This window comes from Paenibacillus sp. (assembly GCF_035645235.1).
Classification (GTDB): Bacteria; Bacillota; Bacilli; order Paenibacillales; family YIM-B00363; genus Paenibacillus_AE.
Genome location: NZ_DASQMZ010000070.1, coordinates 1 through 42,708, shown reverse-complemented (window position 1 = coordinate 42,708; position 42,708 = coordinate 1). Strand labels below are relative to the sequence as shown.

General features: G+C 58.1%; 30 protein-coding genes and 2 pseudogenes. 22 read left to right on the top strand and 10 right to left on the bottom strand.

Annotated elements, in window-relative coordinates:
- Window positions 1-579: pseudogene (locus VEZ38_RS06590) on the top strand (PKD domain-containing protein); the annotation flags it as partial.
- A 222-nt stretch (window positions 580-801) separates the two neighbouring features.
- Here the strand turns inward: VEZ38_RS06590 and VEZ38_RS06585 are convergent.
- The 3 genes from VEZ38_RS06585 to VEZ38_RS06575 form a co-directional block, all read right to left on the bottom strand.
- Window positions 802-2,703, bottom strand: coding sequence for a stalk domain-containing protein (locus VEZ38_RS06585; protein WP_324892548.1), 1,902 nt, complete (start codon window positions 2,701-2,703; stop codon window positions 802-804).
- Window positions 2,704-2,744: 41 nt separating this feature from the next.
- The gene (locus VEZ38_RS06580) at window positions 2,745-3,869 is read right to left on the bottom strand and encodes a S1C family serine protease (RefSeq protein WP_324892547.1); all 1,125 of its coding nucleotides are present in this window, start codon (window positions 3,867-3,869) and stop codon (window positions 2,745-2,747) included.
- A 122-nt stretch (window positions 3,870-3,991) separates the two neighbouring features.
- Entirely contained in the window at window positions 3,992-5,158 is a 1,167-nt protein-coding gene (locus VEZ38_RS06575; RefSeq protein WP_324892546.1) for a glycosyltransferase family 4 protein, read from the bottom strand.
- 88 nt (window positions 5,159-5,246) lie between these two features.
- Here VEZ38_RS06575 and uvrB point away from each other — a divergent pair, with 88 nt between their 5' ends.
- From uvrB to VEZ38_RS06555, 4 genes are all read left to right on the top strand, one after another.
- On the top strand, window positions 5,247-7,235 hold the full coding sequence (gene uvrB / locus VEZ38_RS06570; RefSeq protein WP_324892545.1) for an excinuclease ABC subunit UvrB: 1,989 nt from the start codon (window positions 5,247-5,249) through the stop codon (window positions 7,233-7,235).
- Window positions 7,236-7,272: 37 nt separating this feature from the next.
- The gene (gene uvrA / locus VEZ38_RS06565) at window positions 7,273-10,179 is read left to right on the top strand and encodes an excinuclease ABC subunit UvrA (RefSeq protein ID WP_324892544.1); all 2,907 of its coding nucleotides are present in this window, start codon (window positions 7,273-7,275) and stop codon (window positions 10,177-10,179) included.
- Between the two features lie 131 nt (window positions 10,180-10,310).
- Window positions 10,311-10,649: a hypothetical protein gene (locus tag VEZ38_RS06560; protein WP_324892543.1), complete on the top strand. Its 339-nt coding sequence runs from the start codon at window positions 10,311-10,313 to the stop codon at window positions 10,647-10,649.
- Between the two features lie 383 nt (window positions 10,650-11,032).
- Window positions 11,033-11,278, top strand: a complete 246-nt coding sequence (locus VEZ38_RS06555; RefSeq protein WP_324892542.1) for a DUF2759 family protein — start codon at window positions 11,033-11,035, stop codon at window positions 11,276-11,278.
- Window positions 11,279-11,461: 183 nt separating this feature from the next.
- Here VEZ38_RS06555 and VEZ38_RS06550 read toward each other — a convergent pair whose 3' ends face one another.
- A complete protein-coding gene (locus tag VEZ38_RS06550) occupies window positions 11,462-12,430 on the bottom strand; it encodes a sugar phosphate isomerase/epimerase (RefSeq protein ID WP_324892541.1) in 969 nt (322 codons plus the stop codon).
- A gap of 176 nt (window positions 12,431-12,606) precedes the next feature.
- Between VEZ38_RS06550 and VEZ38_RS06545 the strand changes: the two genes are divergently transcribed.
- The 9 genes from VEZ38_RS06545 (at window position 12,607) to ligA (ending at window position 27,241) form a co-directional block, all read left to right on the top strand.
- Window positions 12,607-15,114, top strand: a complete 2,508-nt coding sequence (locus VEZ38_RS06545; RefSeq protein WP_324892540.1) for a U32 family peptidase — start codon at window positions 12,607-12,609, stop codon at window positions 15,112-15,114.
- 60 nt (window positions 15,115-15,174) lie between these two features.
- Window positions 15,175-15,741: a Uma2 family endonuclease gene (locus VEZ38_RS06540; protein ID WP_324892539.1), complete on the top strand. Its 567-nt coding sequence runs from the start codon at window positions 15,175-15,177 to the stop codon at window positions 15,739-15,741.
- 169 nt (window positions 15,742-15,910) lie between these two features.
- Window positions 15,911-20,362: a S8 family serine peptidase gene (locus VEZ38_RS06535; RefSeq protein ID WP_324892538.1), complete on the top strand. Its 4,452-nt coding sequence runs from the start codon at window positions 15,911-15,913 to the stop codon at window positions 20,360-20,362.
- 150 nt (window positions 20,363-20,512) lie between these two features.
- Complete coding sequence (locus VEZ38_RS06530) at window positions 20,513-20,815, top strand: hypothetical protein (protein ID WP_324892537.1); 303 nt, start codon at window positions 20,513-20,515, stop codon at window positions 20,813-20,815.
- Window positions 20,815-21,729, top strand: a complete 915-nt coding sequence (locus tag VEZ38_RS06525; RefSeq protein ID WP_324892536.1) for a spore coat protein — start codon at window positions 20,815-20,817, stop codon at window positions 21,727-21,729. The genes VEZ38_RS06530 and VEZ38_RS06525 overlap by 1 nt, the downstream gene beginning before the upstream one ends.
- A gap of 84 nt (window positions 21,730-21,813) precedes the next feature.
- Window positions 21,814-22,044: a hypothetical protein gene (locus tag VEZ38_RS06520; RefSeq protein ID WP_324892535.1), complete on the top strand. Its 231-nt coding sequence runs from the start codon at window positions 21,814-21,816 to the stop codon at window positions 22,042-22,044.
- A gap of 91 nt (window positions 22,045-22,135) precedes the next feature.
- Window positions 22,136-22,834, top strand: a complete 699-nt coding sequence (locus tag VEZ38_RS06515) for a heptaprenylglyceryl phosphate synthase (RefSeq protein WP_324892551.1) — start codon at window positions 22,136-22,138, stop codon at window positions 22,832-22,834.
- 47 nt (window positions 22,835-22,881) lie between these two features.
- On the top strand, window positions 22,882-25,170 hold the full coding sequence (pcrA, locus tag VEZ38_RS06510; RefSeq protein WP_324892534.1) for a DNA helicase PcrA: 2,289 nt from the start codon (window positions 22,882-22,884) through the stop codon (window positions 25,168-25,170).
- Between the two features lie 40 nt (window positions 25,171-25,210).
- Window positions 25,211-27,241 (top strand): NAD-dependent DNA ligase LigA, encoded by a 2,031-nt coding sequence (gene ligA / locus VEZ38_RS06505; RefSeq protein WP_324892533.1) that lies wholly within the window; start codon window positions 25,211-25,213, stop codon window positions 27,239-27,241.
- Window positions 27,242-27,306: 65 nt separating this feature from the next.
- Here the strand turns inward: ligA and VEZ38_RS06500 are convergent, their stop codons facing one another.
- Both VEZ38_RS06500 and wrbA read right to left on the bottom strand, forming a co-directional pair.
- Window positions 27,307-27,990, bottom strand: a complete 684-nt coding sequence (locus VEZ38_RS06500) for a hemerythrin domain-containing protein (RefSeq protein WP_324892532.1) — start codon at window positions 27,988-27,990, stop codon at window positions 27,307-27,309.
- 26 nt (window positions 27,991-28,016) lie between these two features.
- Window positions 28,017-28,634, bottom strand: coding sequence for an NAD(P)H:quinone oxidoreductase (wrbA, locus tag VEZ38_RS06495; RefSeq protein WP_324892531.1), 618 nt, complete (start codon window positions 28,632-28,634; stop codon window positions 28,017-28,019).
- Window positions 28,635-28,798: 164 nt separating this feature from the next.
- Between wrbA and VEZ38_RS06490 the strand changes: the two genes are divergently transcribed.
- On the top strand, window positions 28,799-30,805 hold the full coding sequence (locus VEZ38_RS06490) for a LuxR family transcriptional regulator (RefSeq protein WP_324892530.1): 2,007 nt from the start codon (window positions 28,799-28,801) through the stop codon (window positions 30,803-30,805).
- A gap of 74 nt (window positions 30,806-30,879) precedes the next feature.
- Here the strand turns inward: VEZ38_RS06490 and VEZ38_RS06485 are convergent, their stop codons facing one another.
- On the bottom strand, window positions 30,880-31,341 hold the full coding sequence (locus tag VEZ38_RS06485) for a DinB family protein (RefSeq protein WP_324892529.1): 462 nt from the start codon (window positions 31,339-31,341) through the stop codon (window positions 30,880-30,882).
- A 386-nt stretch (window positions 31,342-31,727) separates the two neighbouring features.
- On the opposite strand from VEZ38_RS06485, the gene VEZ38_RS06480 reads away from it, so the two are divergent.
- Together VEZ38_RS06480 and VEZ38_RS06475 are read left to right on the top strand one after the other, a co-directional pair.
- Window positions 31,728-34,436, top strand: coding sequence for a M4 family metallopeptidase (locus VEZ38_RS06480; protein ID WP_324892550.1), 2,709 nt, complete (start codon window positions 31,728-31,730; stop codon window positions 34,434-34,436).
- Between the two features lie 146 nt (window positions 34,437-34,582).
- On the top strand, window positions 34,583-35,071 hold the full coding sequence (locus tag VEZ38_RS06475) for a hypothetical protein (protein WP_324892528.1): 489 nt from the start codon (window positions 34,583-34,585) through the stop codon (window positions 35,069-35,071).
- Between the two features lie 285 nt (window positions 35,072-35,356).
- Here the strand turns inward: VEZ38_RS06475 and VEZ38_RS06470 are convergent, their stop codons facing one another.
- The 3 genes from VEZ38_RS06470 to VEZ38_RS06460 all read right to left on the bottom strand — a co-directional run bounded on the left by VEZ38_RS06470 (window position 35,357) and on the right by VEZ38_RS06460 (window position 37,465).
- Window positions 35,357-36,601 carry an NAD(P)/FAD-dependent oxidoreductase gene (locus tag VEZ38_RS06470; RefSeq protein WP_324892527.1) on the bottom strand — a complete coding sequence of 415 codons (1,245 nt, stop codon included), beginning with the start codon at window positions 36,599-36,601 and terminating at the stop codon, window positions 35,357-35,359.
- Between the two features lie 77 nt (window positions 36,602-36,678).
- On the bottom strand, window positions 36,679-37,182 hold the full coding sequence (locus tag VEZ38_RS06465; protein ID WP_324892526.1) for an Rrf2 family transcriptional regulator: 504 nt from the start codon (window positions 37,180-37,182) through the stop codon (window positions 36,679-36,681).
- Between the two features lie 121 nt (window positions 37,183-37,303).
- Complete coding sequence (locus VEZ38_RS06460; RefSeq protein ID WP_324892525.1) at window positions 37,304-37,465, bottom strand: hypothetical protein; 162 nt, start codon at window positions 37,463-37,465, stop codon at window positions 37,304-37,306.
- Between the two features lie 145 nt (window positions 37,466-37,610).
- On the opposite strand from VEZ38_RS06460, the gene VEZ38_RS06455 reads away from it, so the two are divergent.
- The 5 genes and pseudogenes from VEZ38_RS06455 to clpC form a co-directional block, all read left to right on the top strand.
- A complete protein-coding gene (locus tag VEZ38_RS06455; RefSeq protein ID WP_324892524.1) occupies window positions 37,611-38,621 on the top strand; it encodes a DUF3231 family protein in 1,011 nt (336 codons plus the stop codon).
- Between the two features lie 697 nt (window positions 38,622-39,318).
- The gene (locus VEZ38_RS06450) at window positions 39,319-39,780 is read left to right on the top strand and encodes a CtsR family transcriptional regulator (protein WP_324892523.1); all 462 of its coding nucleotides are present in this window, start codon (window positions 39,319-39,321) and stop codon (window positions 39,778-39,780) included.
- Window positions 39,781-39,811: 31 nt separating this feature from the next.
- Entirely contained in the window at window positions 39,812-40,327 is a 516-nt protein-coding gene (locus tag VEZ38_RS06445; protein WP_324892522.1) for a UvrB/UvrC motif-containing protein, read from the top strand.
- A gap of 19 nt (window positions 40,328-40,346) precedes the next feature.
- Window positions 40,347-41,408 (top strand): protein arginine kinase, encoded by a 1,062-nt coding sequence (locus tag VEZ38_RS06440; protein ID WP_324892521.1) that lies wholly within the window; start codon window positions 40,347-40,349, stop codon window positions 41,406-41,408.
- Between the two features lie 40 nt (window positions 41,409-41,448).
- A pseudogene (gene clpC / locus VEZ38_RS06435) lies at window positions 41,449-42,708 on the top strand (ATP-dependent protease ATP-binding subunit ClpC); the annotation flags it as partial.

Genomic DNA, 42,708 nt, shown 5'->3' with positions numbered 1-42,708 from the left:
GATGCGCTGACGTATGTATGGACGATTACGCGTCCCGACGGGTCGACGCTCGTCCGAACGACGACGAATGTCGCGCTGACGGACGTGCAGCAAGGCGTATATGACGTGCGCTTGCGGGCGACGGATCCGAGCGGCGCTTCTCACGAGCGGTCGAGGACGTTCTTCGTCGGCGACCTTAGAATCGTCGGAGAGGTGCATCACACGCCGGAGTGGGAGCAATACCGCCAAAGCTGGAACGCGCGCTTCCCGTTGAAGCAGCGGGCTGCGGACACGTTCTGGGCCGGGGAGGCGCTTCTGCTCCGCGCGACGGTAACGGATACGGGGGCGAGCGCGACGAAGCCGACCGACGTGACGGCGACGCTGCTCGAGACGGGAACCGCCGCGACGCTGTCGGGGGATGACTTGATCCGGTACGACGGCGAGATGGCGAATGCGGACTTCGCGACGACGCTCGCCGACGGCATGTATACGATGCGTTTTCGAGTGACGTATACGAACGGCCGCGTTGAGACGTACGACGTTCCGTTTCGCATCGCCGGCAGCCTGTACGACGTAATCGTACAGCAGCAAAGGCTGTAGCGCGGAACGCGCGGAGGACACGCAGCCTCCATGCGGTTTGTTCGCGCTTCATGCGACCATCTCCTTTGTTCCGATACGGAACAGAGAGGTTGTCTTGTTTCGGCGCTATGGGGCTTTCGGACGGTTTGACGCGGGGAGCAAACCCCGACCCGATAGAAGATAAAAGCCTGTAGACTCTGTTCCTAACGGAACTTTGTCTACAGGCTGTATCGCGATCGGACGCTACTCGACGGTCAGCGATGCGAGGGCATCGGCAATGCGTTTCATATTGCCGTCGGTCATATTGCTTTCGTAAATGGTATAGCTGAATAGGAACACATCGTCGCCCATTTGGAAATGGGTGCTTACATAGTGCATCGTCCCGATCTCGTCCTTAACGGTGAATTCGACTTCGTGCGCCGGCTGGCCGTTAAAGGTCGTCGCCGCGTTCTTCAGGATCGTCATCGTCGCGTCTTTCTTCTTCAAATCTTCCATGTAATAATCCATGAACTGCTTGTATTCGGCGCTCGTCGTATTTTCCAACACGTCCGCTTGGATGCTGGCGCCTCTAAATTCGAAGTGCATCGTCTCCGCGGTATGGTCTTCGCCTTCGTACCAATATTCCGGCACGGTCATCGTGAAGCCATATTCGCGGTTCCGATACGTCTCCGTCTCCTCGAGGTCCGCGCTAAACGCATCGTCTAAGTATCCGAACTCGGCGGATGCGACCTTCTCGTCGATCCGAATCGAATCGACGATGCGGCGAATGACGGCGGCCGCGGCGTCGCGTTTCTTACTGTCGTATACTACCGTGAAGTTGTACTTGTATTCGCCTTTGATCACGAACACATCGTACAAGTCTTCCGCGTACGTGCCGAAGCTGCGCGACCATAATCGAACGGCGGCGTCCGCGCCGGCGACCTTGCGATCCGGCTTCTGGAACACTTCGAGATACTCGCTCTTAAATTCCTGGCGCAAACGGTCTTCGTTGCGTTGAACCCATTTCTCCAGCGTATCGCCTTCGTCGAGCGAAGACAGCCCGAATGCCAACATGTAGGTGCTGTCGTAAGAATAAAACATTAACCCGTTGCTCTCGGCTTGCATCGTCCAATCGTCCGGCAGCTGGAGCGAGATGCCGTACGTCTCGTCCTCGTAATGGACCGATCCGTTTTTTACGGTCGCAATATCTTTGACGGCGGCGTCCTTGCCGTCGAACGTCAATTCGAAGCTGTCGATCAAGGCGTTATAGACCGCGGATTTGCTCGGATTTTTATAATTTTCCGCGCTCAAGATTTCCAAGGTGACGAAATAGGCGACGCCGTTCTTCATGTACAATCTTTCATCCGTGTACGTTCCCTTCGACGTCTTCGAAACGATCTTTGCGTATAGTTGACCGTGCTCGCGAATGAGCCGCTTGTCCAACGTCGTGCCGCCGTAAGAATACTCGGCCAGCTTATTAACGAGAGAGCTTTCCTTCACGTCGCCGAGTTCCGAATTTACGACGACTTCCAAGACGTATTCGCCGTTGACGTCATCGTAAATGACGCGGTCGCCGTTGAAGCTCTGGTAATCCTGAACGAGCCCCGTCGGATAATCCATCGTCCAACCCCAGTGGCTGTCGCCGAATTTCGTTTTGCCGGCATCCTCGGAAAGACCGTTCGGTCCTGCGTCTGCGGCGGCGGCCGCGCCTTTGATTTCGATCGCTTGCGTCACAGGATCGTACTGCACGTCCGCGCCGAACGTCTCGGAAATAAAGCGAACGGGCACCATCGTCAAGCCGTCGATCAGCTTCGGCGCGCCGGGGATCGTTCTCGCCTCGCCGTTCACGGTGGACGCGAGGCTGTCGATGTTCATCTCGACGACCTTATCGCCGTACGTTAATACGATGCCTTGGGTCTCGGCGAGCCACATTAACTCGGCGTCGAAAGCGCTCGTGATGACGCGCAGCGGCACAAGCGTCGTACCGTTCAAGCTGACCGGCGGCTTCACCTCGAGTCGCTCGCCGTTCACGATCACCGCCGGGCTGCCGACCCTCATGCTGACCTGAACCGATGCGCCGTCGCCCTCCGCGGCCGACGCAGTGCCCGCGGCAGCGGACCATGCGATGGCGGAAGCCATCAATAATGCGGAAAATTGTTTCTTCATCTCATTAATCCTCCGACGCCTGGATCGTCGTTACGGGTGCGCTACGGGTGTGCTTGCAGCGTCAGCGTGCGCTGAACGATGTCGCCGTTGGACAACATCGTGACCGTGACCTTTTCGCCTGGCAAATAATGTTTTAATTCTTCGTTCAGATCCACTTTCGTCGAAAGCTTCTTCTGGTTTAAGGAATATAGCGAGTCGCCCTTCTTCACGCCCAGCTTCGCGGCCGAGGATGCCGGGTCGACCCAAAGCACGGTCATCGGCTTGTTCGTCGCCAATCCGACGACCGCCTCCCAGCTTTCCTCCAGCTCGAATCCGAGATAGGCCCGCTTGACCTGGCCGTACGTTCTTAGATGCTCGGCGATGTATTGAACCGTGTTCGCCGGGATGGAGAAGCCGGTGTTATCGACCGAAACGTCGACGAACTTTAACGTATTGATCCCGACGACTTCCCCCTTCGTATTAATGAGCGGTCCGCCGCTGTTGCCGGGATTGATGGCGGCATCCGTCTGCAACAGGCGGTAGCTTCCGTTCACCGACCGGTTCACGCCGCTGACGACGCCGACCGTCGCCGAATTGCGGAGGGAGAACGAAACCGGCGTGCCGATCGCGATGACGGTTTCCCCCGGGCGAATGTCGTCGCTGTCCGCGAACTTGGCGGCTTGGAGGCCGGTCGCCGTAATTTTCAGCAGCGCCAAGTCGCTGGCCGGATCCCGAAGCACCTTCGTCGGCTTGTATTGTTTCTCGTCCTGCGTAAGCACGATGATTTCCTTCATGCTTTCGATGACGTGCGCGTTCGTCACGATCCATCCGTCCGATGAAACGATGACGCCGGAGCCGTGCGCGAGCTCGAATCGATCGCTGGCGCGGGCAGGACTCCCTTGCGGCTTGCCGATCACGGCGACGACCGAATCGCCGACCTGCTCGATGACGTCGGGCACGACGTCTCCAGGCACATATCGGTACGTGTTCGTCGAGGGGTCGAACGAACCTTTCCCGCCGAGCGCCGCGACCAAGCTGCTCGCTTTGACGTAGACTTCCCCTTCGATTTTCCTCGCCTCCAGCGCGATCGCATCGCCGGAGGTCCCCGAGGCGAACGCCTGAGCCGCGTACAACGCGAAAAATGCGCCGCAGCCGATGGCGCCCCAATGCAGCCATGTTCTCTTCAACCTATCCCGCCTTTTATGTATGAGACATAGACTAAAAGTACCATGATTGCTAGTTTCCTACAACTAGAAACGGATAATGATCGAGCGAGTGGCGGCGGCGAGGTCCAAGCTAGGAATAACCCTTATCGAAAAGGACCCCGCCTCGGCGTCGCCGAGGCATGCGCGAACGCGGCCGGCGCCCGCAGCTCGCCGTTGCCGGCATATCGCCGCGCCGGCGCGGCGGACGCGGGTGGCGCGAGCGGCGGCTCCCGGAGGAACGCCTCGAACGCCGCGGCCATCCGCTCCGCCGTCCACGACGCCGTTCGCCGGCGCGCCGCCGCGAAGGCGCGGCGCACGTCGGCCGCGTCGTCGCGCCGGAAGGCGGCGATGCAGCCGGCGATCGATTCGACCCGCGTCGGATCGAAGACGTACGGGTACGACGAGCCGACGATTTCGACGAGCCCGCCTTGCCGCCCGACGAGCGGCGGCACCCCCGCGCGAAGCGCCTCGAGCGCGACGTAGCCGAACGGCTCCCAGCGGGACGGCGCGACGAGGGCGTCGAGCGAGCGGAGGAACGACAGCTTGTCCGCTTCGCCGACGCGCCCGACCCATTCGATGCGGCCTTCGAGGCCGAGCCGGGCGATATCGTCCCGGACGGCGGCGGCGTAGTCCGGGTCCTCGTCGCCGCAGGCGATGCGCAGCCGCGCGCCGGGCGCGTCGGCGAAAGCGCGGACGAGCTCGCGGATGCCCTTGCGCTCGTCGGCCCGGCCGAGGAATCCGAAGACGCTTCGCTCCGGGCGGAGCGCGAGCGGCATCGCTTCGAGGGCGGAGAAGCCGGCGGGGAGGAGGAACGTTTTCGAATGGAGGTCGGGGTAGAGCGTCAGCAGCTTGCCGCGTTCGGCGCGCGAGAGGCAGACGATGCGGCTCGCGGCGTCGAGCAGCCGTTCGAAGGCGCGGGCGACGTCGTCGTGTCCGCCGTACGGATCCAGAAGGCTCCAGGGCTCCGTGGTCGGGACGGAATGAACGACGTACACGAGCGGGCGCCCGCGAAGGAACGAGTCGTCGACTAAGTAGGCGAGGCCGTAGTGGTGAAACACCGCGGCGTCGAAGTCGAGGCGGTTCAGCACGTCCATGTCGTAGTAGCCGGCTTGGACGACGTTCGGCATCGGCGGATCGTCGTCGCGCTCTCCGAGGAGGACGAAGCCGACGCCCGGCCCCGACGCGCGGCGCAGCTCGTTCAGGCACGTGCCGACGCCGCCGACGGTTCGCCGCCCCAGCTCGGTCGTGAAATGGAGTATTGTACCACGCAAATCCGTTTGCACCCCCAAGACGACGATGGTATAATGGCAAAAATGGGAACAAATATTCTCTTACTGGTCTGGTGATCGAATGAACGGATTGCATCCAATAGATAGGAAGTTCGAGCTCGTTTCGGAATTTTCGCCGCAGGGCGATCAGCCGAAGGCGATCGAGCGGTTGGTCGAAGGCGTGCGCAGCGGCAAAAAGTACCAGACGCTCCTCGGCGCCACCGGCACCGGGAAGACGTTCACGATCGCGCATACGATCGCGCAGCTGAACCGGCCGACGCTCGTGATGGCTCATAACAAGACGCTGGCCGCGCAGCTGTGCAGCGAGTTCAAGGAGTTTTTCCCGAACAACGCGGTGGAATACTTCGTCAGTTATTACGATTATTATCAACCGGAAGCGTACGTACCCGCAACCGATTTATTCATCGAGAAGGACGCCAGCACGAACGAAGAGATCGACAAGCTGCGTCACTCGGCTACAAGCGCCCTGTTCGAACGCCGCGACGTCATTATCGTTGCGAGCGTTTCTTGCATTTACGGCCTCGGTTCCCCGAACGAATACGGCGATCTCGTGCTCAGTTTGCGCGTCGGGACGGAGCGGCCGCGCAACGAAATTTTGCATAAGCTCGTCGATATTCAGTATCAGCGGAACGACTTTAATTTCGCGCGCGGCACGTTCCGGGTGCGGGGCGACGTCGTGGAAATTTTCCCGGCGTCGACGCACGAGAAGGCGATCCGCGTCGAGCTGTTCGGCGACGAGATCGAGCGCATTACGGAGATCGACGTGCTGACGGGCGAAATTATCGGCGAGCGCGAGCATGTCGCCATCTTCCCGGCGTCTCACTTCGTCACGCACGAGGAGTCCATGAAGCGAGCGCTGGTGAACATCGAGCGGGAGCTCGAGGAACGGCTCGAAGAGCTTCGCGGGCAAGGGAAGCTGCTGGAAGCGCAGCGGCTCGAGCAGCGGACGCGTTACGATCTCGAGATGATGCGCGAGGTCGGCTTCTGCTCCGGCATCGAAAACTACTCGGGACCGATGACGTTCCGCCCGCGCGGCGCGACGCCGTATACGCTGTTCGATTATTTCCCGGACGACATGCTGATCGTGATGGACGAGTCGCACGTCTCGCTGCCGCAGGTGCGCAGCATGTACAACGGCGACCGCGCGCGGAAAGAGATTCTCGTGGACCACGGCTTCCGTCTGCCTTCGGCGCTCGACAATCGGCCGCTGAAGTTCGAGGAATTCGAGGAGAAGATCAAACAAATCATCTTCGTCTCCGCGACGCCGGGGCCTTACGAGCTCGAGCACTGCTCGGAAGTCGTCGAACAGATCATTCGGCCGACCGGACTCCTCGATCCGATTATCGAGGTGCGTCCGACGAAAGGGCAAATCGACGACTTGATCGGAGAAATTCGGGATCGGATCGCGAAGGACGAGCGCGTGCTCGTGACGACGCTGACGAAGAAGATGTCCGAGGATTTAACGGACTATATGAAAGAGATCGGCATTAAAGTCCGTTACTTGCATTCGGATATTAAGACGCTCGAACGGATGCAAATTTTGCGGGATTTGCGGCTCGGCGTGTTCCATGTGCTGATCGGCATCAACCTGCTGCGGGAAGGCTTGGATTTGCCCGAAGTGTCGCTCGTCGCCATCCTCGACGCGGACAAGGAAGGCTTCCTGCGCGCGGAACGGTCGCTCATCCAGACGATCGGCCGAGCGGCGCGAAACTCGGACGGCCGCGTCATCATGTACGGCGACAAAATTACCGACTCTATGGCGAAGGCGATCCAGGAGACGGAGCGCCGCCGCGCGATTCAGATCGCCCATAACGAAGCGCACGGGATTACGCCGCAGACGATCCGCAAGAAGGTGCGCGACGTCATCGAAGCGACGAAGGCCGCGGAGGCGAAGGCGAACTACCTCGAGGGCGTCGCGGGCGAGAAGATGTCGAAGAAGGACCGCGTCGCGTTGATCGAGCGGCTGGAGCAGGAGATGAAGCAGGCGGCGAAGGATTTGCAGTTCGAACGGGCGGCGGAGCTGCGCGACGCGCTGCTGGAGTTGAAGGCGCAAGGGTGAAGACCGCGCGGGATCCGAGGAGGAGAGAAGCAAACCGATGGCTCAAGACAATATCGTGATTAAGGGCGCGAGAGCGCACAATTTGAAAAATATCGACGTGACGATCCCGCGGGACAAGTTCGTCGTTCTTACGGGCCTGAGCGGATCGGGCAAGTCGTCGCTGGCGTTCGATACGATTTACGCCGAAGGCCAGCGGAGGTACGTCGAGTCGCTGTCCGCCTACGCGCGTCAGTTCCTCGGCAACATGGACAAGCCGGACGTCGATTCGATCGAAGGGCTGTCCCCGGCGATCTCCATCGACCAGAAGACGACGAGCCGGAACCCGCGCTCGACCGTCGGCACAGTGACGGAAATTTACGACTACCTGCGTCTGTTGTTCGCCCGGATCGGGCGGCCGCATTGCCCGACGCACGGCATCGAAATTTCGTCGCAGACGATCGAGCAGATGGTCGATCGGATTATGGAGTACCCGGAGCGGACGAAGCTGCAAATTTTGGCGCCGATGATCAGCGGCAAGAAGGGCGAGCACGTCAAGGTGTTCGAGGACATCCGCAAGCAAGGCTTCGTTCGCGTGCGCGTGAACGGCGAGATGCGCGAGGTCACGGAAGAGATTACGCTCGAGAAGACGAAGAAGCACACGATCGAGGTCGTCGTCGATCGGATCGTCGTCAAGGACGACGTCCAATCGCGTCTGGCGGACTCGCTCGAGACGGCGCTGAAGCTGTCCGAGGGGAAGGTGCTGGTCGACGTGCTCGACACGAAGGAGGAGCTGCTCTTCTCCTCGAACCTCGCTTGTCCGGAATGCGGCTTCAGCATGGACGAATTGGCGCCGCGCATGTTTTCGTTCAACAGCCCGTACGGCGCTTGCCCGGAATGCGACGGCCTCGGCGCGAAGATGATCGTCGATCCGGACTTGCTTTGTCCGGACACGACGAAGACGATCGCCGACGGCGCCTTCGAGGCGTGGGCGGGCAGCACGTCGAACTATTATCCGCAGTTCCTGGCGGCGGTGTGCGAGCACTACAAGATCCCTGCGGACAAGCCGGTATGCGAGCTGAGCAAGGAAGAGATGAAAGTGTTGTTGTACGGCACCGGCGGCGAGCGGGTACGCTTCCGGTACGAGAACGACTTCGGCGTCACGCGCGAAGCGTACGTGCCGTTCGAGGGCATCGTCCCGAACCTGGAGCGCCGTTACCGCGAAACCGCGTCGGACGGCATTCGCGAATATATCGAGCAGTACATGAGCGCCAAGCCTTGCGGCACGTGCCATGGGCAGCGGCTGAAGCCGGAGGTGCTCGCGGTGACGGTCGGCGGCCGTAACATCGCGCATGTGACGAGTCTGTCGATCAACGAAGCGATGGCGTACGTCGACGGGCTGAACCTGAGCGAGAAGGAGCGCACGATCGCCCAGCTCGTGCTCAAGGAAATTCGTTCGCGGTTAGGCTTCTTGAACAATGTCGGCCTCGACTATTTGACGTTGAGCCGTTCGGCCGGCACGTTGTCCGGCGGAGAGGCGCAGCGGATTCGGCTGGCGACGCAGATCGGCTCGAGTCTCATGGGCGTCTTGTATATCCTCGACGAGCCGAGCATCGGGCTTCATCAGCGCGATAACGACCGCTTGATCCGGACGCTCGAGCATATGCGGGATCTCGGAAACACGCTCATCGTCGTCGAACACGACGAGGACACGATGCTCGCGGCCGACTATATTATCGATATCGGGCCGGGTGCCGGCATCCACGGCGGCCGCGTCGTGGCGGAAGGCACGCCGAAGCAAATTATGCAGGACGCGAATTCGCTTACGGGCCAATACTTGAGCGGGGCGAAGTTCATTCCGGTGCCGTCGAAACGCCGCGAGCCGAACGGCAAATGGCTGGAAATTCGCGGCGCCAAGGAAAACAACCTGAAGAACGTCAACGTGAAAATTCCGCTCGGCGTGTTTACGGCGGTGACCGGGGTGTCCGGAAGCGGCAAGAGTACGCTCGTGAACGAAATTTTGTACAAGACGCTCGCGCGCGACTTGAACGGAGCGCGCACGCGTCCGGGCGCGCATAAGGAGTTTAAGGGGCTCGAGCACGTCGATAAGGTGGTCGACATCGATCAATCGCCGATCGGCCGGACGCCGCGCTCGAATCCGGCGACGTACACCGGCGTCTTCGACGATATCCGCGACGTATTCGCCGTCACCAACGAAGCGAAAATTCGCGGCTACAAGAAGGGCCGCTTCAGCTTCAACATCAAGGGCGGAAGGTGCGAGGCGTGCAAGGGCGATGGTATCATCAAGATCGAGATGCACTTCCTCCCGGACGTGTACGTGCCTTGCGAAATTTGCAAAGGGCAGCGCTACAACCGCGAGACGCTCGAGATTAAGTGGAAGGGCAAGTCGATTTCGGACATTCTCGATATGACAATCGAGGACGGGTGCGAATTTTTCGCCAACGTGCCGAAGATTCAGCGCAAGCTGCAGACGATGCTCGACGTCGGCCTCGGGTACATGAAGCTCGGTCAGCCGGCGACGACGCTGTCCGGCGGGGAAGCGCAGCGCGTCAAGCTTGCATCCGAGCTGCACCGTCGCAGCACGGGGCGAACGATCTACATCCTCGACGAGCCGACGACGGGCCTTCACATTCACGATATCGCGCGGCTGCTCGAGGTGCTGCACCGCCTCGTCGATTCCGGCGAAACGGTGCTCGTCATCGAGCATAACCTTGACGTCATTAAGACGGCGGATTGGCTCATCGACCTCGGGCCCGAGGGCGGCAGCGGCGGCGGCACGATCGTCGGCACGGGCACGCCGGAGGCGCTTTGCGAGGTCCAAGGCTCTTACACGGGGAAATACTTGAAGCCGGTATTGGAGCGGGATCGCGCCCGAACCGAAGCGGCGGCGGACCAAGCGGAGGGCGCCGGCAAGAAGAAGCGCAAACCGGCGAACGCGGCGGTGTAAACGAGCAATCGACTTCTTGACGAACGACTCCCGACCGAACGGCTTGCGCCGTCGGTTGGGAGTTTTTGCTTTGTACGGAAATTCCGCTGCCGGGAAAACTAGGCGTAACCATCTTACCTGGAGGTCCGCCCATGGAGAAACGGAAATATTATGTGTCGGTACAGTCGAGAACGGTGATGGAGCACCAAGGCGACGGAGCGTACGAGCTCGAGATCGAAGCGACGCCGGACGAAGTGCACCAACTGCAGGAGCTGTTCGAATCGACGAGCGAAACCGACTTTAATAACTACTTGCGTATACATGATCCGGAAATCTTGGAGGAGGAACTCGTTTCGAACGCGTTCGTCGACCGATATTTGACGCAAATTTATAGACTCTTATATCGTTACGGCACGCCGGAGACGAAAGCGCATATCCAATCGATGAACGTTCTGCAGGGGCTGCAGAACGGGTATCGCGACGATTTCTAGGCGGTAGGTGTTCGGAAAACGCAAAGAAGGCTGCCTCGCGGCAGCCTTCTTTGCGTTTCGTTTGGCGGCTTCCCGCCTGCCGCGCCGCGCGGACCGCCGCGTCCGCCGCTTTGCCTTACGATAGGGAGACTGACAAACCGAGACCGACTTGAACGTTGCCTGAAGGTTCGCTGAACGTTTTCCGGATGGAGATTTTCTGCACTTGCGGGAGCTTCGGGATGTCAATCGTGACAAATTGGTTACAGACGGGCCCGGCGGCTTGCGTTCCGGGGCGCAGCCGAGTAACATAGGGATGATACGTGCGTTTGTGGGCGACAATGAGAACATACATATCCGTCCGGCGACATCTCGACCGAACGGCTTACTTAGAAGGAGGGTCCAGCATGCTCTTGGCAGCAGCTGCCGAAGCGGCACATTCCAGCTCGAATTTCGATCCGTTCGATATTTTCATGATTTTGTTTACGATTCTCTCGGTGTTTGCGCTCATTCGCGCCGTGCAGCATAAGAATAAGTTCGCAGCCGGCTTCAGCGGTCTCGTCTTGGCGGTGTTTTTGATCATCGACCTTATTATGGTCCTCAATTGGATGAACTTGCTCGACAACCTCTTAACGGCTGTCGGCTTGGCGTAAACCTCACGTAACTGCATAGGATGTCGGGGGACGGCCGAAAGGTCGTTCTTTTATTTTTGCTAAGTCGGCGGGAAAACGGGGTGCTGCAATGGAGGCGCTCGCATCGCGCGCGGCGACGCCGCCGAAAACGAAAGAAAGGGCGCTCCCGAGTACGCACCCGGAACGCCCTTCTTCTTTACGGCCTTATACCCACCACATCTCGCCGAGCGGCTCGCGGATGAGAATCGACTGCAGGTTGCCGACGGCCTTCGTGAAGCCCTCCTCGACCGACATGAGCCCGTCCTCGTGCTCGATGGAGACGACGTAGTCGTAGCCGACGAGGCGCAGCGCGGAGATGATATCCGCCCACTCCTTCATGCTGTGGCCGTAGCCGACCGTCCGGAACTGCCATGCGCGGTCGAACATTTGCGTGTACGACTGCATATCCGTAACGCCGTACTTGTTGACGTTGCTCTGCTCCAGCGACGTGTCTTTCGCGTGGAAGTGATGAATCGCGCCCGCTTGGCCGAGGTAACGGATCGCCGCGACCGGGTCGATCCCCTGCCACCACAGGTGCGACGGGTCGAGGTTCGCGCCGATCGCTTCGCTCGTCGCCTCGCGCAGCTTCATCATCGTCGCCGGCGTATGGACGGAGAAACCGCCGTGAAGCTCGAGGCCGATCTTCACGCCGCGCGCGGCCGCGAAGTCGCCGGTTTCCTTCCAATACGGAATGAGCTTCTCTTCCCATTGCCATTTCAAAATATCTTGATAGTCGTTCGGCCAAGGCGCGACCGGCCAGTTCGGATACTTCGCGTCTTCGTGATCCCCCGGGCAGCCGGAGAACGTATTGACGACGGGCACCTCGAGGCGCTGCGCCAGCTCGATCGTCTTGATGAGATCGTCGTGGAATTCCTTGGCGATCGCTTTCTGCGGGTGCAGCGGATTGCCGTGAACGCTTAACGCGCTAATGATGAGGCCGCGGGACTCGACCGCTTGTTTAAACGCTTTCAGTTTACCCTCGTCCGCAAGCAGCTCGTCCGGATTCGCATGCGCCTTGCCCGGGTAGCCGCCCGTGCCGATCTCGACCGCGCCGAGCCCGCTCGCCGCGATATAATCGAGCGCTTCCTCGAACTTCTTCTGTGCGAACAATACGGTAAATACGCCTAATTTCAAGTGAGTGCACCTCCGACAAATAATGGTTCGTACGACATCACAAATTATACCACTAAAGGAACGGCGGAGAAACCAGTACAATGACGTCAGGCCCCGAACATTGTATCCGGTGGACTCGATTGTTAATATAGGGAGAAAGACGCCGCTGCACAGCGGCCGGGAGGACCCGAATCCAGATGAATCGCGAGTTGCGAAGAGAAGATATCGAATTGCTGGCCCCTGCGGGCCATTGGGACGCGATGCGCGCGGCGGTCGCGAACGGAGCGAACGCCGTATTTTTCGGCGTCGAGAAGTTCAACGCCCGCGCGCGCGCGGCGAATTTCCATACGGACGAGCTGCCCGACATCATGTCGTTCCTGCATGCCTATGGCGTGAAGGGGTTTCTGACGTTTAACATCCTTGTTTTTGAAAACGAAATGGAAGACGCGAAGAAGCTGATCGAAGCGTGCATCGACGCAGGGGTCGACGCCGTCATCGTGCAAGACCTGGGACTTGTGAAAATGATCCGCGAACTCTCCCCCGACTTCCCGATCCACGGCTCCACGCAGATGACGATTACGTCGCCGGAGGCGGTCGAGTTCACGAAGCCGTACGGGCTCGAGCGCGTCGTGCTCGGCCGGGAAAACAACCTGAAGCAAATCAAGCAGATCGGCGAGCAAGCGCGCCTGCCGATGGAAGTATTCGTGCACGGCGCGCTGTGCGTCTCCTACAGCGGTCAATGCCTCACGTCCGAGATGTGGGGCGGCCGCTCCGCGAATCGCGGCGAGTGCGCGCAGGCGTGCCGCCTGCCGTACGACATGATGGTAAACGGCGAGCATCGCCCGATGGGCGACGTGACCTATTTGCTGTCGCCGAAAGATCTCGCCGCCGTCGAGCTCGTTCCGGAGCTGATCGAGGCGGGGGTGACGTCGTTCAAGATCGAGGGGCGGCTGAAGTCGCCGGAGTACGTCGCGAACGTAGTCTCCAAATACAGAGCGGCAATCGATAAATATTTCGACGGCGTCGACGCGAGGCCGTCGAAGGAGGAGATGCTCGAGCTGCAGCAGAGCTTCTCGCGCGGCTTCACGCACGGCTTCTTGAACGGCACGAACAACAAGCAGCTCGTCGAAGGCACGTTCCCGAAGAGCCGCGGCGTGTTCCTCGGAAGAGTCAAGGAGGTTACCCGGGAAGGCGTGCTCGTCGAGCTCGAAGCGCCGCTCAAGCGCGGCGACGGCATCGTGTTCGACGCGGGCGATCCGACGAAGAAGGAAGAGGGCGGCCGGGTCTACGACTTGAAGCAGCGCGGCGCCAAGGTCGAGCGCGAAGTTCCCGGCGGACTTGCCGAGATCGTCATGGGGCGCAACGACGTGGATCTCAAGCGCGTTCGCGTCGGCGACCGCGTCTGGCGGACGAGCGACCCGGCGCTGGATAAGCGGCTCCGCGCGACGTACGAGACGGACAAGCCGTATCGGACGTTCCCGGTGAGCGTGACCGTCTACGGGGAGGCCGGGCAGCCGCTCGTCTCGCTCTGGACGGACGAATCGACGGGCTTCACGGCGACGGTCGCCTCCGAGCTGCCGCTCGCGGTGGCGGAGAAGCGCCCGATCGACGAGACGCTGCTGCGCGACCAGCTCGGCCGCCTCGGCGGGACGCTGTTCGAGCTCTCGAGCGTCGACGCGCAGCTGTCCGGGCCGGTCATCGTCCCGATGAGCGAGCTGAATCGGATGCGCCGCAAAGCCGTCGAACTGCTCGAGGCGGAGCGCCGCCGGCCGCCGGCGTATATCAAGCGCCCGGCGAGCGCCGACAGCGACGCGGTCACGCCCGCGCCGCGCCCGGCGAACCCGCGGCTGACGGCGCTGTGCCGCAGTCTCGAGCAGGTGCAGGCCGCGGCGGCGCGCACGGACGTCGAATTCATCTACGCGGACTTCGAATTTATTAAGCAGTTCCCGGCGGCGGTCGAGGCCGTGCGCGCGGCGGGCAAAAAAATCGCGCTCGCGACGCCCCGCATTCATATGCCGGGGGAGACGGGATATTTTCAAAATATCTTGAGGCTGAAGCCGGATGCGGTGCTCGTGCGCAACACGGGGGCGGTGTATTGGTTCGCGCGGCACTACACGATGAACCCGTCGGCGGATCACCCGGAGCTGATCGGCGACTTCTCGCTGAACATCGCCAACCATAAGACGGCGAACCTGTTCCTGAACGACGCCGGCCTGTCCCGCGTAACGCCGTCGTACGACTTGAACATTCAGCAGATGATCGATTTGCTGCGCAAATCGCCGACCGACCGGCTCGAAATCGTGCTGCATCAGCATCTGCCGATGTTCCATACCGAGCATTGCGTATACTGCACGTTCCTCTCCGAGGGGACGGACTACACGAACTGCGGCCGCCCGTGCGAGGAGCAGCGCGTCAGCCTTCGGGACCGGATCGGCATGTCGCACCCGGTGCGCGTGGACGAAGGCTGCCGCAACACGGTGTATAACGCGATCGAGCAGTCGGGGGCGGAGTACCTCGACGAGTTCTTGAATCTCGGCGTCCCGTCGTACCGGATCGAGTTTCTCGAGGAGACGCCCGATCAGGTCGTCGAAGTGCTGAACCTGTACGGCAAAGCGCTGCGCGGCGAGGTGAGCGGCACGCACGTGTGGCGCTCGCTGAAGGCGACGAACCAGCTCGGCGTGACGCGGGGACAGCTCGTGAAGTAGCGTCCGGCGGGACATTTTCATGGTATAATATGGGAAAATGTCCTCCGGAGGTGGTTCGCCATGCAACGAGGGAAATCGGACAAGCCGGCGACGGTCGTGAAAGAGCGGCAAGGGCATTACGACTACGAACGGTATGAAATTATCGGCGGCGTGCGATACGACTATCTCGTGTCGCCGAAGTACGTGCATCAGAAGATTTTGCAAAATTTCTATCTCGCCTTCCATGGCGCGTGCGCGCGCGATGGCGAGGTGATGCTTGCGCCCCTCGACGTGCATTTCGACGAGGAGAACATCCTGCAGCCGGATGTCATCTACATTCGGAACGACCGGCTGTCGATCATCCGCGACGGGTGGATTTTCGGCGTGCCGGACCTCGTCGTCGAGGTGCTGTCGAGCAGCACGGGACGCCGCGACAAGACGATCAAGAAAGCGACGTACGAACGGTTCGGCGTGAAGGAATATTGGATGGCCGATCCGATCTATCGGTTGGTGGAGCAGTACGTGCTCGAGGACGGCAAATACGCGCTCGCCGCGACGCTGACGGAGGACGACGTACTGCGATCGCCGACGGTGCCGTGCGTCGATATCGACCTGAAGACCATCTTCCCCCCGGAAAAGGATACCTAACCCGCCGCCCGCGCGGCTTCCGCAAGACGTCTTTCGCCTGATGGCGAGGGCGTCTTTTTTTTCTTCGCATGATTAATAAAAAGATTGTCGTGCAAATCATTTCCATTTATACTATTTGCATGTGTCATAGGAAGGATTTCATAGATTTATAGGACGAGAGGAGCTATTTATGAGAAGCCGTAACCGCAACATTCGGACCAAGGCATCATGGCTGCTGACCGCGGCGCTGCTCGCGCAGACGCTTGTATACGCGGGAGGGGCCGGGGCGGCGGAGCAGCCCGCGGAGGAGGCGTTCGCGGAGGAGGCGTTCGCGCCGAAGCTATCGGCGTTGGAAGCGCATGCGAAGAAGCCGTACGTGGAAGGGGAGGTGTTGGTCACCTACAAGCCTTCTGTGAAAACGGCCGACAAATCGCGGCTGCGCCAATCGTTCGCGCTATCGCCGAAGCAGCGCATCGCGTCGATGGACGCCGAGCTGCTGAAGCTGCCCGAGGGCGCCGACGTCGAGGAGACGGTCGCGAAGTTGAAATCCAGCGGTCTTGTCGAGCACGCGCAGCCGAACTATCGGTATTATCCGTCGGAAATCGTGCCTCCTGTCGTGAGCGACCATGTGTTGAATTGGGGATTGCAAAACGAAGGGCAACTGATCCCCAACGACCCCGGGTACGGAATTACTGGCACCTATGGAATCGATATCGGATCGGTTCGTGCTTTGAATTCATTAAACAAGAATGAACTAAAAACCGTAATTGTCGCCGTTATCGACACCGGCGTCGACACTTCGCACCCTGAGTTGCAAGGGAAGATCTGGACGAATCCCGGCGAAATTGCGGAGAATCTAATCGACGACGATGGGAACGGATACGTGGACGACGTACACGGTTGGGATTTTGCAAACGGCAATAAAACCATATTCGACAATGCTGTCGAAGATTTGCACGGCACGCACGTTGCGGCGACGATCGCGGGAGCGCAAGGGAACGGAGGGGCTTCCGGTGTCGCGCCGAACGTCCAAATCATGCCGTTGAAGTTTATCGGAGAGAACGGCTCAGGTACGACGGCGGAAGTCGTTGAAGCTATCGCATACGCGGCTTCCATGGGCGCAAAAATCTCCAATAATAGCTGGAACGGATTTAGTACCGCTCAGAGGGATGCGCTTCTCCTGGAGGCGATCGAAGCGGCGGACATGCTGTTCGTCGGTTCCGCCGGCAACGGGGATCGCTACGGGGAAGGGGTCGATACGGATATCGTACCTGTTTCGCCGAACAATCTCCGGAGCAGCAAACAGTTAACGGTCGCCGCGGTGGATCCGTCCGGCAACTTGGCCAAGTTCTCCAACTATGGCGACGAAACCGTTCACATCGGGGCGCCAGGTGTGGCGATTTACAACGCAGTACCAGGTGGGGAATACGATTTCTTAGATGGCACTTCGATGGCGGCGCCTCATGTCGCGGGCGTGGCCGCGGTCTTGATGGGACAGAAAAATTTGACTCCGTTAGAGACAAAGCAATTAATTTTGGATTCGGCGCGCGCGCTGCCGGATTTAGCCGGAAAGACGGTCAGCGGTAAGTTAGTAAATCTGTTGTATCCGATCGGCACAACGGCAACGAATGTGCAGGTATCGCTGGAGAAACCTTTGGAGTTTCAGAGCGGAGCCGTGGAACTATCCTTCCGTACAAGCAAGTACGGCGGCATGCAAGCCGGAAGAGATAGCGTTAGCATTATGTGGTCGGGTTTTGTAAGTCCCCCGGGCGCAATCACCTACGAGAACATTTCCGTTAACGGCGTTCCGATCGGCGAGGCGGATTTGATTTCGGACGGAATTCCGCTACGAATACGGATGCCGGTCTCCGTGGGACATCAGGAAGTCGTTGTGGTTCGATTCGAATCAGGATTAAACAACGCGGTGGCGGGCTCGTATTTCGCGCAAGTCACGACAAGCGTCGATACCGGATATGCAAGCGGAACGTATGTGATTGAAGAGGATACCGAAGCGAAAGTCGTACGCCTCGATCGGAGCGGAATGCCTTCGACCATGCCGGCGGATCGAAGCGTAGAAGGTGTCATTCGGGCGGAGATCGCGAACGACAAGTTTACAGGAGTTGTCGGAGAATCCTTTGAGGATAAATTATTAGTGAATTTCCTGCCCGACGGTGTGAACGTTGCGGCGGTGAAAGAAAGCGACACCAGCGTTACTATCTCCGTGTACGGCGTCAGCGAGACAAGCAATCCCGCGGAATATATGGTGTTGTCGTTCCAGAATGCCGCATTCGAAAGCGGGAATGCTTCGAACGTAAAGAACTCGAGCTCGCATTTCTTCTTTTGGTTCTATAGTTCTGCAGCAACGACGAGTCCGCAATTGACCTTCAAGAATCAAAAATTCATCGAGAGTGACGCGAACGACGGTTCGATTCAAACGACGGCGACAGCGATATTGACCGGAGGCAGTTTCGCCGGGTCGGTAGGCTCGCTATTGACCGATGAACAGGTGCAATTCGAAGGTGTTCCGGAAGGGCTCACAGCCTCGGCGCGTATCGTTCATTACGCCGCCGTCCAAATTGAGCTGTCCGGGGAAGCGGATGCCCATGCGATCACCGATTCGGGAGAAGGCATGAGCGTAACGTTCCTAGATGCAGCGTTCGTAAACCCGGCTGCGGCTACGGTGCTGCCGTCGAATACCTTCGAATTCCTATTCAAGGACGCGCCGGGGACGCCGGGCAACGTCCAAGCGCAGCAGGACGGCGCTTTCGTCGATATTTCCTGGAGCGAAGCCGCGGATGCAGAGTACTACGCAATCATGGCGGCTGAGGAGGACGAACGGTTTTTCCAATTCGATGCGACGACCGAGACGTCCTACACCGATATATTGTTCGGAGTCGTACCCGCTGAGTACCAATATCGGATCGATGCGTATAAGGGCAAAGTCGCAACGAAATCCGATGCGGTGACCGTTGCATTAAGCGCGGATTACACTTATTACGAAGGGACGGTCGGCTTGAACGGAAGACAGGCCGATCAAACGAAACTGACGATTCGTAATCCGAACGGAACGATTCGACATGCCGCGACCTTCGACGCAGCGAACCCGAATGCTGCGCTCTTCAGCGATTACGGCATCGGGCGGGTTGTGGACGAGGACGGAAATATCGTCGAAAACACTTTGTTCGTTTACTTCTATGCACCTAACGGAACGTACCAGGTTCAAGTAGAAAATGGTACTTGGACGGCGCAGAGCTCCGTCTCTACGGGAGCTGACTGGATGCTCGGCGAACAGATTTCCGATTTCGAATTGGCATTATATCACGTTGGACTCATTGGCACCTTAACGCTCGCGGCCCCGAGCGGGAATAATAACGGCGGCGGAGGCTTCATCCCGCCGCCGCCGCCGGAGAAGCCGATTCAGCAGAACCCAGACGGCGACTATGTGTATAAGCCTAGCGCAACGAAGGAAACGAGAGAAGGAGCGGAGGTAGCGGTCGCGAAGCTGACCGCGGACGATTTGGCGAAGGCGCTTGAAGCGGACGCGGACGCGACGGGCAAGCTCGTCATCGAGCTGGAGACCGAAGGGGCCGCCGAGGTCAGTTTGCCGGTCGGCGCGCTGGCTGCGGCGGAAGGGTTCCCTGTCGTCGAGGTGAAGACAAGCACCGCATCGTATCGGGTGCCGAAGGCGTTGCTCGATCCCGCGGCGCTGGCCGCGAAGTTCGGCGTCGCAGCCGGAGCGGAGTGGACTGCGGTCGTACAGATGTCGCCGGTGACGGGCGCGAGCGCGGCCGCAATCGGCTCGTCGGCGGCGTCGCTCGGGGCAAACGTGGTCGGGACGCCGATCCATTATTCGATGAGCGTGCAAGCGAACGGGCAGACGTTCGAGTACGACAGCTTCGGAAATACGTATGTGGAACGAACGGCCGCGTTGGATCGGAGCGTGAATGCCCGGAACGCGACGGCGGCGCTGTACGACCCGGCGACGGGCGCGCTGACGTTCGTGCCGGCGACGTTCGAGACGCGAGGCGGGAAGACGACCGCTACGATGAAGCGCAATGGAAATAGCGTATACGTGGTGCTGGAGTCGCAACGCAGCTTCGCCGACTTGGCCAGCCATTGGGCGAAGAGCGATATCGAGCTGCTGGCCGGCAAGCTGGTGCTGAACGGCACGGGGGCGGATACGTTCTCGCCGAACGCGCCGGTCACCCGCGCCGAGTTCGCGGCGATGCTAACGCGGGCGCTCGGTCTGACAGGCGACGCGGAAGCTGCGACGTTCACGGACGTAATCGAGCGTTCCTGGTACGAAGGGGCGGTCGGAGCCGCTGCGGCGGCCGGGCTCGTTACAGGATACGAGGACGGCACGTTCCGTCCGAACGAACGCGTGACGCGCGAGCAGATGGCCGTTATGTTCGAGCGGGCGATGCGGTTCGCGGGCGGCGAGCTGCCGACGAGCGGCGGCGCGTCGTTCGCCGACCAAACGTCGATCAGCCCGTGGGCGGCTAAAGCGGTCGCGACGGTCAGCGCCGCAGGCATCGTCGGCGGCAACCCGGACGGCACGTTCGCCCCGGCGGCCGAGGCGAACCGCGCCGAGGCGGCGGTCATGCTGAAGCGGTTGCTGCAGCGTCTGGCGTTCTTGAATTAAATCGGAAGGGCCCCTTCTCCCGGCGTTAGCGCGCCGATGGAGAGGGGGCCCTTCTCTGGTTGTGCGGGCATTTTCCAAAAATATGTATAAAACTGCGCCGAGAGTCGCACCCTACAAGGGATGGGTATTTTCCGGAAGGGGGCTTCATTCATGACATCGATCGGGGCGGAGCGGACGCTGACGGCGCAGGAGCTTGTGCAGGTGGCGAACGCGGTCAGGACGGAGGAGCGGCTGACGTGGCTGCTCGGGCAAGGGGCCGCCGCATGCGAGCAGCCCCAGCTTCGCAGCTTCTTCAAGCATTTGGCGGGGCGGAGCGGGGAACGGTTGGAGCCGCTGGCGGGCTTGCTGCAAAGCTATGCCGCCGGACCGAAAGGGCCGACGGACGCGAGCGTTCGGGGAGGCCCTGACATGGGGTTCGGTTCGGGTCGACCGGGCGCAGGGGGGACGTTATAATGGCATTCGAACCGATGAACGCCGTAGGACATGCTCCCCACCGCGGGGAGGCTTCGGACCGGCTCTGGACGGGCGTCTTGTTGGATGAGCTGCGCCAAACGGCGATCCGCTATACGGAGGCGGCGCTGGAGGCGTCGTCGCCCGACGTGCGCCGCGTATTCGAACAGCTCGCCTACGATACCGTGCGGCGGCATGAGCAGCTGACGGGCATCGCGCAGCAAAATCGGCTGCTCGACCCGGCGTTCGCCGCGCCGGTCCATGAGGTGGGCCGCGTCGCGGCGCGAGCCGCCGAGGCGCAGCGGGCGGTCGCTCAGATGACGGCAGGCTTCGGGCGTCCGTCGCCCGAGACGGGCGCCGCTCCGACGAGCCCGACAAGCCCGAAAAGCCCGGCATATGCGGCGCCGCCGCAGCCGTCGGCGCCGCGCTGGCCGAGCTACAGCACGTATTTGAATATGCAGCAAGCGCGTCCCCCGGAGTTCGCGCTGCCGCATCAGCTGCCGTTCGGGGGGGCTCCTGCGGGACATTATACGCCGCCGCAGCCGCAGCCGCGTCCGGCACCGGCTTTCGCGGAATCGTCCCGTCGAGCGTCGTCGTCGGAGCTTTCGTATCCGGCGCCGACGAATGCGCAGCCGGCTGCTCCGGCGCTTGCGTCGTCGGCCGCGGACGAGGAACGCGCATTCCCGGAAGCTCTGCCGCCGATGCGCGACCCGGAGCCGGCACGGTCGTCCGCGGTGCGCGAGGAGGCGTCCGTCGAGGCGCGGGAGGCCGGGACCGCCGGGCAGCCGGAGCCCTCGGCGCAGGACGCGCCTTCCGCGCCGCAGCCGACCGCGACGAAGCGCAGCCGCCGTGCGAAGGCGAGCGCGGCGGAGGCGGCGGCCGCAGCCGACGCGACCGAGGAGCGGCCCTCCTTGTAATGAGCGCCTCCGCATGCAGCGGGGGCGTTGTTTTTCGTTACGGTCGCGAAGCAAGGAATAGGGGAAGGAGGTGGGCAGGCAGGGATGGACACGAAAAAACAGCACGAGCTGGAGCGAGTGCTCGAGGAGACGCTGCACGACGGCGTGCAGCACGCGAAGGGGCCGGACGCGCAGGAGGAAGCGCGCGAGCGCATTACCGCGCCGTATCATTATCGGGTGAAGGCGGAGCGGGATCCGATCGCGGAGGAGACGGCCATCATCCGGCGCATGGCGAAGGAACCGGACGGAAAATACGACGAATACGCCGAATCCTGAGGTTTGACATGCATTTGCGCCTCGTTTAGACTGGGAAAAGAGGAACAAATGTTTCGGGTCAAATCCGCGGGGGGCGTCGAACGTCGAGCGAATCGTCGAGCAATGGAAGCATGTATTTAAGCTGGATCCGGAGAAGGCGTTGGACGACGCTTCGCTAGAGGCGCTGTGTCTCTCCGGCACGGATGCGATACTGGTCGGGGGGTCGAGCGGGGTCACGTACGACGACACCGTCGACCTCTTGGCGCGCTTGCGCCGTTATGAGACGCCGTGCGCCCTCGAGATCACGACGCTGGAGGCGATCGTGCCGGGCTTCGACGCATACCTTGTGCCGATCGCGCTAAATGCGGGCGACCCGGCGTATCTCGTCGGCCAGCACGTCGAGGCGCTGAAGCGCTACGGCCATCTGCTGCCGAAGGACGGGCTCGTCGCGGCGGAGGGCTACATTATCGCCAATCCGGATTGCACCGCGGCTCGCGTCGCCGGAGTGAAACCGGTGGACGAGGCCGATATCGTCGCCTATGCGCGCTTCGCCGACCGACTGCTTCGTTTGCCCATCGTCTATCTCGAATATTCGGGGACGTTCGGCGATCTCGGGGCGGCGGCGAAGGCGAAGGCGGCGCTCGGGAACGCCAAGCTGTTTTACGGCGGGGGCATCGACGGCGGCGAGAAGGCGGCCGCGGCCGCGCGCGTCGCGGACACGATCGTCGTGGGCAACGTGATTTACCGCTCTCTGGCCGATGCGCTGGATACGGTGAAGGCCGCGAAGGCTGCGAAGGCGGAGACGGCGTAGGCGGCTGGGGGACATTTTCCGAATTCGGATGAAAGGTTTGTGCACTTATGATAGATATTCAAGACGCGGTGAAGAGACTGAACCCGAGGCAGCGCGAGGCGGTGGAGGCGACCGACGGGCCGCTGCTCATTCTCGCGGGCGCCGGCTCGGGCAAGACGCGGGTGCTGACCCATCGCATCGCGTATTTAATCGGCATGAAGCGGGTGGCGCCGTGGAGCATTCTCGCGATCACGTTCACGAACAAGGCGGCGCGGGAGATGCAGGAGCGGGTCGCGAAGCTCGTGGGCCCGCAAGGGCAGGACATCTGGGTGTCGACGTTCCACTCGATGTGCGTGCGAATGCTGCGGCGCGACATCGGGCGGATCGGCTATTCGCAGAGCTTCTCGATTCTCGATTCCGGCGATCAGCTGTCGGTCGTTCGCAATTGCATGAAGGACCTGAACATCGATTCGAAAAAGTTCGAGCCACGCGCGGTGCAAGCGGCGATCAGCAACGCGAAGAACGAACTGATCGATCCGGCCGGGTTCGAGCAAAAAATCGGCGACTACTTCGACGGCATCGTGGCGAAGGTTTACAAGAAGTATCAAGAGCGACTGAAGGCGAACAACTCGCTCGACTTCGACGATCTCATCATGACGACGATTCGCTTGTTCAAGGAAGAGCCGCAGGTGCTAGAGTTCTACCAGAACAAGTTTCAATATATTCATGTCGACGAGTACCAGGATACAAACCGCGCGCAATATATGCTTTGCCGCATGCTGGCGGACAAGCATCACCGCATCTGCGTCGTCGGCGATTCCGATCAGTCGATCTACAAGTGGCGTGGCGCGGATATCGCGAACATCTTAAATTTCGAAAAGGATTACCCCGAAGCGAAGTCGATCCTGCTCGAGCAAAACTATCGTTCGACCTCCAACATCCTGAACGCGGCCAACGAAGTCATTAAAAACAATGCCGGCCGCAAGGCGAAGAACCTGTGGACGGACGCGGGCGAGGGCGAGAAGATTCGGTTGTACCTGGCCGACTCGGAGCACGAGGAAGGCTATTTCATCGCGGGCACGATCAAGCGAAATCGGGACGCCGGCAAGCGGTACGCGGATCATGCGATCCTGTACCGGACGAACGCGCAGTCCCGGGTGATCGAGGAAGTGCTGATCAAGTCGGAAATCCCGTACCAGATTGTCGGCGGCGTGCGATTCTACGATCGGAAAGAAATTAAGGACCTGCTCGCGTATTTACGGCTCATCTCGAACCCGGACGACGATATTTCGTTCGCGCGCGTCGTGAATGTGCCCAAGCGCGGCATCGGCGATACGACGATCGACAAGCTCGGCGCGGCCGCGGCGGCGCGGGGCGTATCGATGTACGCGATGATCGACGGCATCTCGCAGGTGGACGTGACGGGGCGTGCGGCGACGGCGCTGCGGGAATTTAAAGAAATCATCGATAATTTATCCCGCATGGTCGAATACTTGTCCGTCACGGAACTTACCGAGAAGACGCTGGAGCTGACGCAGTACCGGATGGAGCTGCAGCGGGAGAACACGCTGGAGTCCAAGGCGCGCCTCGAGAACATCGACGAGTTTCTGTCCGTGACGATGGATTTCGAGAAACGCAACGAAGATAAGTCGTTGGTTTCGTTCCTGACCGATCTCGCCTTGATCGCGGACATCGATTCGATGAACAACGATCCGGAGGAAGGGAACGACGCGGTGGTGCTCATGACGATGCACAGCGCGAAAGGGCTGGAATTTCCGATCGTCTTTATCGCGGGCATGGAGGAGAACGTATTCCCGCACAGCCGCTCCGCGAACGATCCGGAGGAGCTCGAGGAGGAGCGGCGGCTCGCGTACGTCGGCATTACGCGCGCGGAGCGGGAGCTGTTCCTGACCTGCGCCCGGATGCGGACGCTGTTCGGGCGAGCGGCGGCGAACGCGCCGTCGCGGTTTTTGCAAGAAATCCCGGATCGATACAAGGAGACGGTATCGCCGGGCCGGCCGACGTTCGGCGCGCGTCCTTCCGGCTTCGGCAGCGGCGGCGGCTCGTTCGGCGGTTCGTCGTCCTTCGGCGGCGGCTCGTCGTTCGGCGGAGCGGCGAAGAGCGCGTTCGCCGCAGGGGCCCCGCGCGTCATCAAGACGCAGCCGACATTCGCCGGCGGGGGCGCCGCGGATGCCGATTTCGCCGCGGGCGATAAGGTGTCCCACGGCAAGTGGGGCGTCGGCACGGTCGTCACCGTGCGCGGGTCGGGCGATGACCGCGAGCTGACGATCGCCTTCCCGGCGCCGGTCGGGGTAAAGAAGCTGCTTGCCCGGTTTGCGCCGATTACGAAGGTCTAAGGCATCGGGTTATATTTTACGTGTGGAGGTCGGGGCCCATATGGCGGCGACGGCGAAAGAGGAAATGCGGCGGCTCGTCGACGAGCTGAATCACCACAATTACTTGTACTACACGCTCGATCGGCCGGGGCTGGCCGACGCGGACTACGACAAGCTGTACGATCGGCTCGTCGCGCTCGAGCGCGAGACGGGGGAGACGCTGCCGGATTCGCCGACGCGGCGGGTCGGAGGCGAGACGCTGAAGGGCTTCGAGCCGCACAAGCATCTGTCCCGGCTCTGGAGCCTCGACAAAGCGCAGACGAAGGAAGATCTGCTCGCATGGCACGCGCGCGTCCAGAAGCTCGTCGGCGAATATAACGCGAATCATCCGGATACGCCGCTGCCGGCGCCGTCGTTCGTGCTCGAGCTGAAGTTCGACGGGCTGACGCTGAACTTGACGTACGAGAACGGCATGCTCGTACAGGCGGCGACGCGCGGCAACGGGACGGTAGGCGAGGGCATCTTGGCGCAAGTGCGGACGATCCGATCCGTACCGGCTTCGATCCCGTACAAGAACGGCGTCATGGAAATTCAGGGCGAAGGCTTTATGTATTTGTCCGTGCTGCAGCGATATAACGAGACGGCGGCCGAGCCGCTGAAGAACGCGCGGAACGCGGCGGCGGGCGCGCTGCGCAACCAAAATCCGGCCGTCACGGCGGAGCGGAAGCTCGACGCGTTCTTCTACAACGTCGGCTATGCGTCGGAGCCGCGTCCGTTCGAGACGCATATGGAGATGCTCGCGTTCCTGCGCGAGAACCGGTTCAAGGTGAACCCGTACGCGAAGCATCTGGAGTCGATCGAGGACGTATACGAGGAGCTCATGCGACTCGGCGAGACGCGCCGGGAGCTCGACTTCCTCATCGACGGCGCGGTCGTAAAGCTGAACGATCTGCGGACCCGCGAAGTGCTCGGATACACGGACAAGTTCCCGCGGTGGGCGGTCGCGTTCAAGTTCGAGGCGGAGGAGACGACGACGACGCTGAACGACGTCGTCTGGAATTTGGGCCGCACCGGCAAGCTGACGCCGCTCGCGATCGTCGAGCCGGTCGATATCGGCGGCGTGACCGTGTCCAACTGCACGCTCAATAACATGGATGACATTGAGCGCAAGGGCTTAAAATTCGGCATCGGCACGCAGATTTTTATCCGCCGGGCGAACGACGTCATCCCGGAAATTCTCGGGAAGGCGGAGGAGGGGGAGACGGGGCGCGAGATCGTCGCGCCGACCGCGTGCCCGGCGTGTGGCCATCCCGTGGAGCAGCGCGGCGCGCATCTGTTCTGCCCGAACAAGCTCGGCTGCAAGCCGCAGATCGTGGCGCGGGTGTCGCATTTCGCGACGCGGGACGCGATGGATATCGAGACGTTCAGCGAGAAGACGGCGGAGCAGCTGCTCGAGGAACGCGACGTCCGCGATCCGGCAGACCTCTACTACCTGACGAAGGAAGACTTGATCGGGTTGGAGCGGTTCGGCGAGCGGAAAGCGCAGAAGCTGGTCGAAGCGATCGACAAGAGCAAGACGCGCGACCTCGCTTCATTCTTGTACGCCCTTGGCATTCCGAATACGGGCAAGACGACGACAAAGATGCTCGCGGACCACTACCGATCGCTGGAAGCGGTCATGGCGGCGACGCCCGAGGAGCTCGTCGCGCTGCCGGACGTCGGCGGCATCGTGGCGGACAGTATCCATACGTTCTTCTCTGACCCGCTTATCCGGGAGTCCGTCGCGCGCATGCTGGCGGCCGGCGTGAAGCCGCACGTCGAGGAGGCGCCGCCGGTCGACGCGGCCGCGCTCGCCGACTCGCCGTTCTTCGGCAAGACCGTCGTGCTGACCGGGACGCTGCAGACGATGACGCGCGACGAAGCGGCGAAGAGGCTCGAGGCGCTTGGCGCGAAGGTATCCGGCAGCGTCTCGAAGAAGACGGATTACGTCATCGCGGGCGAAAGCGCCGGCAGTAAGCTGACGAAGGCGCAGGAGCTCGGCGTCGCGATTATCGACGACGAGGCGGAGCTCGCGCGGATGCTGGGGTTGTAGATGGGAATAGGTTGAGGATACATGATAACGGCGGTTCCGGATGTTCGGAACCGCCGTTATTTTTTCTAGCTTACTTTAGACATGGATTCGAGCTTCGCGTTCAGCGCTTCCCAGTCGCCTGGGGCGAGTCTCGACTGCGCCAACGCACGGACCGCTTGATAGGCTTCCGGAGGAGCGAATTGTCTCATGTCGTTCAAGATGCCGAACCGTTCCTCGAAATTCAAGGCAGGCATCATGTAATGCAGAAAAATCATCATGGTACTCGGAGGGATGGAGGAACGAATCTTTACGGATACTTCCTTGAGCTGGTCGTCGGTAAGGTGATTCCACAACGCCTCGGCTCCTTCGTTCTCCTCCCGTTGTAAGTGCTGGAAATAGTCCGCGGTAAATTGGGTCAATTTCCGGTTCACTTCGTACCAAATTTCCTTGCGTTGTTCGGCGGGCGACGCTTGTCGGACCGTCTCAATTCGTTGCTGAAGCCGGTGAATGGTCTCGTCCAGAACGGTATGCTCTTGCTCCAGCTTTGCCGCCGTTTCCGGGGCGAACTGCTCGTATAAGTGGTGCATATGAGCGTCTTCGTCATGCGAGTGGGATTCTAAAATCGTCACGATCCTCCCAAACTCGTCCGCGAAGGATTGAACCTCGTTCTCGTCGCTAACGTCCATCGAGCCTGCGCGGAAGCATAAGCCGCTTAGCGCATGCCTTAGACCTTTGTGAACCGGCATGAGTACATCGAAACGGTGATGCATCGATTATTCCTCCTCGATTCTATAAATTAATGTTGCAACCGTCCTTGCTTCAACCAAGTCGCAACCTCTACCACGCGCTTCGTTTGATGGGCGACGGCGTCGCGCACATTTTCTTTCATACTCTTTGTTTGCGCGTCTACGGTTACACTCGTGCCGTACGGGTTTCCGCCTGCCGCGAATATCGACGCGTCCGTGTACCCCGGCGTAACGACGATCGCGCCCCAATGGTACATCATCGTGTACAGCGACAGAATGGTGGCCTCCTGACCGCCGTGCGGATTTTCGGCGGAGCTCATTGCGCTCACGACCTTGTTGGCCGTCTTCCCTTCGAAGAAAATGCCGCCTGTCGTATCCAGGAATTGTTTTAATTGCGACGCCATGACTCCGAAACGGGTGGGCGTGCTGAAAATAATCGCATCGGCCCACACGATATCGTCGGTCGTAACGACGGGGATATGCTCCGTGGCTTCGGCATGGGCTTTCCACAACGGCATGCGATCGATGACCGATTGCGGGGCGAGTTCGGCCGCCCGAAGCAGCTTTACCTCGGCGCCTGCCTCCTTCCCTGCCTCGGCGGCCCATTCGGCCAACTGATGATTTACTCCGGTAGAACTGTAATATACAACGGCTAATTTAATAGACATGCTTTGACAACTCCCGCCCTTCGGAATGCTTCGGACTACCCGGCTAGCTAGCTTGGGTGCGCTTCTCTAAAATAACACCCTACTGAGGGCGGGAAAATTATCTTATAATATATCTATACCTATACGACAGTATAAAAAGATGGCCGGGAAAAGGCGGGATGCAGATGGCAACGACGGACATCTTAAACGGCGTCGTGATCCAAAGCTTTGAGCGGAAGTTTCTGGTAGGCAGACTGCGGGAAATACGCTTGTTTCAGCGCTTGCTCGATGGCAAATCGGGCGATAAAAGAGTCGTCAATTTGTACGGGATCGGCGGCATGGGCAAAAGCTTCTTGCTCGACGAGTACCGCCGTATTGCGGAGGAGAAGGGGGTCCGCTTCCTGTCGATCGACAGTCGAGACTTCGAACATTCCCCCCGGTACCTCTGCGACAGGGTCAACCATTTGTTGGACGGGTTTTGCCCGAATGATGCGCTCGTGCGGCAGCCGCTCCCGATCGCGGAAGCGATTCGTAAAATTAACGAATTCGCGTCGATCCAACGACTGTGCATCGCTTTCGACTCCTACGAAGACATGGCCGAGTTGGACCCGTGGATTCGCGAGCAATTCATTCCTCAGCTTCACCCCAATACCGTATTCGCCTTCGGCGGGCGTTATCCGCTCCAAGGCGCTTGGAGACAGTCGCCGGCTTGGCGGGCGATGATCGCTTGGGTTCCTTTAACGGAATTGACGTATCCGGAGGTTCAAGAGTATATAAGGCGGCACGGGATTTGCGACGAGGATCGGGTTCGGCATATCTGGAATCAAACGATGGGACACCCGCTGTCGCTTTCGCTGGCTGTGTACGCAGCAACGGCGGGCGATGCGGCGGATGCGGACGCCGAAGCGATTCCGCTCGGCCCTTGCGAATGGTTGCGGGAAGCCGATCCTGACATTCGGCCGCTGGTAGAAGCGGCATCGGTCCTGCGCCATTTCCACCAAGAGATGCTTGCCTATGTAACGGAACAGTCGGTGAGCGACGACGAGTTTCAAACGCTGACGCGGCTATCGTTCGTCCGGAAGACGGAGCGGGGCTGGGTACTTCACGATCTCGTTCGCGCGGCGATCGCGGAGGATATGCGAACGCGTATGCCCGAACGGTATACGAGCTTGTGGAACCGGGGCGCGTCGTATTATTACAACCGATTGTCGGGTCAAGCCATTCAGCAGCAGGCGGCCGCCCGAGAAGCGAGCGAGGCGTTTTATTACTTGGGCGATTCCTTCATCCGGGAGATGTTTTACCGGACGACATCCCCGAACGATTGGGAGGTCGTGAACGAAACGAATGCGGAGGAAGCGGAACGGTATTTGGAGCGTCGCAGACGGAATCCGAAGGGGGCTAGGATTCCGTACCCGCGTACGGGAACGATCCCGACCGACGACTTCGTCATCACGCCGGAGCAAAGCCTGCTTGCGATCGAACATCTCCAAGCTACGGAAATTCGAACGTTGAAAGAAGCGCAAATTCGTTTGCTTCGAAGGGCTTCCGGCGAAACGGCCGGCTTGTCCGTCGTCATTCCGATCGGGGCGAGCACGCTGGACTTCTTATTGCGCCACCCGCTGTCGTCGGCTTATTTCCAGAGCCTTACCGAACAACAGCTTATCGGCATTCGCGCCACTACTGAACAGCTCCATGGCGTGTATATTTTCGGCCTCGACGTGGAGGATTTTGAGGAAGGGGCGTTGCGGGCCGACGCAGGCGAACACCTGATCGAATGGGTACTCGGGGCCGGGGTTGTCGTATATTCGCCGCCGCCGATCCCGTTCTTCGAAGAGGCGCTTCGGCGGCTGGGCTTCGAATCGTCGGGCGTAGAACATTACGGATACGGAAAAGATACCCCGGCGTCAACGTATGTCTTGGACATAAGAGGGCGCCGGTTCCAACGGTATTTACGGAAGGTCGCGCAGCATATCGATCTCGAGGACCTGCAGGATCGCAAAGGCGTTGCAGAGGATTTGGCGGACCTAACGGATCGAGAACGGGAAATCGTGAAATGGATCGGACAAGGGCTGACGAACGTAGAAGTAGCGAAGCGGCTGTTCGTCAGCGAAATTACGGTGAAGAAGCATCTTACCGCGATTTTCCAGAAACTTGGCATTAAAAATCGAACGCAACTTGTGCGGCGGCTGTAATCCCGCCGTCAACGGGAAAAGAGCAAGTGCCTTCGGCACCTGCTCTTTTCAATCGGCGTTGCGCCGGGGTTGTTTTATTTTCCACGGAATGCCGCTTTGATCCTCTCGATTTGCCCCACATGCTTCTCGATGTGCTCCGTGTATCGCAATACGAGAGCCCGCAGCGTCATCTCCCCTAATTCATCATGGATGCCGACTCGGTCGAACGCCTCATCATCAAGTCTGCGTAACACTTCGGACATCGTTGCCCGCAACAGTTTAAATAGCAGCAAGTAAGTCTCGTGGGTTAATTCCGTATAAAACAACCGCTGCGTCCATAGATCCTGGAACATCGTACGCATCGGCGGCGTGTCTTCCGCGATCACCCGTTTCATACGGTCGACAACCACGAGCTCCGAATCGGCTAGATGAATAATAATTTCTTTAATGCACCAGGAATCAGGCGAAGGCTTATACATGAGCTCCTCAAACGTCACTCCGCGAACTGCCTCTTCGACAAGTCGATATCCTTCTGCATACTTCTCTATAATTTCCATGATTCGCATCTCCAATCGTTAATTGGTCTACATGCCGTTGGCTTTCGTTTCGTTGAACATCCGTATTCCGGCGTGCCGCTCTTGGAATGCTTCTGTATAACCGCTAGTTAGCGTAGGTGCTCCTTACTAAAATAACACCACACTGGGGGTGGGGGAATTATCTTAAAATATAACTATACCTATACGAAAGTATATCTGTCGATCTTAACATTTCTTCAACTAGGAGTTAATTAATAAAAAGGCAAATAAACCCAGTATGCATACATATATAATTCCTTGGACCTATAAAAACAACTGTAAAGATTTCCCGAATATAAATGACAGGTATCGACATTGGCCAATTGTCAATTTCCTAACATTATGGGACAGGAGCATTGATTTTGAAAATGAAACTTAGAAAAAGCTTAACGGTTTTGTCCGCACTATCTGTTTTACTGACAAGCAGCATCACCTATGGAAGTTCGGGAGAGGCCAAGAATAGCAAAGAGGAGCAACTAGCTGCCATTGCCAAGATTACGGCTAATTCCCTAGGTAAAGAACGGATCAACTGGAACAAAGATAAAGGAATTCCTAGCTTTGTAGTCGGAAAGCTCTCCAACAAAAAAGTATATGATACCCGAGGAGCGCTCGCGGCATTGGAGGACAATAAACATTTGTTTCATCTCCTATCCGCAAACGATGAGCTTGCCCTGCTCACGGAATCGAAAGACGACTTAAATATAAGCATGTTTAAGTTTCAACAAGTGTATAAAGGGGTTCCCGTATTCGGCCAGCAACTGATTGTCCATGCCGATGCCAAAGGAGAAGTAACATCCATTAATGGATATTTCGATCCGCAGGTCCGCGGGAAGGGTATAGATATCCATGCAAAGCTTTCTGCTTCTGAGGCCATCCAAGCGGCTAAAAACGATACTGGTTTAAGCGATGTTAAGCATTTCGACAAAGAGGAAGCGCAGCTGTATCTCTATGAGGCACCAGACAAAAATCACTACTTGGTTTACCAGGTGGAGCTTTCCACGCTGGACAACTTCGGTGAGCCTGCCTACTGGGAAGTATTCGTTGATGCTCACGACGGAGCCGTTGTGGATAAAATCGACAACTTGAAGCATTCCTCCGCAGTCGGTACAGGAACTGGAGTGTTGGGGGATACGAGGACACTGCATACTTTTTATAATGAGCAAGAGTATTATTTACGAGATACTACTAAGCCGATGACCGCAAAAGGGGGGCACATAGAGACATACACAGCTGCCGGCAGTACCGATATGTTGCCGGGGTTTAAGCTGTGGGATGAGGATAATGTATGGACAAATCCGGCAGCAGTCGATGCTCACTATCATACTGGTCTCGCCTATGATTATTTTTATACCAAATTTAACCGCGATTCCTATGACGGGAACGGGCATAACATTATATCGACTGTTAACTACGGCTATCAATATAACAATGCTTTCTGGAATGGAAGTTATCTTGTCTATGGGGATGGCGACGGCAGCAAATATCTTGCATTTTCCGGAGCGCTGGACGTTGTCGGACACGAGTTCACCCATGCGGTTGCGGATCATTCCGCTAATTTTATTTACCGCCAGCAATCGGGGGCGCTTGAGGAATCCTTCGCGGATGTATTCGGCGAACTGATTCAAAATAAGCCGGATAACCATTGGCTTCATGCGGAAGACATTTATACCCCGGGTATTGCAGGGGATGCTGCCCGTTCCTTGGCCAATCCAAGAAAATACGGCCAACCTGAACATATGCGCGATTACATCTACATGTATGGCGATAATGGCGGAGTGCATTACAATTCCGGAATTCCAAACAAAGCGTTTTATAATTTCGTGACCTCACCGGAAATCACTCGCGACATTGCCGCTCAAGTGTGGTATCGTGCTCTGACGCAATATCTGACTACGTATTCCGAATTTGCCGATGCCCGCGAGGCAACGATACAATCCGCAATCGATCTGTACGGTGCTGAGTCGAACGTTGTAACAGCAGTTACAAATGCATGGGACCAAGTAGGTGTTTACACAGTGCCGCCAATCGAACCGGACGTCTATGAACCGAACGAATCTCAAGCTGCCGCTTTCGGGCCAATTAGCTCGGATATCCAATATACAGGTAATCTTTACGATGCGGCGGACTCAGATTGGTTTACATTTTCAACCACTAGTGGCGGAGAAATCTCCCTGACGTTCCCGCAAAATACTTACGATTATTACTTTGAATTAAAAGATGAAAATGGTACCACATTAGTTCATAACTTTGGCGAATTGCGTTACAAAAACACGATTGAATACTTAGCTCCGGCTCCTGGAACCTTTTATATTCAAGTAAGTGACTACAACAGCAGTAAGCCTTTCCCGTATGTTTATTCGTTCATCGCCAAATTTCCCGATACAACGAATACAGATATCTATGAGCCAAACAATTCCTTCCAAGCCGCTTATGGACCTATACAGTCTGGGGTAGAGTATCAAGGGAAAATCAGCAAGGAAACGGATGAAGATTATTTCAAATTCACTACTGCGGAATCCGGCAATATTATGATTACCTTAACCGACTTGCCCGAGGAATACGATCTACAGCTTTACGATATGAACCATCGCATCATTGGAGCTGGTTATGCATCAGGGACTTATCCGGAAACCGTTACTGTAGGCACCTATAGCCCTGGCACTTATTATGTCCGTGTTTTTCCTAGAGAAGGATACGATGGTATAAATCCATACACTCTGAGAGTAACTTACCCGGACACGATCACCGAAGGCCAATGGTTTGAAAGGACAGTTACTTCCGAAACGGTACATCCATTTACCCAGCATTACTACAAGACGTTCACAGTACCAAATGCGAAAAAGATAGCCGTTCACTTCAAACGCTTTGAGCTAACCAACTACGAAACCGTCTATATCTATGATAAAGTCTATACTCAACTAGGATTCCATTATGGGCCCAAAAGTGAATTTTGGGCCGCCGTAGACGGTGATACCATCACAGTTCAAGGCAATATCTCGCCATGGGGCGACCCTCCGGGATGGGGATTCATGATCGATAAAATTGCCTATTTTAGCGATCAGCCGATGGAGCCTTAAGTATTGATATCGATAGTGCGAGAGTTATGGAATGGCCCCGACCTGAATGTAGCTAGGTTTTTAGGTTTGCTTATTGTGAGATTTGAATGGTTGTGTTATAGCTTAATTAAGCACATAAATAAACTTTTGGGAGAAAGGGGATTCAAATGGCAGCAGAAGTCATCGGTGCCTCCCTTGCGACAATCGTACAAGGTTGCGGGGCGTTTCAATCTAAAGTGAGATCCCTGTTAAAAGAACGCGGTATTACGGAAATCGACCATGACGCGTGGTATAAGTTAGAAGACGTCGCTTCGGTACTTAACGAGTTAGAACGAACGGTAGGACCTAATCTTATGGTTTTACTCGGTAGATACATTCCGGAAAACGCAATGCTTCCCCCGGAAATCGACACTTTCGAAAAGGCTCTCTTAAGTTTGGATATTGTTTATCAAATGCACCACCGGAACGGGGAAGTAGGATCATACAATATTACAGTAGAAAGCCCAGGGCAAATTCGGGCAATTTGTAATACTCCGGCCTACTCCACTAATGTGAATTTGGGAATGTTTCGCGGATTCGGCAATAAATTCGGGATCGCCCCCAACATCGAAGTTGTCGACCCAAGCGGCGGCGGGGAATTTATAATCCGGTATTGATGACCTCAAACGGGAGTCGTTTAAGTGAATAAGAGATAACTAAACAGCCTTGGTCCCTGAAGTCTATCGGACCAAGGCTGTTTCATTTGAAGGAGGTGCAAAGCATAGCGGTCGCGTATCCCGGCGCGACGTTCAGCGTTAGGGGAAGCCTGTGTGCTCCGTGTATCGTAAAATAAGAGCGCACAGCGTCATTTCCCCTACATCGGCGGCGTGTCTTCGGCAATCACCCGTTTCATACGGTCGACGACCACGAGCTCCGAATCGGCTAGATCGGTACCCTGCTGTTTACATGCCGTTCGCTTTCGTTTCGTTGAAAACCGCTCCGGCCCGGGAAAGTCTCTTCATAAGATTGCGGTCCACGAAACTTGGTAAATTCCAAGCCGTATTTCTTGCGAATAAACCGAGTTTTCCCGTCAAATAAATGTTGATTCCTTTCGTCGGCTGCGTCCATAACATGCCCTGCTCCGGACCGAGTCCGACGCAATAAAGTGTCGTATAACTTTTATGCGTTTCGCTCTTCTTCCCCTGCAGCTCCGCCTTTATGATTTTCGCCAGCCTTGTCGCTTGACCGACCGCTTCTTTGCAAGTCATTTCGTCTTCTTTCCCGGTCGCCGGGTCGACGATCTTCGCGCAATCCCCGATGGCATAGATCCGAGGGAACCCTTGAACATGATAGTGCGGATCCGTCAACAAACGCCCGAAGCGATCGGTCGGCAGCCCGAGTTGGGAGGCGAGGGGATTCGGTTCGAGTCCCAACGTCCAGACGCATACCGCAGCCTTCAATATGCGTCCGTCGTCCAAATAAAGCTTTCCGGATTGGTGCTGCACAGCCCTCGCGTCGTGTACGAGGGACACGCCCATGTCCTGTAACGCCCGCTCTATCCGACGCGCGAACGGCTCGTGAAGGTGGGGCATGAGCCTTCCCTTGGTATTAATTAAACTTACCTGTACGAACGCGGGGTCCATTCCGGCTTTCCGAGTTTCCTCTTTCATCCAGTGGCAAAGCTCCGCCGCGGTTTCGATGCCCGTGATTCCCGCTCCCGCGACGGCGACGCTGAGCCGTTCGCGGCGTAGGGCTTCTTGCGTCTCCTGTCGCGCTTGCTGAATATTTATCAATATTTCGTGCCTGATTTGCTCGGCGTTAGACAAATTATGCAAGGAGATGCCGCCATACTCGGCGGGAGCCGGTACGATCTTGCTGCCTAACGCCAATACGAGCCGATCGTAGCCGAGTTTTTGAATGACGCCGTTCCGAGTTTCAATCGTCACGACTTGCTCCTCGGGGTTCAATCCTAGGAACGAGCCTTGTACGAACTCGATATGCTTGCCCAGCACCTGAGAGAACGGGACCTTCATCAACGCCCCGCCGGCGGCGGCTTTGAATAAGATCATCCTGCGAAAGTGATAGGGCTCCCTATCGACCAACACCAGCCGATAGGCTCGACCAGCTTCCCGGCCCAACCGTTTTTCCAAGAACTTGACAGCGTTTAATCCTGCGTACCCTCCGCCTACCACGACGATGGTTTGCATACAAACAACCTCCCATAAAATAGATAATGTATATTACATATATGTAATATCTATAATTGGGTGTAAAAAAAATTAGCTTACCGCCTCGCCAATTTTTCTTGCAGCCATTGAGCGCTTGCTTCCATCGCTTCCGCCGGAACGGCCGCGGATAATCTCTGATCCAACCAGGTCAACGTTTTGCTCTGAAGGAACTCTCTCATCTTCTGCTCCGCCTCCAACATGACGGCATGAATAGCGCAAGGTTTCTTCCACAGTTCGGGCGGTAAATGGACTCTTTGATTGGGGACGCCCTTCCGCCGAACCTCGGTGCATTGAAACATCGGCTTTGTGCCTTCGATCGCCGCGACAACGTCCCAAAGCGTAATGTCGTCCGCGGAACGGGCCAACTCGTAGCCGCCCTTTACGCCTGGCATGGAACGAACGATGCCCGCCTTCTTCAGCTTCGTAAAAATTTTGGACAAGTAAGGCTCTGAAACGCCTTGGAATTCGGCGATTTCTTTAATGCCCATATTTATACCCTTCGTATGGACAAGCAATGACAAACAATGTAACCCTAGCTCAACTCCGATACTGAATTGCAAGCAAGAACCTCCGTCCTCAAACGTGGATATTAGTTATCTGTAATATACACGGTGTTTCCGGCGGTGTCAAGTTTTAGGGAAAAGGAAGGCGGATGCCTAGAAACAAGGCTCCGCCTAAGGTTTAATCCTTCTGTTCGCAAGCGGCGCTCGTAATCGCGGCTTGCTGCTCTTCCGTGAAATCCTGAAAATCGTTGTCGTTCGCCATCGTCTCGCCGTGCTGATCGAGACGGGATGGCGTCGCTTGCTGCCCGTCCCGCTTCGGATGGTTGTTGCGTCCTGTCATGACCAAAATCACCCCCGAGGGTATTGTGCGCACTTATCGGCAATTTTACGTCCTCGACGTCTGCTCCCCTTCCCTCGACAAAGGAATAAACGATTCCATTACGTGGATAATAATGCAATCAAAACATCGAGGAGGATGTTTCTCTATGCCCGATCATAAGGATCTGCCGCTTACCGGGCCGGAAGTCGGCTCCCTGTGGATGACATATCAAAAAATGACGATGCTGCTGCAAATGATGAAGCATTTTGCTCAGACCTCGGAGACGCCGGGGTATCATCAGTTCCTGGCGGGTCAGGTCGGCGAGATCCAAAGCTTCGCAGAAGAAATAAGGAACATATTCACTGGTGATGGGATTATCATCCCTGTCGGCTTTACCGATCAAGACGTGGATTTGGATGCGCCGGCACTATATAACGACGTCTTCGGAGTTTCCTGGTTTCGTATCATGACGAAAGTGATGATGGGGATGTCCGTCCTGCATTTGGGGGAAGCCACAAGGGACGACGTAATCTCGTATTATGAGCGAAACCTAACGTACGCCAAGAAGATGTACATAGCATCGACGAAGCTGTTGATGGAAAACTCCGCGTTTGCGCCGGGTCCCGTCGTAACGCCGCCTCAGGAGGTCGAGTTCGTTCAAAGCAAAAGTTACATGAGCGGGACGAGCTTGTTCCAAAAAACAAGACCGATCAATACAGTGGAAGTGCTGTATCTTCACCAAGGCATCGAGATCAACCAAGTCGGAGCCGAGTTAATGACGGGATTTGCCCAAGCGGCGCGCGAGCCTGACGTTCAGCAATATTTCGCAAGAGGGAAGAACTTGGCCTATAGTTGTATCGATACGTTCGCAGCCATCCTGAAAGAGAGCGATATTCAGCCGGCGATGTCCCCGTGGGGACGCACGACACGGTCTACCAGAGCCCCCTTCTCGGACAAGCTCATGATGTACTGCACGAACTTGTTATCGGGGTTTAGCCTTGGGAGTAATGCAATCGGCACCTCGTTCTCCATGCGCACCGATTTGCCGATGAAGATGACGCTCATCGCAGCGCAAATTTACGATTTCGCCAAGGATGGGGGTAAGCTGATGGTAAAATATAAGTGGATGGAAGAACCGTTCCAAGCGGAAGACAGAGCAGCCTTACTTAAAACCTAACGCAAAGGGATTGATCATGTCTCGCGAACGGAATGCGACGAGTAGACGCGCAGAGGCGCTGTTATGGAGTATAGCGCTCCCCGGATTGGGCCAATTTTTAAACCGGAAATATCTCAAAGGTGTTGTCATTGTTGGAATAGGGCTTCTCCTTAACCTGCAATCCAACTTCAGTATTGCGGTCTTGTTAAGCGTTCGCGGAAACATCGGACAGGCGATCGCTCAGACCGACTATCAATGGCTCCTGTTTTATCCTTGCCTCTATATGTTTTCCATATGGGATACATACAAAGACGCTGGAGGCGGAGGCTCGACTTACTCGTTCCTCCCATTCGTCGTATCCGCCTACTCGACAACGGTGGGGCTCATGTACTCGCCGAGTTTGACGATTTTCGGGAAGCTCTGGGGGCCGGTATGGTTGCCGGTTCTGGGCGGCTCCGTCGGATTTTGCGCAGGGGTACTGCTCAAAAGATTTCTTCCGGCCAAATAAGAAAATGTGGTTATCGCTCCCCCCATAGTAAGTAAATGGGGCAATTTTGTCTATACTGAGGGGAGAAAACAACGAGTCGCAACGCACCGTCCTCCCCTTGGCAAACCGAGAACTTTTGGATATAATGATATTAAAGTCAAAGAAAGTCAAAGTCAACGATTTTGAAGCGCTGTGTTGACTTCGGCGCTTTCGAACATGGAGGCCACCGTCATGCGGAACACGTCCGACATGATCGAACAATATTTGAAGCAGCTTCTGCAGGCCAGCCCCGACGGCATCGTCGAGCTGCAGCGGAACGAACTGGCGGAGCAGTTCCAGTGCGTACCTTCGCAGATCAACTATGTCATCAGCACCCGCTTCACGCTGGATAAGGGGTATCTCGTGGAGAGCAAGCGGGGGGGCGGCGGATATATCCGGATTCAGAAGGTCGACCTGCCGATGCATGAGAAGATTCACGTGCACGTGTCGCAGACGATCGGAGCCGAGATCGACCAGTCGGCCGCGGAAGGGCTCATCTATCGACTCGAGGAAGCGAAGCTCGTCTCCTGCCGCGAGGCGAACCTCCTGAAGGCGGCGATGCACCGGGAGACGATCGGCCTTAAGCTGCCGCTCCGCGACGAAGTGCGGGCGCGGCTGCTCAAGGCGATGCTGGTGGCGCTGCTGACGAAGTAAACTTCTACCTACGGGAAAGGGGAGTAGCGGCATGCTCTGTCAAGAATGCGGGAAGCGTCCCGCAAGTCTGCATTTTACGAAAATCGTGAACGGCGACAAGACGGAGTTTCACTTCTGCGAGCCATGCGCAAGGGAGAAGGGCGAGCTGATCCCGGGAACGGCGAACGGCTTCTCGATCCATAATCTGCTGTCGGGTCTGATGGAGCTCGACCCGACCGCGAAGACGGCGAACGCTGCGCAGAAGGCTGCCCAGCCGCGCTGCGACTTCTGCGGCATGACGTATTCGCAATTCGGCAAGGTCGGCCGTTTCGGCTGCTCGGAATGCTACAAGCATTTCCAGGACCGGCTGACTCCGCTCCTTAAGCGCGTGCACGGCAATACGACCCATGTCGGCAAGGTGCCGAAGCGGGTCGGCAAGCAGGTGCAGCTGCGCCGGCAAATCGAGCAGCTGAAGCGGGAATTGGCGGCGAAGGTCGAGCAAGAGGAGTTCGAGGCGGCGGCGAAGCTGCGGGATCAAATTCGCGAGCTCGAGAAGCAAGCGTTATGACAGAGGAGGGCGAGAGGTTATGAGCAGATATACGGAAAATGCGATCAGCGGCTGGATGCAGGCGGACGGCCCGGATTCCGACATCGTCATCTCGAGCCGCATTCGAATCGCCCGCAACGTCGGCAACGAGCCGTTCCCGATGCTGGCGACGAACCAGCAATCGGAAGAGGTGCTGAACCGCGTCGCGTCGGTGCTGGAGCAGCCGTCGCTGCGAGCGGTCGGCGATTTCGATCTCGTCTCCCTCTCGGGCATGAGCGATCTGGAGAAGCGGGTGCTCGTCGAGAAGCATCTCATCTCCCCGAACCTCGCGAACGAATCGCGCAACGGCGCCGTCATCCTAAGCGAAAACGAAGCGATCAGCATTATGGTGAATGAAGAGGATCATCTTCGCATACAGGTGCTATACCCCGGTTTTCAGCTGAAGGAAGCGTGGGAGGTGGCGGGGCGCATCGACGACATCTTCGAAGCGATCGTCGATTACGCGTACGACGAGAAGCACGGCTATCTGACGAGCTGCCCGACGAACGTCGGCACCGGCATCCGGGCATCGGTCATGATGCATCTGCCCGCCCTCGTCATGACGCAGCAGATGAACCGGATTCTTCAAGCGATTCAGCAAGTCGGCCTCGCCGTACGCGGACTGTACGGGGAAGGCAGCGAGGTCGTCGGGAACATTTTCCAAATCTCGAATCAAATTACGCTCGGGCAGACGGAGGAGGAAATTATCGACAACCTCCACGGGGTCGCCCGGCAAATTATCGAGCACGAGAAAGCGGCGCGGAACAAGCTGCTCGCGGAATCGCGCACGAAATTAACGGATCGGATTCGGCGCTCCTTTGGCATTTTATGTTATGCTGAGATCATGGACTCGAAGGAAGCGGCCCAGCGGCTGTCCGACGTCCGGCTCGGCGTCGATCTCGGCCTTGTCGAAGGGCTGGCGCCGAACGTCCTGAACGAGCTGCTCGTCATGACGCAGCCGGGGTATTTGCAGCAGCATTACGGCCGGCCGTTAAGTCCGGAGGAACGCGACGCGCACCGCGCGAAGCTGTTCCGGGAGCGGATGCGCAACCAAGCTAGGTAACAAGGTTTCATACCCATATACATTCGGAGGTGTATTCCCCATGATGTTCGGAAGATTTACGGAACGCGCGCAGAAGGTGCTCGCCCTCGCGCAGGAAGAAGCGGTGCGGCTGGGCCATAACAATATCGGTACGGAGCATATTTTGCTCGGGCTCATTCGCGAAGGCGACGGCATTGCCGCGAAGGCGCTCATCGGCCTCGGCCTCGGCCTCGAGAAAATCCAAGACGAGGTGGAATCGCTCATCGGCCGCGGCTCGGAGCAGCCGACGAATATCGCTTATACGCCCCGCGCGAAGAAGGTCATCGAGCTGTCGATGGACGAGGCTCGCAAGCTCGGCCATACGTACGTCGGCACGGAGCACATCCTGCTCGGCCTCATTCGCGAAGGCGAGGGCGTGGCGGCGCGCGTGCTCAATAACCTTGGCGTCAGCCTGAACAAGGCTCGCCAGCAGGTGCTGCAGCTGCTCGGCAGCAGCGAAGCGTCCTCGAGCGGCCACAGCGGCACGCCGGCGAACGTCAACACGCCGACGCTCGATTCGCTCGCGCGGGACCTGACGGCCGTCGCGAAGGACGGCAACCTCGACCCGGTCATCGGCCGGGCGAAGGAAATCGAGCGCGTCATTCAGGTGCTGAGCCGCCGGACGAAGAACAACCCGGTGCTCATCGGGGAGCCGGGCGTCGGCAAGACGGCCGTCGCCGAAGGGCTCGCCCAGCGCATCGTGGCGAACGAAATTCCGGAGACGCTGCGCGATAAACGCGTCATGACGCTCGACATGGGCTCGGTCGTGGCGGGCACGAAATACCGCGGCGAATTCGAGGACCGTTTGAAGAAAATCATGGACGAAATTCGCCAGGCCGGTAATATTATTTTATTCATCGACGAGCTGCACACGCTGATCGGCGCAGGCGGCGCGGAGGGCGCGATCGACGCGTCGAACATCTTGAAGCCGGCCCTCGCCCGCGGCGAGCTGCAGTGCATCGGAGCGACGACGCTCGACGAGTACCGCAAGTATATCGAGAAGGACGCCGCGCTCGAGCGCCGCTTCCAGCCGATCACGGTCGACGAGCCGACGGTCGACGAGGCGATCCTCATTCTCCGCGGCTTGCGCGATCGTTATGAAGCGCATCACCGCGTGAAAATTACGGACGATGCGCTCGAGCAAGCGGTGCGCCTGTCCGACCGCTACATCAGCGATCGGTTCCTGCCGGACAAGGCGATCGACCTGATCGACGAGGCGGGCTCCAAGGTGCGCCTGCGCACGTACACGGTTCCGCCGAACTTGAAGCAGCTCGAGTCGCGG

Bases quoted from the DNA above. Each gene is read 5' to 3' on its own strand.
- VEZ38_RS06440 (WP_324892521.1), top strand. From the start codon at position 40,347: ATGAGCAGATATACGGAAAATGCGATCAGCGGCTGGATGCAGGCGGAC.
- VEZ38_RS06475 (WP_324892528.1), top strand. From the start codon at position 34,583: ATGGCAGCAGAAGTCATCGGTGCCTCCCTTGCGACAATCGTACAAGGT.
- VEZ38_RS06470 (WP_324892527.1), bottom strand. From the start codon at position 36,601: ATGCAAACCATCGTCGTGGTAGGCGGAGGGTACGCAGGATTAAACGCT.
- VEZ38_RS06530 (WP_324892537.1), top strand. From the start codon at position 20,513: ATGACATCGATCGGGGCGGAGCGGACGCTGACGGCGCAGGAGCTTGTG.
- VEZ38_RS06485 (WP_324892529.1), bottom strand. From the start codon at position 31,341: ATGGAAATTATAGAGAAGTATGCAGAAGGATATCGACTTGTCGAAGAG.
- VEZ38_RS06500 (WP_324892532.1), bottom strand. From the start codon at position 27,990: ATGCATCACCGTTTCGATGTACTCATGCCGGTTCACAAAGGTCTAAGG.
- VEZ38_RS06560 (WP_324892543.1), top strand. From the start codon at position 10,311: ATGGAGAAACGGAAATATTATGTGTCGGTACAGTCGAGAACGGTGATG.
- VEZ38_RS06480 (WP_324892550.1), top strand. From the start codon at position 31,728: ATGAAACTTAGAAAAAGCTTAACGGTTTTGTCCGCACTATCTGTTTTA.
- VEZ38_RS06490 (WP_324892530.1), top strand. From the start codon at position 28,799: ATGGCAACGACGGACATCTTAAACGGCGTCGTGATCCAAAGCTTTGAG.
- VEZ38_RS06445 (WP_324892522.1), top strand. From the start codon at position 39,812: ATGCTCTGTCAAGAATGCGGGAAGCGTCCCGCAAGTCTGCATTTTACG.
- VEZ38_RS06555 (WP_324892542.1), top strand. From the start codon at position 11,033: ATGCTCTTGGCAGCAGCTGCCGAAGCGGCACATTCCAGCTCGAATTTC.
- pcrA (WP_324892534.1), top strand. From the start codon at position 22,882: ATGATAGATATTCAAGACGCGGTGAAGAGACTGAACCCGAGGCAGCGC.
- VEZ38_RS06545 (WP_324892540.1), top strand. From the start codon at position 12,607: ATGAATCGCGAGTTGCGAAGAGAAGATATCGAATTGCTGGCCCCTGCG.
- VEZ38_RS06535 (WP_324892538.1), top strand. From the start codon at position 15,911: ATGAGAAGCCGTAACCGCAACATTCGGACCAAGGCATCATGGCTGCTG.
- wrbA (WP_324892531.1), bottom strand. From the start codon at position 28,634: ATGTCTATTAAATTAGCCGTTGTATATTACAGTTCTACCGGAGTAAAT.
- ligA (WP_324892533.1), top strand. From the start codon at position 25,211: ATGGCGGCGACGGCGAAAGAGGAAATGCGGCGGCTCGTCGACGAGCTG.
- VEZ38_RS06585 (WP_324892548.1), bottom strand. From the start codon at position 2,703: ATGAAGAAACAATTTTCCGCATTATTGATGGCTTCCGCCATCGCATGG.
- uvrA (WP_324892544.1), top strand. From the start codon at position 7,273: ATGGCTCAAGACAATATCGTGATTAAGGGCGCGAGAGCGCACAATTTG.
- VEZ38_RS06450 (WP_324892523.1), top strand. From the start codon at position 39,319: ATGCGGAACACGTCCGACATGATCGAACAATATTTGAAGCAGCTTCTG.
- VEZ38_RS06455 (WP_324892524.1), top strand. From the start codon at position 37,611: ATGCCCGATCATAAGGATCTGCCGCTTACCGGGCCGGAAGTCGGCTCC.
- VEZ38_RS06520 (WP_324892535.1), top strand. From the start codon at position 21,814: ATGGACACGAAAAAACAGCACGAGCTGGAGCGAGTGCTCGAGGAGACG.
- VEZ38_RS06525 (WP_324892536.1), top strand. From the start codon at position 20,815: ATGGCATTCGAACCGATGAACGCCGTAGGACATGCTCCCCACCGCGGG.
- VEZ38_RS06540 (WP_324892539.1), top strand. From the start codon at position 15,175: ATGCAACGAGGGAAATCGGACAAGCCGGCGACGGTCGTGAAAGAGCGG.
- VEZ38_RS06460 (WP_324892525.1), bottom strand. From the start codon at position 37,465: ATGACAGGACGCAACAACCATCCGAAGCGGGACGGGCAGCAAGCGACG.